Annotated in this window: 45 protein-coding genes and 1 riboswitch (2 of these 46 only partly in view); of the genes, 19 read left to right on the top strand and 26 right to left on the bottom strand. The window is 39.8% G+C overall.

What is annotated here, in order from left to right:
• Together D7322_RS11970 and D7322_RS11965 are read right to left on the bottom strand one after the other, a co-directional pair.
• Positions 1 to 1,125, bottom strand: the 5' portion of a protein-coding gene (locus D7322_RS11970; protein ID WP_121124551.1) for a RagB/SusD family nutrient uptake outer membrane protein. Its footprint begins 564 nt before the window's first position; only the first 1,125 of its 1,689 coding nucleotides appear in the window; the start codon lies at positions 1,123 to 1,125; its stop codon lies beyond the left edge, outside the window.
• A 13-nt stretch (positions 1,126 to 1,138) separates the two neighbouring features.
• Positions 1,139 to 4,258 carry a SusC/RagA family TonB-linked outer membrane protein gene (locus D7322_RS11965; RefSeq protein ID WP_121124460.1) on the bottom strand — a complete coding sequence of 1,040 codons (3,120 nt, stop codon included), beginning with the start codon at positions 4,256 to 4,258 and terminating at the stop codon, positions 1,139 to 1,141.
• 141 nt (positions 4,259 to 4,399) lie between these two features.
• Here D7322_RS11965 and D7322_RS11960 point away from each other — a divergent pair, with 141 nt between their 5' ends.
• Complete coding sequence (locus D7322_RS11960) at positions 4,400 to 8,281, top strand: hybrid sensor histidine kinase/response regulator transcription factor (RefSeq protein WP_121124459.1); 3,882 nt, start codon at positions 4,400 to 4,402, stop codon at positions 8,279 to 8,281.
• 86 nt (positions 8,282 to 8,367) lie between these two features.
• On the opposite strand, the gene D7322_RS11955 is transcribed toward D7322_RS11960, so the two are convergent.
• Both D7322_RS11955 and D7322_RS11950 read right to left on the bottom strand, forming a co-directional pair.
• Complete coding sequence (locus tag D7322_RS11955) at positions 8,368 to 9,618, bottom strand: glycoside hydrolase family 88 protein (RefSeq protein ID WP_121124458.1); 1,251 nt, start codon at positions 9,616 to 9,618, stop codon at positions 8,368 to 8,370.
• Between the two features lie 88 nt (positions 9,619 to 9,706).
• On the bottom strand, positions 9,707 to 10,018 hold the full coding sequence (locus D7322_RS11950; protein ID WP_147430387.1) for a hypothetical protein: 312 nt from the start codon (positions 10,016 to 10,018) through the stop codon (positions 9,707 to 9,709).
• Between the two features lie 537 nt (positions 10,019 to 10,555).
• Here D7322_RS11950 and D7322_RS11945 point away from each other — a divergent pair.
• The 3 genes from D7322_RS11945 to D7322_RS11935 all read left to right on the top strand — a co-directional run bounded on the left by D7322_RS11945 (position 10,556) and on the right by D7322_RS11935 (position 16,814).
• The gene (locus D7322_RS11945; RefSeq protein ID WP_121124456.1) at positions 10,556 to 11,824 is read left to right on the top strand and encodes a Gfo/Idh/MocA family oxidoreductase; all 1,269 of its coding nucleotides are present in this window, start codon (positions 10,556 to 10,558) and stop codon (positions 11,822 to 11,824) included.
• A 186-nt stretch (positions 11,825 to 12,010) separates the two neighbouring features.
• Positions 12,011 to 15,412 carry a DUF1080 domain-containing protein gene (locus tag D7322_RS11940; protein ID WP_121124455.1) on the top strand — a complete coding sequence of 1,134 codons (3,402 nt, stop codon included), beginning with the start codon at positions 12,011 to 12,013 and terminating at the stop codon, positions 15,410 to 15,412.
• Positions 15,413 to 15,563: 151 nt separating this feature from the next.
• On the top strand, positions 15,564 to 16,814 hold the full coding sequence (locus D7322_RS11935; RefSeq protein WP_121124454.1) for an ROK family protein: 1,251 nt from the start codon (positions 15,564 to 15,566) through the stop codon (positions 16,812 to 16,814).
• Here the strand turns inward: D7322_RS11935 and D7322_RS11930 are convergent.
• From D7322_RS11930 to D7322_RS11895, 8 genes are all read right to left on the bottom strand, one after another.
• Positions 16,811 to 17,170: a CoA-binding protein gene (locus D7322_RS11930; RefSeq protein ID WP_121124453.1), complete on the bottom strand. Its 360-nt coding sequence runs from the start codon at positions 17,168 to 17,170 to the stop codon at positions 16,811 to 16,813. The genes D7322_RS11935 and D7322_RS11930 overlap by 4 nt on opposite strands.
• Positions 17,171 to 17,307: 137 nt before the next feature.
• A complete protein-coding gene (locus D7322_RS11925) occupies positions 17,308 to 18,498 on the bottom strand; it encodes a serine hydrolase domain-containing protein (RefSeq protein ID WP_121124452.1) in 1,191 nt (396 codons plus the stop codon).
• A 263-nt stretch (positions 18,499 to 18,761) separates the two neighbouring features.
• The gene (locus tag D7322_RS11920) at positions 18,762 to 20,393 is read right to left on the bottom strand and encodes a dihydrolipoamide acetyltransferase family protein (RefSeq protein WP_121124451.1); all 1,632 of its coding nucleotides are present in this window, start codon (positions 20,391 to 20,393) and stop codon (positions 18,762 to 18,764) included.
• 29 nt (positions 20,394 to 20,422) lie between these two features.
• Positions 20,423 to 21,418, bottom strand: a complete 996-nt coding sequence (pdhA, locus tag D7322_RS11915; protein ID WP_120261760.1) for a pyruvate dehydrogenase (acetyl-transferring) E1 component subunit alpha — start codon at positions 21,416 to 21,418, stop codon at positions 20,423 to 20,425.
• 243 nt (positions 21,419 to 21,661) lie between these two features.
• On the bottom strand, positions 21,662 to 23,044 hold the full coding sequence (gene hisS / locus D7322_RS11910) for a histidine--tRNA ligase (protein ID WP_121124450.1): 1,383 nt from the start codon (positions 23,042 to 23,044) through the stop codon (positions 21,662 to 21,664).
• A 55-nt stretch (positions 23,045 to 23,099) separates the two neighbouring features.
• Positions 23,100 to 23,840 carry a ribonuclease III gene (gene rnc, locus D7322_RS11905; RefSeq protein WP_121124449.1) on the bottom strand — a complete coding sequence of 247 codons (741 nt, stop codon included), beginning with the start codon at positions 23,838 to 23,840 and terminating at the stop codon, positions 23,100 to 23,102.
• A gap of 84 nt (positions 23,841 to 23,924) precedes the next feature.
• Positions 23,925 to 25,178 carry a beta-ketoacyl-ACP synthase II gene (fabF, locus tag D7322_RS11900; protein ID WP_121124448.1) on the bottom strand — a complete coding sequence of 418 codons (1,254 nt, stop codon included), beginning with the start codon at positions 25,176 to 25,178 and terminating at the stop codon, positions 23,925 to 23,927.
• A gap of 27 nt (positions 25,179 to 25,205) precedes the next feature.
• Positions 25,206 to 25,442: an acyl carrier protein gene (locus D7322_RS11895; RefSeq protein WP_028070665.1), complete on the bottom strand. Its 237-nt coding sequence runs from the start codon at positions 25,440 to 25,442 to the stop codon at positions 25,206 to 25,208.
• A 287-nt stretch (positions 25,443 to 25,729) separates the two neighbouring features.
• Between D7322_RS11895 and D7322_RS11890 the strand changes: the two genes are divergently transcribed.
• Together D7322_RS11890 and pyk are read left to right on the top strand one after the other, a co-directional pair.
• Entirely contained in the window at positions 25,730 to 26,224 is a 495-nt protein-coding gene (locus D7322_RS11890; RefSeq protein ID WP_245971327.1) for an IPExxxVDY family protein, read from the top strand.
• 136 nt (positions 26,225 to 26,360) lie between these two features.
• The gene (pyk, locus tag D7322_RS11885) at positions 26,361 to 27,788 is read left to right on the top strand and encodes a pyruvate kinase (RefSeq protein WP_121124446.1); all 1,428 of its coding nucleotides are present in this window, start codon (positions 26,361 to 26,363) and stop codon (positions 27,786 to 27,788) included.
• A gap of 57 nt (positions 27,789 to 27,845) precedes the next feature.
• On the opposite strand, the gene D7322_RS11880 is transcribed toward pyk, so the two are convergent.
• Positions 27,846 to 28,169 (bottom strand): hypothetical protein, encoded by a 324-nt coding sequence (locus tag D7322_RS11880; RefSeq protein WP_121124445.1) that lies wholly within the window; start codon positions 28,167 to 28,169, stop codon positions 27,846 to 27,848.
• Between the two features lie 217 nt (positions 28,170 to 28,386).
• On the opposite strand from D7322_RS11880, the gene D7322_RS11875 reads away from it, so the two are divergent.
• The 3 genes from D7322_RS11875 (at position 28,387) to metE (ending at position 33,604) form a co-directional block, all read left to right on the top strand.
• Positions 28,387 to 30,216: a sensor histidine kinase gene (locus D7322_RS11875; RefSeq protein ID WP_121124444.1), complete on the top strand. Its 1,830-nt coding sequence runs from the start codon at positions 28,387 to 28,389 to the stop codon at positions 30,214 to 30,216.
• Between the two features lie 54 nt (positions 30,217 to 30,270).
• Positions 30,271 to 30,960 carry a response regulator transcription factor gene (locus D7322_RS11870; RefSeq protein ID WP_108636230.1) on the top strand — a complete coding sequence of 230 codons (690 nt, stop codon included), beginning with the start codon at positions 30,271 to 30,273 and terminating at the stop codon, positions 30,958 to 30,960.
• 152 nt (positions 30,961 to 31,112) lie between these two features.
• A riboswitch (SAM riboswitch) is annotated at positions 31,113 to 31,216 on the top strand.
• Between the two features lie 75 nt (positions 31,217 to 31,291).
• The gene (metE, locus tag D7322_RS11865; protein ID WP_121124443.1) at positions 31,292 to 33,604 is read left to right on the top strand and encodes a 5-methyltetrahydropteroyltriglutamate--homocysteine S-methyltransferase; all 2,313 of its coding nucleotides are present in this window, start codon (positions 31,292 to 31,294) and stop codon (positions 33,602 to 33,604) included.
• Positions 33,605 to 33,695: 91 nt separating this feature from the next.
• Here the strand turns inward: metE and D7322_RS11860 are convergent, their stop codons facing one another.
• Positions 33,696 to 34,202, bottom strand: a complete 507-nt coding sequence (locus D7322_RS11860; protein WP_121124442.1) for a tetratricopeptide repeat protein — start codon at positions 34,200 to 34,202, stop codon at positions 33,696 to 33,698.
• A gap of 420 nt (positions 34,203 to 34,622) precedes the next feature.
• Here D7322_RS11860 and D7322_RS11855 point away from each other — a divergent pair, with 420 nt between their 5' ends.
• The gene (locus D7322_RS11855; protein ID WP_121124441.1) at positions 34,623 to 35,210 is read left to right on the top strand and encodes a helix-turn-helix domain-containing protein; all 588 of its coding nucleotides are present in this window, start codon (positions 34,623 to 34,625) and stop codon (positions 35,208 to 35,210) included.
• 139 nt (positions 35,211 to 35,349) lie between these two features.
• Here the strand turns inward: D7322_RS11855 and D7322_RS11850 are convergent, their stop codons facing one another.
• Positions 35,350 to 35,709 (bottom strand): hypothetical protein, encoded by a 360-nt coding sequence (locus D7322_RS11850; protein WP_121124440.1) that lies wholly within the window; start codon positions 35,707 to 35,709, stop codon positions 35,350 to 35,352.
• Between the two features lie 182 nt (positions 35,710 to 35,891).
• Between D7322_RS11850 and D7322_RS11845 the strand changes: the two genes are divergently transcribed.
• Positions 35,892 to 36,287, top strand: a complete 396-nt coding sequence (locus D7322_RS11845) for a single-stranded DNA-binding protein (protein WP_121124439.1) — start codon at positions 35,892 to 35,894, stop codon at positions 36,285 to 36,287.
• Positions 36,288 to 36,350: 63 nt separating this feature from the next.
• Here the strand turns inward: D7322_RS11845 and D7322_RS11840 are convergent, their stop codons facing one another.
• The 3 genes from D7322_RS11840 to D7322_RS11830 form a co-directional block, all read right to left on the bottom strand.
• Positions 36,351 to 36,749: a hypothetical protein gene (locus tag D7322_RS11840; protein ID WP_146191128.1), complete on the bottom strand. Its 399-nt coding sequence runs from the start codon at positions 36,747 to 36,749 to the stop codon at positions 36,351 to 36,353.
• A 286-nt stretch (positions 36,750 to 37,035) separates the two neighbouring features.
• Entirely contained in the window at positions 37,036 to 37,377 is a 342-nt protein-coding gene (locus tag D7322_RS11835) for a hypothetical protein (RefSeq protein ID WP_147430385.1), read from the bottom strand.
• Positions 37,378 to 37,436: 59 nt separating this feature from the next.
• A complete protein-coding gene (locus D7322_RS11830; protein ID WP_121124437.1) occupies positions 37,437 to 38,096 on the bottom strand; it encodes a helix-turn-helix domain-containing protein in 660 nt (219 codons plus the stop codon).
• 91 nt (positions 38,097 to 38,187) lie between these two features.
• Between D7322_RS11830 and D7322_RS11825 the strand changes: the two genes are divergently transcribed.
• From D7322_RS11825 to D7322_RS11795, 7 genes are all read left to right on the top strand, one after another.
• The gene (locus D7322_RS11825; RefSeq protein WP_121124436.1) at positions 38,188 to 38,577 is read left to right on the top strand and encodes a YbjN domain-containing protein; all 390 of its coding nucleotides are present in this window, start codon (positions 38,188 to 38,190) and stop codon (positions 38,575 to 38,577) included.
• A 4-nt stretch (positions 38,578 to 38,581) separates the two neighbouring features.
• On the top strand, positions 38,582 to 39,289 hold the full coding sequence (locus D7322_RS11820) for a PspA/IM30 family protein (RefSeq protein ID WP_121124435.1): 708 nt from the start codon (positions 38,582 to 38,584) through the stop codon (positions 39,287 to 39,289).
• Positions 39,276 to 39,470: a DUF4177 domain-containing protein gene (locus D7322_RS11815; RefSeq protein WP_183078687.1), complete on the top strand. Its 195-nt coding sequence runs from the start codon at positions 39,276 to 39,278 to the stop codon at positions 39,468 to 39,470. The genes D7322_RS11820 and D7322_RS11815 overlap by 14 nt, the downstream gene beginning before the upstream one ends.
• Before the next feature lie 11 nt (positions 39,471 to 39,481).
• On the top strand, positions 39,482 to 40,204 hold the full coding sequence (locus D7322_RS11810) for an OB-fold-containig protein (protein WP_121124433.1): 723 nt from the start codon (positions 39,482 to 39,484) through the stop codon (positions 40,202 to 40,204).
• A gap of 88 nt (positions 40,205 to 40,292) precedes the next feature.
• The gene (locus D7322_RS11805; RefSeq protein WP_121124432.1) at positions 40,293 to 42,407 is read left to right on the top strand and encodes a flotillin family protein; all 2,115 of its coding nucleotides are present in this window, start codon (positions 40,293 to 40,295) and stop codon (positions 42,405 to 42,407) included.
• Between the two features lie 80 nt (positions 42,408 to 42,487).
• On the top strand, positions 42,488 to 43,924 hold the full coding sequence (locus tag D7322_RS11800; RefSeq protein ID WP_121124431.1) for a serine hydrolase domain-containing protein: 1,437 nt from the start codon (positions 42,488 to 42,490) through the stop codon (positions 43,922 to 43,924).
• Positions 43,925 to 43,944: 20 nt separating this feature from the next.
• A complete protein-coding gene (locus D7322_RS11795) occupies positions 43,945 to 48,789 on the top strand; it encodes a DNA repair ATPase (RefSeq protein WP_121124430.1) in 4,845 nt (1,614 codons plus the stop codon).
• A gap of 138 nt (positions 48,790 to 48,927) precedes the next feature.
• On the opposite strand, the gene D7322_RS11790 is transcribed toward D7322_RS11795, so the two are convergent.
• Complete coding sequence (locus tag D7322_RS11790; protein WP_121124429.1) at positions 48,928 to 50,169, bottom strand: hypothetical protein; 1,242 nt, start codon at positions 50,167 to 50,169, stop codon at positions 48,928 to 48,930.
• Between the two features lie 170 nt (positions 50,170 to 50,339).
• Positions 50,340 to 51,302: a hypothetical protein gene (locus D7322_RS11785; RefSeq protein ID WP_121124428.1), complete on the bottom strand. Its 963-nt coding sequence runs from the start codon at positions 51,300 to 51,302 to the stop codon at positions 50,340 to 50,342.
• 168 nt (positions 51,303 to 51,470) lie between these two features.
• On the opposite strand from D7322_RS11785, the gene D7322_RS29095 reads away from it, so the two are divergent.
• Entirely contained in the window at positions 51,471 to 51,596 is a 126-nt protein-coding gene (locus tag D7322_RS29095) for a hypothetical protein (protein ID WP_262707638.1), read from the top strand.
• A 206-nt stretch (positions 51,597 to 51,802) separates the two neighbouring features.
• Here the strand turns inward: D7322_RS29095 and D7322_RS11780 are convergent, their stop codons facing one another.
• From D7322_RS11780 to D7322_RS11755, 6 genes are all read right to left on the bottom strand, one after another.
• Complete coding sequence (locus tag D7322_RS11780) at positions 51,803 to 52,102, bottom strand: type II toxin-antitoxin system RelE/ParE family toxin (protein WP_121124427.1); 300 nt, start codon at positions 52,100 to 52,102, stop codon at positions 51,803 to 51,805.
• Complete coding sequence (locus D7322_RS11775; RefSeq protein WP_077438171.1) at positions 52,086 to 52,319, bottom strand: hypothetical protein; 234 nt, start codon at positions 52,317 to 52,319, stop codon at positions 52,086 to 52,088. The genes D7322_RS11780 and D7322_RS11775 overlap by 17 nt, the downstream gene beginning before the upstream one ends.
• A 338-nt stretch (positions 52,320 to 52,657) precedes the next feature.
• Positions 52,658 to 54,364: a bifunctional alpha/beta hydrolase/class I SAM-dependent methyltransferase gene (locus tag D7322_RS11770; protein WP_121124426.1), complete on the bottom strand. Its 1,707-nt coding sequence runs from the start codon at positions 54,362 to 54,364 to the stop codon at positions 52,658 to 52,660.
• Positions 54,365 to 54,459: 95 nt separating this feature from the next.
• Positions 54,460 to 55,845, bottom strand: a complete 1,386-nt coding sequence (locus D7322_RS11765; RefSeq protein WP_121124425.1) for a phosphatase PAP2 family protein — start codon at positions 55,843 to 55,845, stop codon at positions 54,460 to 54,462.
• Complete coding sequence (locus D7322_RS11760; RefSeq protein ID WP_121124424.1) at positions 55,827 to 56,582, bottom strand: SDR family NAD(P)-dependent oxidoreductase; 756 nt, start codon at positions 56,580 to 56,582, stop codon at positions 55,827 to 55,829. Before D7322_RS11760 ends, D7322_RS11765 begins: the two co-directional genes overlap by 19 nt.
• 211 nt (positions 56,583 to 56,793) lie before the next feature.
• On the bottom strand, positions 56,794 to 57,671 hold the 3' portion of the coding sequence (locus D7322_RS11755; RefSeq protein ID WP_121124550.1) for a patatin-like phospholipase family protein. The gene runs 154 nt beyond the window's last position; the window shows 878 of its 1,032 coding nt (coding positions 155–1,032); its start codon lies beyond the right edge, outside the window — the gene reads right to left on this strand; the stop codon is at positions 56,794 to 56,796.

The following is a 57,671-nucleotide window of genomic DNA, read 5'->3' as shown; positions in this document are numbered from 1 at the left end:
TTTAGAGCCATTGATATAAGTATCTCCTGTTTTAAAAACAGTCATTGCCAAACGAGGATCCCTATTTTCGAATTCCGTTAAGGTGCTTACATTAGGTTTATAATAAGGAGATCTATTTACCCCCTCTCTAGGTAGACCATCGATATATAAATAAGCGTCCACTAAATAACGCGTGGGAGTAATCGCACCTTGTTCTATATTCCGGCTATAATTATGTGTCGAGATTCTATCCGTCATATCTTTACCATATAAACGGGGTAATATGACTTCCTTATTTGCATAACCATTCCCTTCTTTTTGAAACAGATAATAATAACTCTTTGCCGGGTCAGCTCCATAAGTAAACAGCTTAAAATAGCCTGTTGAAATAATATCGTTGGCCGTATTTTTCGCTATTGTCAGGTGTTTTTTTGCATCTCCAAATTGATGATACTTTTCAAAAGTCCCTTCAAAAAGCGCAAGTCTAACCTTAAGCGCCTGAGCAACACTCTTATTGATTCGACCGTAATCGGTGGATTTTGTCGCACTTGCTTCAGGCAAATTTTGGATCGCGTAATCCAGGTCGCTATAAATCAGATTGACAACTTCGTCACGTGTTCCTCTTGGCGCTTGAAGCAATTCATCATTCAGATTTAATGTCCGGGTTACGATCGGCATTCCCCCAAATCTCTTGAGCAATTCTCCATAAGCATAAGCTCTAAAAAAACGTGCTTCAGCGCTATATTTCGTTATAACAGCCGCATCTAGCGACATCTTTTCTGCCTTTTCTAAGATAGTATTTACTGCGCGGATTAGCTGATAATTATTTGTATAATCCCCGCTACTATTAGGCACCAAGCGAGATCCATCGCTGATTGAATTGTTACCTGTAGAACGAGAGTCATCAGTCCAATTTGCGGCGCTATTTTCGCCAATTCCTGGCAAGAAGGTATAAAGATAATTTACACCCATCAACAAGTGCTGTTCGGTTTTCCAAAAAGACGCATCTGTCACCCTAGTCTCATCTATCTTATTATCTAAATCCTTCATACATGACGAAAATAGAATATTGGCCGATGCAATCAGTATTCCCAATTTTGCAGCTCTCTTTATGATGGTTTTTGATTTATTTATTTCGATTTTCATAATTTCCCTAGTTTTAAAACGTAACATTTACCCCTAATGTGAATGAACGGAAAAATGGATATCCGAATGCCTGTCCATTTGGTGTTTCAGGGTCATAATAAGGGTTCCATGATTTTTTAAATTCAAATAGATCTTCGCCGGAGAAAAAGACCCTTAGACGTTCTATTTTCGCTCTTGTCGTCAATTCCTTTGGTAAGGTATAGCCCAGTTGGATATTTTTCATACGTGCGTAAGCTCCATTGACTACCCATTTATCCGAAATTCTTGTATTACTTCCACCTCCCATGACTGGCCTTGGAAACATTGCATTTGGATTTTCTGGCGTCCAGTAATCTTTATGGATGGCCCAAGCCTGCCGCCAGCTTTCAACATAAGGAAGAGTCAAAACGGAAGGCAGTAAAAACTTTCTTTTCCCAACACCTTGAATAAATGCACTAAAATCAAACCCTTTATAATTAAAACCTAGGTTCAATCCAAAAGAATATCTTGGATTTTGAGTACCGAGATATACTAAATCACCTGGATCCTCTAAATTACCTTTACCAGAGGAAATAATTCCATCAACATTTACATCAACATAGCGAATATCTCCAGGCCCCAAATTCGGGTTTTGATGATTTACCTGGTTATTTTTTATCTCATCAGCATTTTGGAAGTAACCATCCGTACGGTATCCAAAAATTGAATTTTTAGAATATCCTTCTAAGAGAGAAACGAGACCGCCACTTAGGCTGGTTCTATTTAAAAATTTAACAACCTTGTTGTTATTATCTGATAAGTTAGCTCCAATAGTATAATTAAAATCCTCACCAATTTTATCACGCCAATTTAAGCTCAGCTCCCAGCCCCAAGATTTGAAATCGCCAATATTTGAACTAGGGCTGCCAATACCAAATACACCAGGCTGCGTTATGACCCCATATGTTCCTTTGGTTTCACGCCAAAAATAAGAGAATGATCCATCAAGTTTTCTATTGAACATCGCGAAATCCAATCCAACATCGGTATTTGTAACTTTCTCCCAGGTTCTTAGCGGTGAAGCGGCACTTCCAATCCAATAGTAAGTATTCCGTACATTATTAAATGGATATGCATCTCCCTTGGATAGCGCATTTATATAATCGTAATTATTAGCCCGGGGATTATCGCTATTAGGATCATTTGCCTGTTTACCCCAAGCTGCTCGCAATTTTAATTCATTAAAAATTTTGGAAGCATTGCCAAACCACGATTCATTGTTTATACGCCAGCCTGCTGAGACACCAGGTAAAGTAATCCAGCGGTTGGCTGGTGATAAACGTGAGCTTCCTTCCCGATTTAACGTTCCCTGAATAATATACTTCTGGTCAAAAACGTATTGTGCGGTACCAAAGAAAGAAATCAATGTATTGGTTTGTATATTGTCTCCAACACTAGTATTATTTTTATCCCCAAATTGACTTAAAGCCAATACATCATCCGTAGGGAGATTCGATGCTGACGCACCAATATAATCGTAACGATAATCATCATAACGATATCCTCCACGTACTAACACCTCGTGCTTTTCATTAAACGTTCGATTATACTCACCTACAGCTTGCCAATTGTTCGTTAATGTTTGAGAACGCCCCTTGATGATTGAATTAAGATTAATTCCCCCTGCCCATCCAGTTCGTCCATTTACATTATACATCGGAACTGGGATTCTGGTATTATTATCATTCTCCATCACAATTCTTGGACTATACAACAGGCGTAGCTTTAAACCCTCCGTAAAAATATCTTTTGCCCCAAGCTCAAAACTTCCGCCAATTTCTTGGATGACATTATTGTTACGTCCGCCATCCTTTAATAACCCAACAGTTTCTCCAGCAGCACTTCCGGCGGCATATTTTGTATCACCACTTTCTGGAAGATATATAGGACTAATACTCCTTGAAGAAACAATATTATAAATCAAACCATAATCATTACTGGCTCCTAAAACACTTGAGTTCCTCTCCGATCTACTGTATAATATTTTAGAGTCCAAGCTAAACATCTTGGAAAGTTCCCGATGATAATTAAAACGTCCATTCAAACGTTTATAGTCATCTGGTCCAAATCTAAAAATTCCTTTATCCGTGATATAACCCAATGAGAACAAGTAATTATCCTTTTCTGTACTTCCTGAAATAGATAGATTTTGATTTAAACGTGTTGATTTATCTTTCAATAAAATCTCCGGATAATTATAATTGCCAAAATATTGATAGGCAGTGGGGTTCGTTGGGTTAATTCTATAATATTGATTAGGATCCTTCATCAGAGCAATTAACTCTGCTGACCAATCTGGAGATTGACCAGCGTTTATACGAGCGAGGTTCTGCATCTCAGCCTCCTCCCAGCTATTAATCCGCTCAGGAAAAAGTCCCATCTTTTTCGCCGTCCACATCCCCTGATAGTTTACCTTCAATTTTCCCTGACCAGATTTTGTCGTCACAAGAACGACACCCGCTGCTCCCCTAGATCCATATATGGCCGTTGCCGAGGCATCTTTAAGAATAGAAATACTTGCAATATCGTCTGGATTGGTATAGGTCAAAGAACCGGGAACACCGTCAATAAGTACCAATGGGTTAGATGAACCCGTAGATAGATCTCCACGAATATTAACCGAAAAGCCCTCGGCACCGGGTTGTCCACCTGAGCGAGTCACTACTAATCCAGGCGCAGCTCCCTGCATTGCAGACATGACATTGGATATTGGACGAGAGTCCAAAACTTTCTGATCTATGGTAGAGACTGAACTCGTCAAATTTGCCTTTTTCTGCGTTCCATACCCTACAACAACAACTTCATCAAGTGCCGAACTTGTACCATCCATAGTTACATTAACGACATTTCGTCCGTTGAGGGCAATTTCTTGGTTTTGATATCCCACATAGGAGATTACTAGTGTTGCGTTGGGACTGACGGACAAGGAATAGGTTCCCGATCCATTTGTGGAGGTTGAGCGTGTTTCTCCCTTCTCTCGAATTGTAACACCTGATAATGGTGTTCCTTGACTGTCTTTGATTTGTCCTGTAACATTTACTTTCTGTTGGGCATTAGCGACACCAACAGCAAATAATGTCATAGCGGACAATCCAATTGCGTAAAACTTAGCCATACTTTAGGAAATTGGTTTTATAATTTAAAAATCGGTTGCTTAACAGCATCAAAATTGGGCAAGTGCAACTATTCAATAGGGTGATTTTTATAAATATTAAGGGGTAAAATCTTAAATTTGAACTATAACCGCTATTTATCTATGAATTTCCTCATAAAGCAGATCCAAAACTTGGTCATCATAGCATGGCTATTTTGTCCTTTTATGTCTTGTTTGGGCCAGAATTTCAGTTTTGAGACACTAACACAGGACAATGTATTAGATAAACAGGCTGTTTTGACTATTGCGCAGGATAAAAAGGGAAAACTTTGGTTTGGCGGAGGGAATAATCTGTTTGTTTACGACTCACAAACTATTTTAAACCTTCGTGTTCAGGATAGCATATTCAACAAATTGGATTATATCAATAAGATTTGTATAAATGACAAAGATGATCTTTTTATAGCTACCGCAACACAAGTATTTATCTTCAACATTGACAAACGAAAGGCTGTATTGAGAAAAGGAAAGCCTTTTATAGAAAAACTCGTTGTCTCGGATATACAAATTCTCTCAGGTCATATCTTTTTATGTACAAATAGAGGTCTATATATAGCTATTCCGGCTTCAGGCTCCTATGATTTTAAATTAATTTTAGATCGACCTCATACACAGACTATAGTTCAAACAGGACTAAACTCGTACACGATAGCTAGTTCCCAGGGTCTTGAATCATTTATATATAAAAACAAACGAATATCTAAAATCCATAGCTTGGGGTTTCCCGTATTACCTCTAAAGGAACGAATATTTAGTACAATGCATTTTAAAGACAACATGCTCTGGGTAGGGACAAAATTACATGGTCTATTTCTGTTCAATTTTTCCAGTCGAAATTGGCGGAATCTAAGAGAAGAAAATAGTAACCTCCTGAGTAACAACGTCCGTAAAATCATCAGAAACGCAAATGGGGAGCTATTAATCGGAACGCTGAAAGGGCTTTCCGTTTTCACGGGATCTCCTGCTTTCACAAATTACAAACATAATACGTCCATAAAAAACTCTCTCAGTCAAAACTCAATTTATGACATCTTTGTCGATAATCAAAAAGTGATCTGGCTAGGAACATATTTTGGAGGTATTAATGCAGTTTATCCTGATTTGATCCCTATCCGATCCTATTCTACACGTTCTTTATTAAAGCAACGTTTGAATAGCGATATCGTGGGTAGTTTTGCCGTTTCCAAAAATGCTGCTTGGATAGGCACTGAAGAAGAAGGAATCAATAAAATTGATAAAATTACGGGGAATACTAGTCCGCAACCGAAGCTGACCCGATCAAACCTGATAAAAGACCTTTATGTACGGGATGAAAAATTATATGCCGCACAATATGGTGGTGGCTACTCCATCATTGACCTAAAATCGGGTAACACCAAAAATTATCTCCTCGAAAAGGATCTCTTAAACCTGAAAAACAATATTTACAGCATTTACGTGGATCCTGCACAACGAATATATTTAGGTACAAATAAGGGACTTTACATTAAGGAACAGGAAAAACCACCACAGTTTGATTCCTCGCTCGCAGCAAATACAATAGATGAGATACAGGCAGATGATAAACAACAGATTTATTTCCTGCAATCAGGAAGGCTATTTCGGAGAAAGACTTTTAGTACTACTATCCACCCCATAAAGCAAGTTGACTCACTTTACATAAATGGATTTTATGTAGCACCCAATGGTAATATTTGGCTCACTTCGAAGGGGGATTTATATCATTTCGATCTTAAAGATCGTTTAACCCTCATAGCACGCTTCCCAAATAACACCCTTGGCTGGCCAGTGATGATCGACAAACATTTCTGGATCAGCAGCAAAAATGGACTGATTTTTTTTGATCCGAGTACCAAGTATCATACGGTTCTTAATCAGTACGATGGTCTCCCCGTTAAGAATATGCAAGGAGCAAAGGTCTATAGCAGCGACGCCGCCGTCTTGTTCGTGACTACACTGAACGGCCTGGTTTCCATCGACACCCGAAAAATCACTTTTAATCAGAAGAAACCGAATGTGCTTTTTAGAAATATATTCCTTGAAGATACCCCATTAAACTATGGCCGCATCCAGCGAGGTGATCGGTCCAACAGCTATCAGTTGCAATTACGTTATGACGAGAATTTTATCACGGTCAATTTTTCAAGTTCCAATTTTATCAAACCACAGAAAAATAGATATCGTTATAAACTTGAAGGTTTTGACAAAGACTGGATAGAAACTAATACCCCAAGTATCAGATACACCAATATCCCCGAAGGTCGGCACACACTGACCGTATATGCCAGCAATAATGACGGCATCTGGAGCAGTACTCCGCTACAAATACATATAACTATAAAACCTCCGATCTGGCGCACCTGGTGGGCCTACCTCTTATACGCCGGACTATTTACTCTCGGGGTGCATTTTGTCATTAAGTTTGTCGTTGAACGCCAGATGCTGATCAATTCCGAACGGGAACAGGAAAAGAAAATCAAATTCTTTACACAAATTTCGCATGAAATCCGTACGCCGCTGACCTTGATCACCGCACCTCTGGATGAAATCATTACCGAAACCGCCAATTTATCGACCACCCAGTCTAAGATCAAACGGATTAAAAAGAACGCTGTTAAATTATTGGGGGTTGTTAACGAGCTACTTGATTTCAAAAAATTTGATGACAAGCACTTTATCCTGAAACAAAGTGATATCCCTTTCAAAGAATATATTGAAGACACATTTTACCTCCTCAACGATCTTGCGCAGAATAAACATATCAATTATTATATCCGGAAATTAGATGCCGTAGGGTTACAATCCATAGACCCTGTTCAATTTGACAAGGTTATGTTCAATCTATTGTCAAATGCCATTAAGTATACGCCCGAGAATGGCACCGTTTATCTTGAGCTCCTTGAGAGTGAAGACAGCGTCATTATCAATATCGTTGATAACGGCATTGGCATTGCAACGGATAATCAATTCAAGATCTTTGAAGAATATTATCGGGAAGAACAGGCAAACGACAGCATAGGTACCGGAATCGGATTAGCGTTGACCAAACAGATTATCTTACAACATCAGGGAGAGATCCGTTGCTTTACAATGAAAGATGAACAAGGAGAATGGACGGTTTTTAGCCTACGTTTGCCAAAGCTATCGAAAGTCCGCGTGTCCTCTCCTACAGACCCTATGGTGACCGCAATAGATAATTCAAATTTAGCAACTCCGTCTGCCCCGGACAGATCTTTGCAACAGACCATTCTCATTGTCGAAGACAATAGAGAACTACTGGATACCATTGTCCATTTGTTTCAGGAAAGCTATACCGTCATCACGGCTGTCAATGGCGAAGATGCATTAACAAAAGCGCAAGAATATATCCCCGACCTGATCCTGTCTGACCTAATGATGCCTTATATGAACGGAGCTCAGTTATGCCAGGCAATAAAGACAAATATCACAACTAGCCATATTCCCGTTATCTTGCTGACCGCAGTGACAGACAGTGACTCACAGACACAGGCCCTACAATTTGGAGCAAACATCTATCTAACCAAACCTTTTGACAATAGGCTATTGTTTCTATCTGTACAGAATCTCATCGCAATCAGTCGTAAAAAGAGCAGGGAATTTCAGGTTAAAAAGACAGATTTCGACAATGAACTGGATGCGCAATTTATTGCCACATTGGATCAACTGATTGAAGCAAATATCCAGTCGGAAGATTTTGACGTTAACTTTATATCCCGAAACATGGGAATGAGTGCGCCTATTCTCTACCGCAAGCTCAGAGCAATATCCAATCTGTCTATCAACAATTATGTCAAGATGTACCGACTTAATAAAGCCAGAGTGTTATTGAAATCTTCGATGAATATCAGTGAGGTCGCTTATTCCGTAGGATTTTCAGACAGAAAATACTTTAGTAAAGAATTCAAGAAACATTTCGGACATAATCCGTCTGAAGAAACGTCGGCCTCAGATCAAGACGGCTAAAACCGTTACTTAAACAGGGATTGTTAAAATAAAGAAGCCACATTTTATGCTAAAAATATGGCTTCTTTATTTTGTGATATATATATTTATTTTGCAATTTCTTTAATTATTGGCTCACCCGCCAACAATCTTTTATAGCGCACCAATGCTTCTACATAATAGTAATCAGCGTAGGTCAAAGGCACATCCACTTCTGAATTCAAGGGTAAAGCACCAACACTGTGCTGAAGAATATAGCCTCCATTTTGTCCGTATGGAGCCAGATAAGGTGCTTGCGATAGATTTTTAATTATTGTCTCGCCCTTGTTGAGGTAAAGTGCCGACTCACTGCCTTTAGTATATTGCGAAAGTTCCAGTAAGGCCGAAGCATACAACGCAGCAGCAGAAACGTCTCTTAGATCTTTATTCGGATACATTTTATCAGATGAAGCGATCTTATCCTTGTCAAAGTCCCAGTAAGGAATCAGATCTGAGGGTAAGTTTGGATTGTCAAGGATATATTTCGCTATCTGTTGCGCCTGCTTTAAAAATTCCTTCTTTTTTGTTTCACGGTACATCATCGTGTAACCATATAAAGCCCAACCTTGGCCACGCGACCATGCAGACTCATCAAAAGCACCCTGATGTGTTTTTTTAGATCGGACCTTACCCGTATTTTTATCATAATCTATCACATGATACGAACTATAATCTTTTCGAAAATGATTTTTTAGCGTCGTTTCGGCATGCGTGACCGCAATATCATAATACTTCTTATCACCTGTTACTTTAGAGACCTGTGTCAAAAACTCCAGGTTCATCATATTGTCTATAATGACGGGATAGTCCCAGGCCCCGTGATCCCACGAACGGATAGTTTTTGTCTTCGGACTATAACGCGATGCCAATGAATTGGCCCCTGTCGTTAAAACCGGTTCGTATTTCTGTGTATTTCCGGTCAACCGAAGGGCATTTCCAAAACTACAGAACAGCATAAAGCCCAGATCATGCGTCCCCTTATTATTTTTTTCCTTCTCCAGATAGGTCAATTTATCTTCAGCTTTCCGCAGCAGTTCCTGATCTTTGGTTCCTTCATATAAATAAAATAAAGTACCGGGATAGAATCCGGAACACCACCAACTCGATGACGAAAAAACCTCCTTCCCATTTTCAAATGTTTTTGGAAATTTATCCTTTGGCGTTTCTTTATCCAAAACCTTTATCTGCTTGGCAGCGCCGTCAAGTTGCTGCTGAATAAACTCTTTCGACAGGTTCAATTTTTCCGTTTGCCCCTGGGCCAGACTGCTTGTTCCCAAAGCAGCCCATACAATCATTAAGATTTGCTTTTCTAGTCTCATTATTTATATTCCCTTTTTACGTTATTGATTTTTAAGTCTTCGCACTATTTATTTTCACGGATAGCAGCTATGGCACCTTTATCGAGTTCTAAATATCTCCTTTGGCCTGTTCGATCGTACAGCTCAAATCCAGATTGAAATAGCCTAGAGACAGGCGGGCTTTATCAAACAGTTTATCAGCTGAATTGGCGCGATGGTCATATACATCTGTTCGGCCAATGTCAACCCGCACTGACTTTTCCCCGGACAGGTAAGTCATGGTCCCCAATAGACCGTTACCCGTGAATACCCCCTCATATATGGTATTTCCGAGCGGAGCAACCTTAAATTGCCCAAACCCTAGCACCTGTAGGGTTATGATATAAATAAGGATTAATAATAGTGCTCTCGGTCTCATCATATCGGTTTTCCTCTTTACAAGGCTCCATAAAGATGCCGTATTATCTAAGTATAATCAAGCTTGATTTACGAAAACGATTAAGTGACTTCTCAGGTTCCCATTAGCAAATCCGTTAATTTTTTTCTGGTGTCACCGGTATAAATTCAAACTAAGCATACGATTGGGCATCAATATGGGGCCAAAAATCATTTCGTCCCTGCCAAAAACGGTCAAATACTCAGATATACAACTGGGCGCGCCAGACTGTGTCCACAAAATCTAGGCTTTTCGGCAGGGAATTCATTCCGGGAGTAGTTACGTAACAATTCTGTTGCTAAATTTCCTTTTTCCGCAATAGAATCAAACACTATATACGAAAGAAATGATTATAGAACCGCTCTTTTATTATTTTTTCATAAAACGAGAAGAAACAATACGTAAAATTTTAGTTATCAGTTTATATTTAACAGTTTTTTATCTATTTTTAGGTTCAATATCCAATTGCCGTTATTTTAACAGCCTAAAAGGATCAATTATAAAACAACTAATCCAACCAACATGAAAGAACAGAATTCATCAAGGCGTGATTTCATTAAAAAATCAGTGGTAGGTGCCGCAGCATTTTCTATTGTACCACGTTTTGTACTTGGAGGCCAGGGCTATCTTGCTCCAAGTGATCATCTAACTAAAGGAGTAATTGGCGTCGGAAATATGGGCCGTGGACATTTCGGCTATGCCGGGACAAAAACAGTTGCCATTTGTGACGTTGACAAAAGCCATCTTGCGGCAGCGCAAAACGACTTAGGGGGCGGTGTAAAAGAATACCACGATTTCAGAGAATTAATCAAATCTCCTGAAGTAGACATTGTCCACATTGCCACGCCACCACACTGGCATGGTCTTATGTCCATCGAAGCCGCTAAAGCAGGAAAAGATATCTGGTGTGAAAAACCAATGACACGGACCATCGGTGAAGGTAAGAAAGTAAAAGAAGCAATAGCACAGCATGGAAATATGTTCCGTTTAAATACATGGTTCCGTTTCAAAGACGATTTTTATGGAATGAATGTTCCTGTCAGTAAAATCAAAAAACTGGTCGATACAGGCATGTTGGGTTGGCCATTAAAAGTGACAATAAGTAAGCATACGGGGTTCGACTGGAAATTCTATTGGGTGGGAAAAGAAAACCTACCCGAAGAACAAGTTCCGGCTGAGCTGGATTACGAATTTTGGCTGGGTCCCGCTCCTTATAAGCCATATAACAAACACCGTGTACACACTACTTTTAGAGGATATTGGGATTATGACGGGGGCGGATTAGGTGATATGGGGCAACATTACATGGATCCCGTGCAATATTTCCTCGGTAAGGACAACGAAAGCCCGGTGACCGTTGATGTCGATGCACCACAGCAACACCCAGATGCGGTTGGTACGTGGAGACGCATTACGTTTACTTATGCCGATGGTTGTCAGATCATTTTAGATGGCGAAGCCAAAGATGAAAAAGCAGCTTATATCGAAGGTCCAAAAGGCAAACTGTACAAAGGCTTTGCGTCTGATATTCCAGATTTGGAAAGAAAACTAGCGCAGTATCCAGAGCCTGCTCCGCAGATTACAGACTTTTTGGAGTCTGTCCGGACACGCGAAAAATTTGCCCTCAATGAAATAAATGGACATCGCTCCTGTACATTAGTCAATATGGGACTGGCAGCCCTTCGTCTCAACCGCTCATTGAAATACGATTCTCAAAATGAGCAATTTATTGATGATGATGCGGCAAACCGTTTAATTCACCAACCAATGCGAGGTCCTTGGTCCATCTAACAATTATAATCCGATGAAATATCATGAACAAAAGAGACATCAGAAAACAGATGGATAGCAATCGCCATGATACCTCATGCCGATAAAAGATAAAAATCTCAATGAAACCATCATGATTTATTCAATTACATAAGGAAATGAATACATCTGATCGCTTCGTCACAAATGAAAAACAGATTTAAACGGATGAAAAAGATATTTAATTCGCTGGCTGTATTACTCCTCATCTCGAGTGCTTCATACGCCCAGCAACCGCAAAATAGAACCACAGCTACCAAAATAGCTGACGTACTGGCCCAACAACCGGCAGAGGAAAAAGAAAAGTTTCTACTCGCCATGCACGAACTGGAAGGATTTACTTCCGATGACATCGTTGCTTTCCTAAAAGGCCTAAAAGCTCCCGGAAGTAATAATGCGCCTATTGAATTTGCTGCCAATAGCTATTCTTTTTATATCAATCAACCAGGAAAAGAACAGCAAAAAAAGATATTTGTTGAAGGCTTAGCAAAATCTATCACACAACTGAACGAACCTACAAATCAAGTTTTCGCTTTGCGTTTACTCCGCCAATGTGCGGACAACTCCGCAATCCCTGCTGTCGCAAACTGTTTAACAAACGATTACCTTGCTGATGCAGCTGCAAGAACTTTGGTATCTATCCGTACCAGCGAGTCCGCTGCGGCGCTGGAAAAAGCCCTAGCTGCCTCAACGACTGAAAAAACTACTATCGCCATCGTTACCGCATTAGGTGACTTAAAAGTTACCAATGCGGAAAATGCCATTTTAAATTTAACGCAAAAATATAATTCAGATGCTTTCCAACGCACAGCGTTGATCGCTCTCAGTAAAATTGGCGGTACAGCTTCGGCGCCTTTATTTCAAAATAAATTAAACGATGCGGCATACAGCTACGATAAATTTGATGCTGTAGGACTAGGTATTGATTATGCGCAATCGCTGATCGACAATAAGCATGATCAAGACGCAGTCAAATTCCTGAATAAATTCTTTCAGGAATCACAAAAAGCAAAATCCATTAACGGACAATTTGCCTCGTTGAAACTATTGGCAGCCATCGATCCAAAAAAGCAACAAAAAAACCTGCTGTCAGCCGTAAAGAGTGATAATGGCGCATACCGTAATCTCGCATTACAATTGCTGGGCAAATATGGCAAAGGCAATGATGCCAAAAGCCTGCTCGCTTTAGCGAGTAAAGGTACTCCAGAAGTACAGGAAAGTGTACTAAATTACCTTGCACATAACGGATCTGCAAGCAGTCTAACTGCAATCCAGGCCTTAGTCGGCAAAGCGACATCTCCAGTCACAAAATTGGCCGGACTAAGCGCAATCAACACGCTTTCACAGGGTAAAGAAACCAATACCTTAATTCAGGCCTTCGATGCGGACCAAGAGTTCAATAATTCTGTTAAGGCACTTATCCTTTCTTCCAAGGACGCCAATGTGATCAATGATGTCAATAACGCGCTTGCGACTGTTGATGACAGCAAAAAAATTCAGTTACTGGATATATTGAGTAAACGTTCCAATAGCGCTTCGTCAAAAGCAGTATTGGCAATCAAAACAGCAAACCCTTCCGTTGAGGAAGCGATAAATAAAGCGTTACCTAATGTCGCTCAGGAATCCGATCTCGAAGAACTTTTCAATAGACTGAACAATACCTCAGATCAGAAATCCGCCGCTTTACTGCAAAAAGCGATTGTCAATGTCGTCCAATCAAGCCCAAATGCCAACGGACTAACAGGAAAACTAGCTGCCAATATTTCAAAATCGGCAGCTCCTAGTGCTTCAAAATACTTTCCTATTTTTGCTGGACTCGGTGATGACCAATCCTTAAAAGCAGTTAGCAATTACGTGAATAATAACAATCCGGAGTTGAGGACTGCAGCAATTACCTCATTGTCTAGTTGGTCATCTGCGAATGCCCTTCCCGAACTGGTATCATTATCCAGGACGGAAAAAGACGAAAACTTATTCAATACAGTTTATAAAGGATTAATCAAATCCATTTCATCTTCGACAAATACTGCAGATCAGAAAACACTGTTGTTGCGCGACGCTTTTAGTGTTGCAAAAACAGTAGAACAGAAGAAAGCCGCACTTGCAGCCCTGCAGCCAACAGGTACCTATCAAGCTTTTATTTTTGCTGCGGACAAAATGGCTGATCCACAATTAGGCGAATCTGCTGCGAATACCGCCATGAACATAGCCATGGATAATAAATATTATGGTAGCAAAGTAAGGGAAGTCTTAGAGCAGGTCATAGGTAAATTGTCAGGTAGTGAGAGTGGCTACCTGAAAGAAGCCGTAGTTCGTTACCTTTCTGAAATGCCAATAAAGGAGGGTTATGTATCGCTTTTTAATGGTAAAGACCTGAGTGGTTGGAAGGGATTGGTCGCTGATCCGATCAAACGGAGTAAAATGAATGCCAAAACATTGGCAGCTGAACAAGCCAAAGCAGACGACATCATGCGCAAAGGCTGGTCAGCATCAAATGGCGAAATTGTTTTTAGCGGAAAAGGAGATAACCTGGCGACAATAAAACAATACGGAGATTTCGAGATGTTAGTTGACTGGAAATTGGAGAACTATGGTGGCATAGAGGGTGATGCCGGTATCTATTTGAGAGGTACACCACAAGTTCAGATCTGGGATATTGCCAACACTAGAGTCGGTGCACAAGTCGGTTCGGGAGGATTGTACAATAATCAAAAAAATGAAAGCAAACCGTTAAAAGTGGCTGACAATGCCACGGGCGAATGGAATACGTTCAAAATTAAAATGCAGGGCGAAAATGTCTCTGTTTGGTTAAATGGTCAATTAGTTACCGATAATATCCCGCTTGAAAATTACTGGGATAGAAATCAATCCATTTTCCCTACAGAACAGATTGAACTGCAGGCTCATGGTTCAGTGGTTTACTATAGGGATCTCTTTATCAAAGAATTCCCCAGAAGACAAGTCTTTAAACTAAGTGAGCAAGAGAAAAAAGAAGGATTCGATGTCCTATTTGATGGAACAAATCTCGACAAATGGACTGAAAACAAAGCTTATGTAATAAATGACGAAGGTTATATCTGGGTATATCCCAATGCAAAATTCGGTGGCAACTTATATACAAAAGAAGAATATGCTGATTTTATTTATCGCTTTGACTTCAAATTGACTCCCGGAGCTAACAATGGCGTTGGGATTCGTGCTCCATTAGAAGGAGATGCGGCTTATGAAGCTATGGAAATCCAAGTACTGGATGACGGTGCAGATGTGTATAAAGACCTAAAACCTTACCAGTACCACGGTTCTATCTATGGCGTGGTAACGGCCAAAAAAGGACATTTAAAACCATTGGGCGAGTGGAATTCTGAAGAAATATATGTAAAAGGCAATCGTGTTAAAGTAACTTTAAATGGTACCGTTATTGTTGATGCAGATATCGCTGAAGCGAGTAAAAATGGAACACTGGATGGAAAACAACACCCTGGTTTAAAACGTACAAGTGGCCATATAGGTTTCTTGGGCCATGGAACTGAAGTATTCTTCAAAGATATCCGAGTTAAAAAACTCAAATAACTTCCTGAAGTGCAGAAAAAGGGGATAAGGAATCTTATCCCCTTTTTGCTAAAAGACCGGCTTGTTTGACAAGTGAGAAAAATAACAGAATGATTCCAAAAACTTTTATTAAATTAAAGATCTGGGATTCTAATTCAAAATATGATGTTTTATGACTAAAGCCGTAAACCTATTGATTAACAAAAAATTGGATAGCAAGCCTGAAAAGAAAAATCTATTCAATAAACTTTCTATTATAAAATTAATAGCCGAATTAGGATCTGTATCAGTAAACGACATCGTAAAAAACCTTTCGTTAAGCCTTCCAACGGTCAACAGCCTGATTGCGGAACTATTGGAAGACAATATCGTTCGTCAATTTGACAAGGGAGAATCCATCGGTGGTCGCAAACCCAACCTATATCGGCTATGTGACGGGTTATTTCAAGTACTATGTATAGAACTTCAACGTTTCTCCATTACACTGAGTATTATGGACAATAATCAAAATATTGTTGCTGAAACTGTTGAGCTGGACAATGAGTTATCCCGCAACGCGGATAATCTTCATGACATTACAAAAATTATTGACCAATATTTACTGGAAAAAGCGGTAGATACCGAAAATCTAACCGGACTGATCATTAGTATGCCTGGACTAATCAATGCTGAGGAAGGAACAAATGAAACGTTTTTACACGATGCTTCACAATCTATCACAGCATATTTCGAAGACAAATACCAAAAGCCCGTATACATACTCAATGATGTGAAGGGTGCTGCGTATGCGGAATTGAAATTCGGTTTAGCCAAAAACACCAAGAATAGTCTTATTATACTAATGGATTGGGGAATAGGTCTTGGAATAGTTTCTAATGGCGAAGTTTATCTCGGGCGTGACGGTTACTCGGGCGAGGTAGGGCATATGCCATTTATTGATAACGGCGAATTGTGTTATTGTGGCAAAAGAGGCTGTCTCGAAACGGTGGCCTCCGGAATTGCCTTGGTCAACAATGCAAAGCAGGAGATCGAGAAAGGTGAGCTTACCAAACTCAATGAGTTGCAGAAAGAAGAGTTAGATCACTTAACACCGACGCACGTGATCGAAGCAGCTAATAAGGGCGACCAATTCGCAATAAATCAAATTTCTAAACTGGGCACCAACCTCGGGAAGGCGTTTGCCTCCCTGATCCAGCTGCTCAATCCCGAATTAATTGTACTGGGAGGAAAAATTGCCAAAGCCAATGAGTTAATTACAATCCCGATACAACAGGCAATAAATTCATATACGATGGCTATTTTAAAAGAACATTGCGATATCAAAGTATCAAGCCTGAATCTAGACAGCAACACGATCGGTTTGACAAACTATTTTATCACAAAGTATCTGTCTGTCGAATTGCAACAGAAATCCAAAATCTAAAACTGACCTGTACTCAACAATACCAGAGTACAGGCTCTTTCAGTTTTTATACCATTTTCCATTGCCAGCTGTTCCAGTTCAGCATTTTCCGCACCCGGATTAAAAATAATACGCTTTGGTTTGGTCTCCAAAATATAGTTATAATATTCTTTCTGATTCTGCTCGCCAAGATACATGGTCACCGTGTCAATATCAGTATGTATGTCACCTTTCTTTTCAATAGGTACACCGGCCGCTTCTCCACCGCTCAAACCAATATTAACAATATCATGTCCGTGTTTACGGAGCATATTCGCGGCTTTATTTGAATAGCGCGAAGGATTTGTACTGGCACCTAAGATTAACGTCTTTTTCATCCTTATACTTTTTTGTTCATCAATGATTTATCTCTAAAAACCTGCCTATCGTCCTCTTTATACCCGGCATCCGGTTATCAACTTATCAACGCCCAAAGTAAAGTTATGCATTCATTTTATTATGGATGAACATAGAATTATTCATCAATAATAAAGTCACCATGAGTGCTATAAGCATTCTTACGTAAAACTGGCATTCCTAAAATTTTATAAAGCTCATCCAATTTCACCAAACTGCCATTTGTCATATTCGAAAGTAAAACAATAACAATATTTCTTTTCAGATCCCGTACATAGATGTGACGAAAACCGTGCCACCATCCGGTATGATAAACAATATGGTCGTTTCCATGTTCAAAAGTTCGCCATCCATATCCATAGCTAAAAATACCTTTTTTTGCATCAGGGTAACCACGGTAAGCCGAATCCAACGTCGATTGTTTTAATAAACGGCCATCACGAAGCGCTAAATCAAAACGGTAAAGGTCTCGTACTGTACTATAAATTCCCTTATCTCCCAACGGGCCGTCCTGAAAATTCTGTACCACTGATCTACGCCATATCTTATCATGTCCAATGACATTGGTCGGTATCTTTTCGTATACGGCTTTTGACAGCGCAGCGGTATTGGTCATTCCGGCAACATTGAAAACACTGTCTTTCATATATGTTGCATAATCCTGTTTCGATACCTTCTCGATAATAGCGCCTAAGACCATAAAATTGGAATTATTATAGAAAAACCGTCCGCCGGGAGCGCCGTATCTGTTCGGCTTAAACTCCGTTAGCATTTTCATAACATCCTGATTAGTCATTCCTTTTTTGCGGTCGGGCCAATGTTTCTCTGAAAAATAGACATAATTTGGTAGGCCTGACCGATGGGTCAGTAACATTTTGACCGTAATACCGGGATAAGGAAAATCTGGATAAAAATCATTAATTGTCTGGTCCAGGCGTAATTTTCCTGCTTCGACCAACTTCAATGTACCAACAGCAGTTAAAGGTTTAGAGACTGACGCCAATTCGAACTTATCATCAATATCCAAACTATCACGTTTCAGGTAGTTGGCCCAGCCAAATGTATTTTGATATAGAATTTTACCATCCTTCGCCACCAGTACATTTCCGTTAAATGCAGATCTCGAATGCAGGTTTTTCATAAATGCATCAATATTGGGGTCTGCATTCTGAGGGTTGTAAATAAGTCTTGTACTATCTATTTTTGCCTGTGCTATCGCCGCTTCTTTTTGTTTTTTCTCTTTTGAACTACAGGCAACTGTAGATGCCAACAAAAGAGCTACCATTCCCTTTAAAAAAAATAATTTCACGTATTGTATCTCCCGGATTTTCTATTTTATGTTATGTTTACCCCTATCTCGAAGGTAAATCTGCGCCTCGTCTTCATACGATTTATACATCGCAATTATCTCATGCCCGTTCCATTCTGTGTATTCTTTTTGAATTTCAATAAAGAACCGAGTTTAAATATAATAATGCTAAAATGAAGATTTTAGTATAAAAAAACGAATTTTTAGCACAAAAAAAGCCACTTTATTCCTAAAGTGGCTAATATTTTATTGGTATCAAAAATCTATGCTAACAACCGAACTGGATTTTCTACCAATGCTTTTAATGTCTGTAAGAATGCAGCCCCTGTAGCGCCATCTACCACACGGTGGTCACAGCCCAAAGTTACTTTCATTATATTACCGGGAACTACAGCACCATTTTTCACAACCGGAACTGCCTGGATAGCTCCTACTGAAAGAATAGCTCCGTCAGGAGAGTTAATAATAGATGTAAACTCATCTATACCAAACATACCCAGGTTGGAAACTGTGAATGTAGAACCTTCCCAATCTGCTGGTTGTAATTTTTTAGCTTTCGCTTTTTGAGCAAAATCTTTCACCTCAGCAGAGATGTGAGATAATGATTTACCATCAGCAAAACGCACTACGGGAACTAACAAGCCATCTTCAACAGCCATAGCAACACCAATGTTTGTATGCTCATTGAAACGGATCTTATCTCCCTGCCAAGAAGAATTCACAGCTGGATGTTTTTTCAATGCTACTGCGACAGCTTTCACGACGATGTCATTGAAAGAAACCTTTACTGGTGCGATCTCATTAATTTGAGCACGAGCAGCCATGGCATTGTCCATATCGATAGACACTGTCAAATAGAAATGTGGCGCAGTGAACAATGATTCAGCCAAACGGCGCGCAATTGTTTTACGCATTTGATTGACCGGTTTTTCTGTATAGCGTTCTTCACCAACATAGGTAGGTAAAGTAATTGCTTTTGTTTCTGTAGCCGGAGCTGCTGCCGCTGCAGTTTCAGCTGTTTTCGCTGCAGTCGGAACAAAGGACTCAACATCTTTTTTCACGATACGGCCACCATCTGCTGACCCTTTGATATCACTTAAATTGATTCCTTTTTCCTTTGCGATCTTACGTGCCAAAGGAGAAGCTTTTACACGTGAATCGTCACTAGTAGTGGACGGAACTGGCGCAGCAGTTGCAGCCGGAGCCGAGTCAGCTTTAGGAGCCTCCGCAGTTTCTGCTTTCGCAGGAGCAGATTTTTGATTTAATAAAGGTGTGATATCAGTTCCGGCAGGGCCAACGATAGCAATAATATCATTTACTTTTGCAGCTTCGCCGGCCTCAAGGCCAACATATAACAACGTACCATCGGCATAAGCTGTAACTTCCATTGTCGCTTTGTCCGTTTCTACATCGGCAATAGCATCATCCGATTTAATCGTGTCACCAACTTTGAAATTCCATTGCGCAATAACACCTTCTTTCATGGTATCACTCAACAAAGGCATTGTGATCACAGTACATCCCAATTCCTCAGGAGTCACTGTGTCAGCCGAAGATTCTGGACCAGAAACTTCTTCTGTTTTTTTTTCTTCAGTTTTTTCTGGCGCTTTTTCAGCTGCAGGAGCATCTCCGCTCAACAAAGCCTGAAAATCTTCACCGGGCTCACCCAAAACAGCGATAACAGCATCGATCGCTACTGCTTCACCCTCTTTTGGGCCAATATATAAAAGAGTACCTTCTTGGTAAGACTCGAAGTCCATTGTAGCTTTATCTGTTTCAATTTCAGCTACTAAATCACCAGAATTTACTTTATCGCCAACTTTTTTGTGCCATTTTGCGATGACCCCTTCGGTCATTGTATCGCTCATTTTCGGCATTCTTACTACTTCAGCCATTCTGTATTATATTATCAAGTTAAAGAGTATTAATCTAAAATAAATGGATAGTCTTGTTGTACATAGACATCTTTGTACAATTCGTCCGCTGTTGGATAAGGAGATTCCTCCGCAAATTTCACAGACTCATCAACTACTTTTTTCACATCAGCTTCAACCTCCGCAAACCAAGCATCATCCGCATATTTGTTTTCCAAAATAGCATGTTTAGTCGCTAATAATGGATCGCGATCTTTATAGGCTTCCAATTCCTCTTTCGTACGATATTTCGCAGGGTCAGACATGGAGTGTCCTTTGTAACGGTAAGTACGGATTTCTAAGAATGTAGGTCCTTCGCCAGCACGGGCACGTTGAACAGCTTCGTCCATTGCGTTGTGTACAGCAACAACATCCATACCGTCAACAGGAGCTGAAGGCATATCAAAACCTAATCCCATTTTGTAAATGTCTTGCATGTTAGTGGTACGCTGTACAGAAGTACCCATTGCATAACCGTTGTTTTCACAAACGAAGATAACAGGTAGTTTCCAAAGCATCGCCATGTTTAGTGTTTCGTTGAATGCACCTTGACGTACAGCCCCATCGCCCATATAACAGATGTTTACATTATCTGTACCAAGGTATTTCTCAGCAAATGCGATACCAGCACCTAAGGGAATCTGACCACCGACAATACCATGGCCACCCATGAATTTATGTTCTTTAGAAAAAAAGTGCATAGAGCCTCCTTTACCTTTCGAACAACCAGTGATCTTTCCATATAATTCAGCCATACAAGCATTTGCAGAAACGCCTTTAGCCAAAGCGTGGGCGTGATCACGATAAGCAGTGATTAAAGAATCCTCAGGCTTAATTACCGACATCGTTCCAGCGACTACTGCCTCTTGTCCTATGTACAAGTGACAGAAACCACGAATCTTTTGCTGTCCGTAAAGTTGACCTGCTTTTTCTTCAAACTTACGCATAAGTAACATAGACTTATACCACTCCAAATATGTCTCTTTTGTTATAGGTGTTGAACTCATTTCAAAGTTTTGATTTTCTTACAATTCTAGACTACAAATCTAATAATTTTGGATGAATTTCCTTGGTCAAAAATCAATTTTATTTACACTTTAAGACACTTCTAAGACATTTGATTTAAAGTATATAGCATTTTTTAACAAATAAATGAATGGCACAACCAAATAAATCAAAAACTTATGAAAATAAAAAAGCCAAAGGACTTGATAATCATTTGGCTTTATCTTTTTTATACAAATTATTTGCTAGCGAAGTTTTTGGATAAGCTCATTTTCGGTAACCTTCACCTGTTCTCCGCTTTCCATGTCCTTGAGCGATAACTGACCAGAAGAAACTTCTTCTTCCCCGACCAATAAGACATAAGGAATCCCTTTTCCATCGGCATAGCCCATTTGTTTTTTTAGTTTCACTGGTGCAGCATACAATTCAACCGCAATATTTTCTTTGCGGAGTTTATTGAGCAAACTCAGTGTATAGGTTTCAAGTTGCTTCTCAAAATTGATAATCAACAGCTTGGTAGAATCTGCTTTGTTTGCCGGAAATAAATTCAATTCCTCCAGGACGTCATATATACGGTCAGCTCCAAAAGAAACGCCAACACCGGTTAGGTCCTTCAGACCGAACATCCCGGTAAGGTCATCGTAGCGTCCGCCACCGCCTATACTGCCCATGGCAACTTCATTTGTCTTCACCTCAAAGATACAGCCTGTATAATAATTGAGACCTCGCGCCAAGGTAATATCCAGATCAACAATATGGGTCAACAGTGTGGTATCCCCGCTCAACTTAGTAATATAATCGAAGACTTCCTCAATTTCAGCTATGCCTTTTAAACCAATCAAAGAATCCGCCAAGATAGATTTTAGTGATGCAAGTTTCTCCTTATTTGAACCTTCCAATAAGATGATCGGTTTCAAAAGATTCAGATCAGCTTCGGTAAAACCTCTTTCCAGCAGCTCTTTATTGACCCCATCCAATCCAATTTTATCCAACTTATCAATAGCGACAGTCATATCGACAATAAGTTCTGGCTTTCCGATAATTTCGGCGATACCAGAAAGGATCTTCCGGTTGTTGATTTTAATATTAAAATCCTTCAGTCCAAAACGCTCGAAAGCCTCATGATAAATCAGAATAAATTCAGCTTCATTCAGCAAGCTTTCTGATCCCACCACATCAACATCACATTGGTAAAATTCACGGTAACGGCCTCTTTGTGGACGATCTGCACGCCAGACAGGTTGTACCTGAAAACGCTTAAATGGTAAGGAGATCTCATTTTGATGCATCACAACGTAACGTGCAAAAGGCACCGTCAGATCATATCTTAGTGCTTTTTCACTAATATGTGGAATGAGTTTATTTGAATTTTTATCATGAAGTAGACCATCTGGGGCTTTTGCCAAATAATCTCCGGAATTAAGGATCTTAAAGATCAATTTATCACCTTCATCACCATATTTACCTGTTAAGGTCGTTAAATTCTCAAATGAAGGCGTCTGTATTTCATTGTAACCATATTTTTTAAACACAGCTTTCAATGTGTCAAAAATATAATTACGTTTGATCATTTCGGAAGGCGAAAAATCACGGGTTCCTTTCGCCAAGGAAGGTTTTACTGTTGCCATATCCGGCAAAGTTAATATTTAGCGGGGACTAAATAAATTAAAGAATGAAAATCCTTTATTCTACTTCCAGAATCTTAAGGAATTCGCAGGCTTTTTCCGCAGCTAATTTTTCAGCGGATTTTTTATTAAAATCGCGTCCTAGACCACATACAACCCCATCTACAACAGCTTCGATACTGAACATTTTCGAAGATTCTCCCTCCGGGTTATCCGTTTGTTGGAATAGGATTTCTTTACCCGTATGCTGACACCATTCGATCAACCGGCTTTTGAAATTAGTCTCAGTCTGTTCCAGTAATTGGATATCGACATGTGGTTTAATAATACGGTTCAGGAGAAAGCTTTTTGTAAATACGTAACCTTTGTCGAGATACACGGCACCGATCAACGCTTCAAATGCATCGCCCAACAGCGACCCTTGTTTGTTTGGAAAACTGATCATTCGGGCATCGAACTGTATCATTTCATTGAATCCTAATTTTCTGGAAAGTTGGTTCAGGTTTGCACGACTCACAATTTTGGAACGCATTTCCGTGAGGAAGCCTTCGTCTTTATACGGATATTTCTTGAACAACAGTTCGGCAACGACAGATCCCAAAACAGCATCACCCAAGAATTCCAGGCGCTCGTTGCTGTTTTTAGCCCCTTCTTTGATTGTTATTGCAACAGACTTATGTCTAAATGCCATCTTGTACAGATGCACATTCCCGGGAATAAAACCAAGTAGGTTTTTTAGTTTTCTAACATATTCCCGATCCGGCGAAATATATAACTTGTATATCCTTGAAAAAGGCATCTCATCTAAAAATAAGGCGACAAGTTCTAATTAAAGAACCTGTCGCTAGCTCATATTACCAAACCATGTTTGAAGGATCAAACATTAAGCTTTATATTTTTTTACAATCACGGTAGCATTGTGTCCACCGAATCCAAAGGTGTTACTCAACGCTGCATTAACAATACGTTTTTGCGCTTTGTTGAATGTAAAATTCAGTTTATTATCAATTTCCGGATCATCTGTGAAGTGATTGATTGTCGGTGGGACAATATCATTTTGCACAGCTAAGATTGAAGCAATTGTTTCTATCGCCCCAGCAGCACCCAATAGGTGTCCAGTCATAGATTTTGTTGAACTGATATTCAATTTATATGCGTGTTCACCAAACAGGTCAACAATAGCCTTCGTTTCACTGATATCACCGACAGGTGTAGATGTTCCATGGACATTGATATAATCAATATCTGAAAAATCCATCTCTGCATCGTTGACAGCCATCGTCATTGCCAATTTAGCGCCCAATCCTTCAGGATGCGAGGCTGTGATATGATGTGCATCCGCACTCATGCCACCTCCGGCAATCTCTGCATAGATTTTTGCACCACGTGCTAAGGCATGCTCTAAACTTTCTAAGATTAAGGCACCCGAACCTTCACCCGAAACAAAACCATCTCGGTCTTTATCAAAAGGACGGGAAGCAGTTTTGGGATCATCATTTCTTGTTGACAATGCATGCATTGCGTTGAATCCACCGATTCCAGCCTCATTGACCGTCGCTTCTGATCCACCGGTAACAATCACATCCGCTTTTCCCATACGAATATAGTTAAAAGCATCAATCATTGCGTTGGTGGCAGAGGCACAGGCCGATACTGCCGAAAAGTTAGGACCGCGAAGGCCATGGCGCATTGAAATATGTCCTGGAGCAATATCAACGAGCATCTTAGGAATAAAGAAAGGATTGAAACGTGGTGTTCCATCCCCTTTTGCAAAGTTGGCAACTTCTTCTGTAAAAGTTGTCAGACCGCCTATTCCTGAGCCCCAGATTACTCCGATACGATTTGTATCTAATTTTTCAAAATCTAAGCCAGCATCTTTAATTGCCTCATCAGTAGACGCAATTGCATACTGTACAAAAGGATCGACTTTACGAGCTTCCTTACGATCCATAAAATCATGTGGATCAAACCCCTTTACCTCACACGCAAACTGAGTTTTGAATTTTGACGCATCAAAATGCGTAATAGGAGCAGCTCCGCTTACACCATTTATTAATGCCTCCCAGTATGCTGAGACGGTATTACCAATTGGTGTAAGGGCGCCTAATCCTGTTACTACTACTCTTTTAAGCTCCATTTATTACGATTAGCCTAATTAAATTAGTTAGTTAACGTTTTTTTCTAAATAAGCGATTGCTTGACCAACAGTACCGATAGTCTCTGCTTGATCATCAGGAATAGCAACGTTGAATTCTTTTTCAAACTCCATGATCAACTCAACAGTGTCAAGTGAATCAGCACCTAAATCATTAGTGAATGAAGCTTCTGGTGTTACTTCGTTTTCGTCTACACCTAATTTTTCAACGATAATTGCTTTTACTCTTGAAGCGATATCTGACATGATTTTATAGTTTAATTGTTTAATAAATCTGTGCAAAGAAAAATAAATTTCATCAAAATTCAAACCTAAATTGATATTTAGATGAAAGTCACCGTGTTAGGCGACCGAACTTATTCGCGTCTTATACTAGCTAACCCACTCTATATTAACTTAGTTCAAGTATAACAAAAAATATTTTGTATTCCAAACGCTCAGCTAATTAACTCAAATTTTACACAAAAAGTATATTCCCACCTTAAAATTATTAGTACCTTCGTTAGCATAAGAACATATATTTTAGAAAAAAAGTGGTCAATAAGTTAGTAGCAAGGTTAGACATGGACATGGATGAAGAGTTAGATTTCACCCTACTCGCCATCACCTGCCCGCTCAAAGATTACCGCCTCTGTCACTTTATCAACAAAGTGACAAATCTGGATTTTTCCAGAGGCAAAGAGAGCAAATATGATCATGATGGCCGTCCAAAAAACAAATCCGAAGAAGAGCTTGAATATCATATCATCTTTGATGCAAAGAAAAAAATAAGCTACCACTTCACCGCTTTTCATTACCTCAGTTCCGATTCGGACACAGAATATTTTCTTATCAACAATAAAAGTATCGAGGGAACCTTTTTAATCCCTGAAAACCCCCATTTTGATTTCTTTGTCATCATCAAAAATTACATCTGCGAAGAAGACGTTGAACATATAATCAAAAGGATCAGCAAATTACCGGAGGTAGTCATAGCGAAAGAAATATCACCAAAAATATTGAAATCTAAAGAAAATCTCATATTTTAGCAGACTGTAGGTTAGTGTAGCAAATACACCTAACTTTAAATCTAAATTAATTCGATTTAGTTTTGACAAAACGACAACAATACAGCAGGCTGTTTGTTGTCATAAATGAAGAACATTAAAAAATACAAAATAACAGATGGAAAAAGTTCAAAAAAGGACTAAAATTGTCGCAACATTAGGCCCTGCTTCGGCAGACAAACAAGTTTTGACCAACATGATTGCCAAAGGGGTTGATGTGTGTCGGTTGAATTTCTCTCATGGCAGCCAGGCAGATCACCTTAAGGTAATCGAAACTATAAATGCAATAAATAATGAAACCGGATTCAATGTTGCCATCTTAGCTGACTTACAAGGTCCAAAGATTCGGATCGGAAAGATGAAAGAAGGTGGTGCTGTTCTCGTCAATGGTTCAAAAGTTGAAATCACCACACACGAACTCATTGGAGATGAAAACAGAATCTATATTACATACGAAAACTTTCCAAATGATGTTGAAGCAAACGAAATCATATTACTTGATGACGGAAAACTTCAACTTCGTGTTTTAGAGACCAACCATAAAGACACCGTTACTTGTGAAGTGGTGCATGGAGGCGTTCTTACTTCACGTAAAGGCGTCAACCTGCCAAACACCAAAGTATCTATCCCTTCATTGACTGAAGAAGATTTAGATAACTTAAACTTCGCATTGGATCACGGTGCTGACTGGATTGCCATGTCATTCGTTCGTTCGGCGGAAGATATCGCGCAGTGCAAAAAGATCATTGCTGAAAAAGGAAGTCATGCGCGCGTAATCGCCAAAATAGAGAAACCAGAAGCGATCGAAAACATTGATGCGATCATCGAAGCTACTGACGCTATCATGGTCGCTCGTGGAGATCTTGGTGTTGAACTTCCTATGGAAGAGGTACCAGGACTTCAAAAGATCATTGTCCAAAAATGTAGGGACCTTTCAAAACCTGTAATTATCGCTACTCAAATGTTGGAAAGCATGATTACCACACCTCGTCCTACTCGTGCTGAAGTAAATGATGTTGCCAATTCAGTATTGGACGGTGCAGATGCAGTGATGTTAAGTGGTGAGACTTCAGTTGGTGAATTCCCGGAAATCGTGATCGAAACAATGAGTAAGATTATTATCCACGTGGAACAAACTTCTTATCCTTATTATAATGAGAAAGTTAGTGAGATACACGACGGAACGCTTATTCCAGACGCAATTTGCGCCTCTTCAGTATATCTGGCTCAAAAAACAAATGCCTCTGCAATTGCCGTGCTGACATCTTCCGGTGCAACAGCATTTGAAATCACAAGTTACAGACCAAATGTGGACATCCTGGTATTTACAGGTACAAAGACATTATTGAGACAATTGAGCTTGCTTTGGGGCGTAAAAACATTTATTTACGACAAATTCGAAAGTACAGATGGTTCTATCCATGATGTCAATAGATTTATCGTCAAAAACAACTACGTTCAACCGGGATCGATCATCATCAATACGGCGTCCACTCCGTTAATCGAAAAAGGTAAAACAAATACGATCCGTGTTTCTCAGCTGTAAGAAATAGGAGCAAAAAAAAAGAAGAGCATCCGTGTTGAAACGGATGCTCTTCTTTTTTTATTTCTTAGGGTATAGGGAGTCTATCTTTAATTTGAAATCTTTCACTTTCAAACTATCTTCCAATAATTTAAACCGTAATGTATCCTCGGATGATTTCCTTCTTTTTGGTAATTTTTCCGTTCCCGGCATGGGGGCCAAACTATCCAGGTTTTTGGATCTCTTGACGGGCATATTATACTTAGCTGATGTGGTATCTAATCCAAGGACTGGCATCCGGGATTGTTTATCCTGCAATAAGGGCCGATGCTCTTTGGGTCTGATCTGGCCAAAGGCAATTCCAACCGTAAAAGATAATGCCAATGATAATACGTAAGCTTTCATAACATAATCTATTTTAACTTCTAATTTACAACAACATAACCAAGATTTAAAGCAATTGCTGTTAAACATTGTTAAAACAGCGTCAAAACAAGTTAGCATCTTTATATTTGTAACAATTCAAGTAAAGTGGAAGATGGAAGGCAAGAATGGCACAGAAAGCCAGTGTATAATGAGTGCATGATTCGCTTGAGATTATACCTTTTCAAAATATGATTTAATGAAGAAAAATAGCATTGTATTAATCATTGGACTAATGTCTTTGGCGCTAATCGGGGTATTGGCCATGCAATTCTATTTCCTGCGGGATTCCTATCGTCAAAAATCACAGCTTTTTGATGAATCTGTCAATGCTGCGCTTACGGCTGTTGCAGGAAAACTCGAACGCCGTGAGGTCGTGGATTTCGCGAAAGTACAACAGGAGCGTAATATCGAAAAATCCAAACAGGAACAAGCGAAACAACGTCAGTTAACTGAACAGCTTAGGCTCCAAACTCAAATTGAAGAGCTCCGTGGCAAATTAGATCAGGTCTATCAAAAATATAAAATACGAGAAGACAAATTAAAGGCACTTTACCCCAATGTAGTCAATATTGAAAACTGGTTTTATGAAACCTATATCAGAAGACCACAATATCAGGATCTCGTTGAGATCAATATTATCAAAACCCCGACAAATAGCATGTATTATCAGGAAGACGTCATTGTGTCAGCAACAAAGACTATTCCGCGTATAGAAGCAAAGGATGATAGCACTCGATTTTTGATTATCCATTTTGACGACTACAAAAGACTGATAGGAAGAGATTTATTTGTCCTCCCCCCAAGATCAGATCCAAAATTAGCCCGGAAGATTTTCGAACTCGAAACGAAACTAAATAAATTATCCCGGCAAAATGCCCGGTATGAATTCAACGTCTACGACTCCGTTGCAATGCTCGGTGGTAAAAAGGCTGATTACATCGAAGATGTCGCTATTGGGATGGAGCTTGCCAAAAGACCGCTAAAAGACCGGCTAAACGTCATTATTGTTCAGGAACTCTTAAAAGAAGAACTGGCACAACGTGAGATCAAAGCGCCGTTTAATATCGAAATATGGAGCACAAGCAACATCTTGCTGAACAATATTCTGAATGAAGCCGAATTAAACAGCCCTATAAATACCACAAAGTACTCAACTGCTCTTTTTAAAGGTGACATCGGTGCTGCACCAGGAAAACTGACCATATACTTTCCGAATAAAAAGGCGATTATTGCGGACAACATGGGGTATTTGTTACTGCCCATGCTCGCGCTCCTATTTCTATTGGTCGGATGTTTTGCGTATACGCTTATTATTATCTTCAGGCAAAAGAAAGTATCTGAAATGAAAACCGACTTCATAAACAACATGACACATGAGTTCAAAACTCCCGTGGCTACGATTATGATCGCCAGCGAATCACTCAAGGATCCGGACATCAATGCAGACCATAAACGTGTACAGAAATTGGCCAATATCATTTATGATGAGAATGTTCGTCTCGGAAATCATATTGAAAGGGTACTGGATTTGGCAAAACTTGAAAAAGAAACATTGAAACTTGACCGCGAAGATGTTCATATCAACGACCTTGTCGCCGCTGTTACCGACAGTATGCAGCTTCGGATGCAGAACATTGGCGGAAAATTCAGTGTCGATCTCGCTGCAACAAAGGATATTGTTGTCGGGGATGAACTGCATTTCTCCAATGTATTTTACAACTTAATGGACAATGCAATTAAGTACAGCAAAGGAGATCTACATGTAAATATCAGTTCTAAAAATATTGGCGACAATATTGTTATCACCATTGCCGACAATGGAATCGGGATGAGCCGGGATCATTTACAAAAGATATTTGATCAGTTTTATCGTATTCCCACCGGAAATGTCCACAATGTCAAAGGCTTTGGCTTAGGCTTAAGTTATGTACAGGATATATTGAGAAGACTTAATGGAAGAATCACTGTAAAAAGTGAAAAAGATAAGGGCACAACCTTTGAGGTAATTTTGCCCATAAAAAAATAACACGTTCCTTTTTTGTATATTCAGGGAACATTAGTGAAAATTAATAGATTCATTATGCAAAAGATATTATTAGCAGAAGATGATCCCAATTTGGGGGATCTTTTAAAGGATTATCTCGAATTAAAGGGAAAATTTGACGTCACGCTCTGTATAGACGGGGATGAAGCCATTTCCCAATTCAAAAAAAATGATTACGACTTATGCATTTTCGATGTCATGATGCCTAAAAAAGACGGTTTTACCGTAGGCCGCGAAATCAGAAAAACAAATAGCACTGTACCGATCATCTTCGCCACCGCAAAGGGGATGATGGAAGACAAGACTGAGGCGTTTGAATTAGGTGGAGATGATTATATTACCAAGCCGTTCCGTGTTGAGGAGTTACTGCTTCGGATTAATGCCCTTCTGAAACGTAGCGTAAGAGACAAAGAAGATGAAGTGGTTGCAGACAAATTTGAAATTGGAGATTACTTCTTTGATTATACAAGTCAGCAGATTTCCTACAAGGGCCAAACGCAAAAATTATCAACAAAAGAGGCCGAGTTGCTTCGTTTACTTTGTTTAAAAAAGAATGATGTATTGACCCGTGAAGAAGCCTTATTAAAAATATGGCATGACGACAATTATTTCACCGGCAGAAGTATGGATGTATTTCTCAGCAAACTTCGCAAATATCTAAAAGAAGATAACAAGGTAGAAATTGTCAATGTGCACGGGAAAGGATACAAACTTCTGGTAAGCTAAAAGCATAGCGGGTGAGATTCAATTGAACAATTTCACCCTGCTTTCCAATGAAAAGAAAGAAATAAAACATTTCTATTCTTAGTAGATTATAAAAAATACATGCTCTTTTATAAAAAATTTGCATGTCAAAAAAAAATGTGCTAACTTAGCGTCGCTTATAGAGAAAGGCAGAGGGAATAGACCCGATGAAGCCTTAGCAACCTGTCCCTTGACAAGGTGCTAAATTCTACCCTACTTGACATGGGAATGATAAGCCGAAGTCACCGAATTCTAGTGTGTCCTTCTCTCTAGCAAGAAATATAGTTGAAAAAGAAATATTAAAAACATTATTATGTTATTGACTAACAATTTAGGTTACCCTCGTGTGGGCGCGTTCCGCGAATTGAAAAAAGCCAATGAGGCCTATTGGGCTAAAAAATCTTCTGTTGAGGAATTATTGGACACAGCAAAAAAAATTCGTGAAGGCAATTGGAAAACACAAAAAGATGCTGGAATAGATTTGATCCCTTCCAACGACTTCTCTTTTTACGATCAAGTATTGGATTTAACCCTTACTGTTGGTGCTATTCCTGCTCGTTATCATTCTTTGTTGAATAAAGTAGACAACAACTACAGCTTAGACTTATATTTTGCAATGGCGCGCGGTTTCCAGCAAGAAGGAATTGACGTGACTGCAATGGAGATGACCAAGTGGTTGGATACCAACTACCACTATATGGTTCCTGAATTCACAAAAGATCAAGAGTTTAAATTGACTTCTGAGAAATTCCTGAATGAATACAACGAAGCAAAATCATTGGGTATTGAGACAAAACCTGCTTTATTAGGCCCAATCACTTACCTTTTGATCGGTAAAGAAAAAGAAGCTGGTTTCGACCGTATCGACCTATTGGACAAATTAGTTCCTGTATATGAGCAAATCTTGTCTAAATTGGCAGAAGCTGGAGCACAATATGTTCAGATCGACGAGCCTTTCTTGGCTTTAGATTTAGATGCAAAAGTAAAAGCATTATACCAACCTACGTTCGAGAAATTGGCTGCTGCTGCCAAAAACATCAAATTGATTGCGACAACTTACTTCGAAGCTTTAAAAGACAACGAAGATATCGCGGTTAACTTACCGATCCATACATTACACTTGGATTTAGTACGTGGAGAAAACCAATTGGATACCGTTTTAGCTAAAGTTCCAGCTTCATTGACATTATCTTTAGGTATTGTTGAAGGCCGTAACATCTGGAAAAACGATTACGAAAAATCATTGGTTAAAATCAAACAAGCAGTTGATGCACTAGGCAAAGACCGCGTTTGGATTGCTCCTTCTTCCTCTTTATTGCACGTCCCTTTTGATTTGGACAATGAGCACAATGAGCAATCATTACCTGCTGAAGTGAAAAACTGGTTAGCGTTCGCTAAACAAAAATTAGCGGAGGTAAAAGACCTTGCAGTTTTAGCAGAAGGTGAAGTTGATGCCGAAACAGCAAAACGTTTTGAAGCAAACAAAGCTGCAGCTGAAAGCCGCCGTACTTCTCCATTGATCCACAAACCAGATGTAAAAGAACGCACAAGCAACATTACTGATGATGATGCAAAACGTACATCAGTTTTTGCTGACCGTAAAGCAGCACAACAAGCGAAATTCAACTTGCCAGCATTCCCTACCACAACGATCGGTTCATTTCCGCAAACGAAAGATGTGCGTAAATGGAGAGCCGATCTGAAAAAAGGAGCGATCACACAAGAAGAATACGATAAAGCAATTGCTGAAGAAACCGAAAACACAATCCGTCTTCAAGAGCAATTGGATATCGACGTATTGGTTCACGGCGAGTTCGAACGTAATGACATGGTTGAATACTTCGGTGAGCAATTGGCGGGATATGCATTCACTCAAAACGGTTGGGTACAATCTTACGGTTCACGCTGTGTGAAACCTCCAATTATCTACGGAGATGTATATCGTCCACAAGATATGACTGTACGTTGGTCTTCTTACGCGCAATCATTGACTAACCGTCCGGTTAAAGGTATGTTGACTGGCCCTGTTACCATCTTACAATGGTCTTTCGTACGTAACGACCAACCACGTTCAACAACGACTTACCAAATTGCATTAGCGATCCTGGATGAGGTACAAGCGTTGGAAAAAGCAGGTATCAAAATCATTCAGATCGATGAGCCAGCTATCCGCGAGGGTTTGCCATTGCGCAAAGCAGATCAAAAAGATTACCTGAACTGGGCGGTACGTGCATTCCGTGTTTCTTCATCCAATGTAGAAGATGATACGCAGATCCACACACACATGTGTTATTCTGAGTTCAACAATGTGATCGAAGATATCGCAGCAATGGATGCTGACGTTATCACGATCGAGACTTCACGTTCACAAATGAAATTATTGAATGCATTTGCCGGTGATTTCAAATACCCGAACGATATCGGTCCGGGTGTATACGATATCCATTCACCGCGTGTACCAAGCAAAGACGAGATGGTAGACTTATTGCGCAAAGCAAAAGCAGTAGTTCCTGCGGAACAACTTTGGGTTAACCCTGACTGTGGTTTGAAGACACGTGCTTGGCCTGAAACCAAAGCCGCTTTAGAATCAATGGTTGATGCTGCAAAAATCTTAAGAGCAGAATAATTCTTAAACTATATTGATAAAAGCCCAAGATGAGAATTCATCTTGGGCTTATTTTTTGAGCATTTTATTCGAAATCAAGCATCTCCGTCAGTTATTTACCTCGCTTTTTGCTTGTCTTGATCATTTCCTGTTTTCCTTTAATCCGATCTTCGACAGACTTTATGACCGTGGACAGATCGCTGTCCAGGTTATCCAACTTAGCCATTTTGAGGATTTTTAAAGCCTTTTTGTATTTCTTTAATTTCTCAAGCAGCAACACCTTCTTAATCCAGATCGCTGTCAGGGACATACCGGGCAATGTCAATGCATATTTGATGGTTTTCTTTGCTGCTTCGTAATCGCCCATGTCTATTAAGGTCTGTATAAAATAAGGATACACCTCCAAAGCATGCACATTATGGCTGAGAGCTTCCTGAAAATATTTCTTTGCCTGTTCATAATCAAACAGCTGCTCCGCATAGACCCGCCCCATTAGGCACAATGCCATCGTATTGGATTCATCGTATGACAAGGCATAGGATAAGGATTCTAGCGTATCCTCCAGATAATATGGATAATTATCCAAGGCCTGGAGAACATATTTATTCACTGAATTCATCGTTTTTTTAAAACATTACATGAGTATTGAGCTTCTTGCGGCTACCTCTAGCCACACAGATGCCATTTCCTTTTATCGGTTAGATCATCTCAAATGATCGCGTGGCAATACAGACATCACAATCCGATGTCATATACAAATGCCAAAAGTGGCCCAGAAAAGAAGATTAAGAGAGTGCGGTATTCCGGAGAATATGCCCAAGACTCTTCTTTAAGGACGAAGCTGGGGTTTTTAGTATAGCAAACATATTCTTCCGTTTTTTATTTTATATTAATACCTTATTGTGCTGCAAAGATTCAAAATATTTATCAAATTACAAAATATTTGACTATTAACAACTTACAAATACGCAATATCATTGGCATATTATTGTCATATCGTTTTTTTTAAAATCATAAACCTTTTAGTCATTTTCGTTTCATGGAAAATAAAACAGTAAATCAACTCATCAAACAAGCTAGAAAGCTCAGAGGACTGACACAACAGGATCTCGCCAATCAAGCCGGTCTATCTTTAAGAACAGTACAACGAATCGAAAAGGGGACAGAAGAGATCAGTGGTTTCAGTTTAAGACAAATCAGTCAGATTTTAGAAATTCCTTTAGAACAATTAATTATGCCAAATGTAAATCAAATCAGTATCGACAACAATCAAAGCGGAAGCATAAAGGCTCTTTATCTAGCTTCTCTAACTTTCTTAGTCAACCCGCTATTGGGCTTATTGGTTCCAGCCATTATGGGCTACACCAAGCAAAATAAAGACGCCCAATACAGCAAGCATCTAAAAAAGATCATCATCATACATGCAACAGGTCTTTTACTTCTCGGCGCCTTTATAAGCTATCTCTTGGCAGCAAAATTTTTCCATATTCGACAGCCCTTGTATTTGAATTACATCTTTAAAAGCTGGTTTTTTCTGCTAATCCCCGTATGCTATTATGGCGTGATTATCATTTTCACAGTGATAAACTATTTTCGAATTAAAGGATCCGATGCAAGTCAAGATTAACTGATAGTCAGCTTGCGCAAATCGAAATTCATGATCCGTGCAAGCTGAAAATACAGCTGTATGAATAGATTTTATAAGTCAGAAGGACTCTTTCTTCCAAAAGAGACAATAGAAGAAAGAAACCGTAAATTGAGTCTTATCATGGCTTCTTTTGGACAATCAATACCCAGTCATTTTCTAGCATGAGGTAGCCCATCTCATAGATAAATTTATAGGTTTGCCCTTTATTATTAGCAAATGTATGCGTGTGGAATTTGAAATCAAAACCCAGTCTTTTTAATTTTTCCCCTTGTACCTTTGTCATCCCCTTCTCCTCCCCTTCCAGCACATCCGCCAAAATACGCCGGTTTTTACGCAATATATTATTCACATTCCGGATCAGATTGGTCTGATCGCTATTCAATTTATTGTTGTAAGCATTTCGACAGGAGTCATCGCAAAAGCGCTTATCCGATCTTCCCCGTATATTTTTCCCACATTCCAAACAAACTTTTTCCATAGTATACAATATGAAAGTTAAACGACAACAAACGGTTACAACCGACTATAGTCGAATACAAATGGTAAACAGACGATTATTATTCTTTGTCCTTTTCATCTTTGCTCAAGGTCATTCCACATCAATTGTTATGGCCAGTAACTAAAATAAGAATTATTAGAAACATTTAAAAATTAGACAAAATGAGCACATTACGTAACAAAGTACAATTAATTGGTCATTTAGGAAATGATCCTGTCATCAAAACCACTTCAACTGGGATAAATTACACTATTTTACGACTTGCCACAAATGATCTTTTCAAAAACAAAGCCGGAGAATGGGTCGAGGAAGTACAATGGCATACACTCGTCGTATGGGGCAAGCAAAACAATGCCATTGAACGGAAATGTAGCCGCGGGACCAAACTCATGGTTGAAGGGAAACTAACCTATCGTAACTACGAAAATGCTGATGGAGCGAAAAGATATATTACTGAAATCAAGGTTGACAGCTTTTTGATTCTATCAGATCAAAACCGCTCAAACGAGGATATTCCGGTACCACAAGAGGAGGATGAGGAAGATCTTCCATTCTAATTTAAGACAGAAAAAAAGCAGGACTTTTATACAAAGCCCTGCTTTTTATTTTTATCAAAAAAACTATTTCGCTGCACTAGCAGTTAGCTCCGCTGCTAGCTTCTGAGCATACTCCGACCATAACTTCGCATCTTCCGGAGTTAATTTAGTAAGAGCGGTAGCAGTTTTTGTAGCCCACTCCTGTTGTTTTCCGGCTAACTCCTGAATTTTAGTTGCATCTCCGCTTTTTGCAGCAGCCACATATTCATTCACATATTTTGTGTAATCGTCTGCCAGCTGCTGTGCTTCCGGAGAACTAAACTTCGGCACCTCAGTAGTCGTTGTTGTCTCAGTCGTTGTTGTTTGGGCAACACCACCTTGTGTATCAGTCGTTGTGACCGTATCCTTTGTTTCTACTTTTTTGCTATCTGCATTATTACAAGAAACAAGGAAAAGTGCAGCAATTGCTGCAGATAATACCATTTTTTTCATTTGTATAAATTTGTTTTTAAATTGCGATGAAGCTATCAAATTTATTCATCGCTCAGAGAAGTTGAATAAAGCATGATAGTTTCACGAAACGAATAAGTTTATAATAAATTAAAATTATTTACCAACTTAAATTTGGATTATTTTAATTTATAATCCAAATATATTTTTTCACAAAAACAAATAAGTATTAAAAAACTTCCGTTTTTCTCTTTTCCATACGTCTAAATTAAAATATCCAATGACTGAAACAATCTCTGATTGTAACAAAACCATGGCATTAATCAGGATTCTGGCTTCTCCAATTTGCCAGAGAAAGATATTCCCCAGAAACGATATCCATAATCTGAATATTCTTACAATCACTTTTATTCAAGTAGAAATGATAATAAGGTTCGAATCTCTCCTCATTATTATACCCAACGGTAAGAGAATACAGTTCCGTTCCATCCTGTTTCAAACTATCGATGATAAACGATATATTAGCTTTGTGATCAGTCAAGCTATCCAGATTTCTTTTGCTTTCTTCAACCTCTTTGAGAGCAAGGATTACTTTCATGGCCTTTTCCGTTGAACAACCAACTTTCTCGTCGATCTTATCTGAGGTTTCAATTTTTTCCACGGTTGGTTTTCCAGGAGCCCGGTCGCTTTTCGGATTATCGGAGGTATTGCTTTGACAGCCTATATCCGTTCAAATTTACCGTACAATTTCCAAAAGTTTCCTTTCTCGGCCAATATAAAGTCAACTTTTTTCCAGGCGTTTAACACCAGGCTTATTTCTGTTTCTGCCATGGAATATTTTCCGATAAAGAATTCCTCGGCTGAAAAACACAGACCAAAGGCATTGTTTAACGTATGCAAGCTTTCTATGTCAATTTCTTCAAAAAACAGAATCGACTGTGCTGTTGCAGTGAAATCGCCCGGTACCGGTATAGCATCCATATACTCCATCGCAATAAAACGACTGCGGCTTTGCAGCGGAAACTCAATTACCGGAAGTTCATTTAATTTTGACACATAAGTACAGGCATCTAACAACGCTTCACGTTCCAACAACGGGACCTGTGCCAATCGCTTCTCCCCTACTGCAGGCGTATCAGGCTGAAAATAATCGTTAAAATTGAGAATCTCATTAACAGAAAGATTTTTTTCAATCAGATGCTGCACAGGAATGCCAAAATAATTTGCAATCTTCAAGACAATCTCTATTTTTGGTTCGGCACGCAACTCTTCGTAAGATGAAATATTCCCTCTAGTGAGATTAAAAACATCTCCAAAAGCCTGCTGACTCAATCCTTTCACCTTTCTCAGCTTTTTAATATTATTCCCGACGTTACTCATTTTAAAAAAAAATTAATTTTTTCTTGCAAAATATTTTTGCAATTCACTATCTTTATGCAAAGAATATGTGCAATATATAAAAAACTTGATTATGTACTTCTCAAAAATTGAAAATTATATCGCCAATATCGGTTATAACATTACCCATAAGGATGAAAAAGAAGGTGTTTTTGTGATCGAAAATGAAGATGATGGTATCCGCAATCTCATTGTGGGGATTGCACAGCCTGTCGTAATTTTCGAGCAGTATTTATTTACCATCAACAACGAAAACATGGATATGTTCAAATCGTTACTTATCAAAAATAGAGATATTATCCATGGCGGGTTTGCTTTGACAGAGGATGGCAGAAAAGTCATATTCCGATATACGCTGCAGCTACATAATCTCGATCAGAATGAATTTGATGCCGCCATCAATTCGCTCAGTCTTTTGATCAGCGAGTATTATAATCAGTTAATTAGTTTTTCAAAATTATAGAATAATGAATATTTTTAAGAGAATTTTCAGAATCGGTCAAGCAGAAATCCACGCTGTAGTGGATAAAATGGAAGACCCCATCAAAATGACGGAACAAGGTATCCGTGAGATGAAAGAAGACCTGGAGCAGTCGTTAGAAGCGTATGCAAAAGTAAAGGCCTTGGCCATACGTACACAGAATAACTGTGAAAAGAAAAAAGAAGAAGCCAATGAATTTGAAAACAAAGCTATTTTATTATTGCAGAAGGCTCAAAAAGGGGAACTTTCTGCTGAAAAAGCAGAAAGTCTAGCTAAAGAGGCCTTACTACTGAAAAAGCAATTGTTGATCGAAGCCACTGAGCTGGAAAAACAGGCGACAATTCATCAGAGTTCTGCAGAGGAGTTGCACAAGAATGTAGATATACTTAAATTCAATATATCTAAATGGGAAAGTGAATTATCAACCTTGAAAGCAAGAGTTAAAGTATCCAATGCGGCAAAAATGGTCAACCGACAACTAGCCAACATTGACTCCAACAGTACCATTTCCATGCTGGAGCGCATGAAAGAAAAGGTCGAAGAGGACGAGGCTCTCGCCAAAGCTTATGGTGAGATCGCAATGGGCAACAAAAGCAAAGTAGATGAAATTAATGAATCCATTGGTGGTTCGGATTCCGTCAACAGAGAACTGGAAGAATTAAAAAGAAAATTAAATGGCGATGCGGAGATTTGAGTATAAAACCGTTAAAATCGAGCCCAAAGGTTTCTGGGGAACCAAATTGGATCCGGAGAAAATCGACGAGATTCTTAACGACTTAGGAAATCAGGGCTGGGAATTGGTCGCAATGCAGGATCTTGAACTCAATGGTAGCTCATGGTCTTTTCATTACACCTTCAAAAGAGAAAAAATTTAAAAGAAAACACGATGACAGAATTAATCAATATCTTATTCAACCCATTATCAAATGGTATCATGACTGTCCTGACAGGCCTGTCTGTAGTGTATTGGTTATTTATGTTCCTTATGGGCGATGGCTTACATCTATTTGATGCGGATGCCGATGTGGATTTACACCCTACCCCCGACGTCAGCGACGTAGATGGCTCACATGATATTGATGCCGACGGGCCCGATCATCCACACCAGCATACAGACTCCGATACACATTCCGAACCGGGCTTTTTTGCGAAAGCTATGGATTATATCAACGTTGGTAAAGTTCCGATTATGCTTATTGTAACCATGTTTAAGTTTATTGGCTGGGTGATCACCATTGTATCCTCATTATTTATTGATGTCGCTTCCTGGGGGATAAAATCTGTATTGATCCTAATTCCTGTTTTCATCGTTACGTTTTTCTTTATGCATTTTCTGACCAAACCCTTAGCAAGAATGTTCAAGAATATTGGCTACAATGGCGAAGAAAGCCATGATTTCCTTGGTCGCATGGGCAAAATGCGCGCAAGCATTGAAGGTAAAAAAATTGGTTCTGCTGAATTTATCATCCAGCAGGATCCAATTCGTCTCAATGTCGTGAGCCATAATGGCGAAAAGATTGGTTATGGGGATGATGTCATTATCGTGGACGAATCCAAGGACAAGAAATATTATTATGTCACAAAGGAAATCACCATAGACAATATTTAAAATTGATGCGCAAAACAGAATCGCCTTGTCAACCATAAGCTTGCGCAAGCAAAATCTAAATACAAAAATCTAAATAAATACTAATCATATGCTATATCAACCTCTTTTATTTTTAAGCGGCTTAAACGGAATTATATTGCTGATTGTCGGTTTAGCTGTCTTTTTAATCTTTGCATTCTTTGTTGTACTGAGTGCCTTCTATAAAAAAATTCCGCAAGGAAAGGCGATTGTCCGAACAGGTGTTGGTGGGACAAAAGTCGCCTTCAACAAGGGTATGTATGTGGTCCCGGTTTTCCACAAGATGGAGATCATGGACATCTCCATCAAAAAAATTGAGATTGCCCGTATGCAAGGCGAAGGACTGATCTGTAAAGACAATATCCGTGCTGATATTAAGGTGGCCTTCTTTGTCCGTGTCAACAAAAATGTGGACGATGTGATCAATGTTGCCCAGAATCTGGGTTGTGACCGTGCCAGCGAACCCGAAACTTTAAAGAGCATTTTTGAATCCAAATTTTCTGAAGCGCTCAAGACTGTAGGTAAGAAATTTGATTTCATCGAATTGTATGAAGCCCGGCGAGAGTTTCGCGATGAAATCCTCGACATCATTGGCACAGACCTGAACGGTTATATCCTTGATGACTGTGCAATTGACTATCTGGAGCAGACAGATATCGAACATTTGAATCCCAGCAATATCCTGGATAGTGAAGGTATCAAGAAAATCACTGAACTGACAGCAAAACAAAATATTAATGCCAACTTTATCCGTCGAGACGAAGAGAAATTGATCAAAAAGCAAAACGTCGAAGCTCGCGAAGCGATTTTAGAATTGGATCGTCAGCTTGCTGAAAAAGAAGAAAAGCAAAAGCGTGAAATTGATAATATCAAAGCCCGTGAAGAAGCAGAGATCGCAAAGGTACGTGAAGAAGAGCGTTTGAAATATGAAAGCGTCCGCATTTCGACCGAAGAGCAACTGGCCGTACAGGAAGAAAATAAACTACGTCAGATAATCATTGCCGAGAAGAACAAGCAGCGTACAGATGCTGTGGAAGCAGAACGTGTGGAAAAAGACCGCGCGCTGGAACAAACCGAACGTGAGCGTATAGTCACTTTGGCTCAGATTGACAAAGAACGTTCGATTGAGACAGAAAAGAAAAGTATCCAGGGGGTGATCAAAGAACGCGTCCAATTGGAAAAAGGTGTTATTGAGGAACAACAAGGAGTCAAAGATATTGAAGTATTCCGCGAAGTAGAACGGAAGAAACAAGCGGGCGTTATCGCAGCATCACAAGAAGCCGAAGAGAAATTAATTTCTACAGTTAAAGCCGCTGAAGCAGCAAAAATTGCGGCAGAACAAGAGGCTGAGAAAAAAGTAATCGACGCTGAAGCAGCACGTAAGATCGCTGAAAAACGTGCACAGGAATTATTAATAGACGCCGAAGCGAAAAAAGAAGCGTCCCTCAAAGAGGCTGAAAGCCGTAAGATCATAGCCGAAGCGCAGGCGAAAGAAGAAGCCGCAATAGGTTTATCGGAAGCCGAAGTAATGGTTGCAAAAGCCGAAGCCGAAGAAAAGCAAGGTACTGTACAGGCCACTGTGATCGAGAAAAAAGCCGAGGCCATGCGCAAAGAAGGTTTAGCACAGGCAGAAGTTGTTCGTGAAAAAGCACTTGCGGAGGCAAAAGGTATCGAAGAGAAAGCCGAGGCCATGAAAAAACTGGATGGTGTGGGTAAAGACCACGAGGAGTTCAAATTACAGTTACAGAAAGAACGTGACATCGAACTTGCACAGATCAACATCCAAAAAGATATTGCCCAAGCACAGGCTGGGGTATTGTCCGAAGCACTTAAAACAGCGAAGATTGACATTGTCGGCGGTGAAACAATGTTCTTCGAAAACATTGTACGTCAGGTGTCCAACGCCAAAGGTTTTGACCAGCTGATTGACAATTCCAAACATGCGACTGATATTAAGAATTCACTATTGGGCCCGGACGGAAAAGGTGATCTCGCTGAAAAAGTGCGTGGACTCGCAGATAAATATGGCATCTCATCCAATGATATCAAGAACTTAACAGTTTCTGCAGCCTTGATCAAATTACAGCAGGCAGCCACAGATGCCGAGAACGGTGAAGATGCAGGTTTTATCAATTCCCTGTTTGGATTGGCAAAAAACTTAGGCATTTCCAATAAAAAGCTGTAACCACATCCATTATCTTGAGCCTTGGAAAGATTCAAATCTTAACAGGCTCAAGATAATATCTTAAAAACCAAAGCAATCACATGATACGTTTTACCCTTTTTTCTGTTTTCCTGTGCTTAAACACCCTGTCTCTAACGGCCCAGACGGTTCAGCAACGATTGGATTCACTATTCCAGTCCTTGAATCAAGACGGTGAATTGAGTGGAGCATTCTTGGTAGTCGACAGTGGTAAAGTTGTTTTTGAAAAATATATGGGTTTCGAAACCGCAGAGAAGGGAAAAAAGATAACTAACAACAGTCGTTTTGAACTCGCTTCAGTCAGCAAGCAGTTTACGGCGATGGCCATTATGCAATTGGAAGAACAGGGCAAGCTCTCCTATGAGGATGATATTACCACATATTTCCCGCATATAAAATTCAAAAATGTCCGTATCAAAAATCTATTGCGTCATACCTCGGGAATTCCAGATTTTTTTGGTTTTCCAGAAAAATGGTTTGATACTAAGAAAATAAATAATGATAGAGATATACTCAAAACTCTTGAAGAACGAATAGATTCCGCTGAATTCATGCCCGGCGAACGATGTTCTTATTCAAACACAAATTACCTGCTGTTAGCTTTGATTGTAGAAAAAGTAGCGGGCCAATCTTTCGCAACATATATGCGACAACATATATTCAAGCCAGCTGGAATGAAAAATACAGCTGTATTTTCGGCTCGCTCTCCCAATGCTGATTTAAAAAACTATGCAAAGGGAATGATCTATAATATTCAGACTAAAAGCTTTATAGACGTAGATGATTTTGAAACATACAAATATGCTACGTATTTTGATGGAGTCAGTGGTCCATATGGAATAAGTAGTACAACGGAGGATCTACTAAAGTGGAACCGGGCCCTTCAGAATTTCACCCTATTAAAACGAAATAATTTTATAAAAGCCATTTCTACCGACACACTTACGAATGGAAAACTAATTAGTAAACATCAGATGTATCAGGGATTTGGCTGGGAGTTTACAGATAGTACCAATAATGAAAATAAAATGCATTTTCATACAGGAAGCTATCCTGGATATCAAAGTATATTTGTAAGAAATCCAGAAAATCAACGGTGTTTTATGGCTTTAATTAATAAGCCAAATACTATAGGTGTCTTTCCCCTAACTATGGCTATAGTGGCAATTCTCGAGAAGAACGATGTTATTCCCTCGATAGAAAGGGAAAGATTTACCGGAAATATTACGCTCGTTGAATTCCAATTAAATCAGCTCCTAGGCACCTATAGCTGTAACCAACAGCCGGAACTAGAATATAAGATTATAATGGATAAAGATGAAGGCTTACAAGCTAAGTTATCCGGACAGCAAGCCGTCAAAGTATACGCTAAAAGCGATTTAGAGTTATTTTATACGGCTGTGCAAGCCGAGCTGAAATTCAGCAAAGAAAATGATCAGATCACAGCGCTGACGCTGTATCAAAATGGTCAGGAATTAAAATTCAATAAAGTTAAATAAGTCAAGAACTAGCGGAACTTATGCCAGAAGAAAACGTAATAAATCAGAACGACAGCCTTGACCAAGGTGCATATGAAATTATCCGAAAGCGACTTCTTACACAAAAAGAAGAACTAGCGAACAAGCTCCAGCAGTTGAATGAAGCCCGGAAAGAAGTCTTCAATTCAACGAGCTTTGTCCTCAAAGCCAATCAACGGATCACCACAGAAAACAACTGTGTTGCCCGCGGCATTCTGGCCTTGGATAATCAATGTATTTTTGGATATAACGTGCATTTTGGACTGCGTACCGAGATCAAGCTGGAAGATGTTTTCAGTGTTTATGCATTTGAGAATAATCAATTTATTCCGCAGTCCCTCGACCTGATCAACGATCAAAATTTCATCTCAGATTATCAAAACCTATACAAATACTATAGGGACTCCATATTCTCCAAATTTCGTAGGACAGAGAACTATTTGTACATGATCTTTCAGACCAGCAAAAATCCCGCTGACCTCAAAGCATTCAAATGGCTAATCAAAGATGGTAAGCTCCAGTATCAGGATGACCGCAGCATCCACGAAGTCAAATTGCCCAACCAATTTGAATTTGACTGGACGAAAACCACGCTCGAAGACCGTCGGCTCGGAAAGTATCCCCATATATCCATCATGGATAAGATCTTTATTGAGGCGATCAATGGCGATATCACCTTCAAGATCGAAAACAATACAGACAGCGGCAAAGGGATCTATTCCGAAAAAGTCATCAATGCCGACCAACAATTGGACGATGCCGATTATTACTACGCGGATCTCGGAAACCTTATTGCGGTACGTATCAAGCCGTACCAGGAAGATTTCAGGGCCTTCGTCTACAACCAGCGGACAAAGGAAGTCGTCAATCTAAAATCACTGAATGAATCAGCAATATTGTTACCGGACAATCAAGGGATTATTTTTTCCAATGGATACTACTTACAAAATGGCACACATAAGGTTTTTGACGCCCAGTTTGAACAGGTATCATTCCTACGCAGGATAGCCTCCCCAAATGGCGAAGATTTTCTGTATATATTCTGTCAGGAGGAAACCAATACCTATATCCTACTGTCCTATAACATTATTCAGCAGCATGTTGAGACCCCGATTATCTGCAACGGATTTACCCTGTTCAAAGATGGAAGCCTAATTTATTTCCGTACCGAGGCGGAAGCCACCAGACACCATCAGGTGCAGATCTGGGAAACACCTTATATGGCCATGCTCAAAGAAAATGAGCAGAAAAAAGATGATCCCCTTTATAAAGTGGGCAATAAACAGATCGTGCAGGCGATGGCCGAGGCGCAGGAGGTTATACAACTGATCAACAAAGAGGACAGCTACGAAGGTTTATACGAAGATATCCTCAAAAAGTCCACGGTTTTATTGGATTCTTATTTCTGGATCAAAGATGACGCCTTATCAAATCTTGGCCAGCCATTAACACAGATCAAGGAAGTCGCCAATACCGCTATCGATGAGTTTGTCAAAGTACAGGCACAACGCAAACATGCCGCAGAATTAAATCTAGCAGCAGAAAAGAAGATGGAAGGACTCACCTTCACCATCAATAGTACCGTTGTGGACAAACTCGATCAGCTCGTCCATCAATTGGCCGATGCTCGCCGTATTCAGGGTGAAATCATCGACCTTAAAAATGTAAAATATATTGATACGGTCAGGATAGATAGTCTATTGGAAAAACTGCAGCGTATCACCTCCGAACTGGCTGAAAAAACCATTGCTTTCCTCCTACGCGATGAAGCCCTGCTTCCTTACGAACAAAAGGTGGAACAGCAGAAGAAAAATGTGGAGGCCATCGTGAAGGTCTATGATGCCAAAGCAATCGAGGAAGCCAATTCAGCCATTTCAAGCGAACTGGAACTATTGATTGATATCCTCAATAGTCTAAAAATTGACGACTCCACACAGACAACCAAAATCATTGAGAAGATTTCGGTTATTTTCTCCTCATTAAATGAGGTTCGCGCACAGCTTACGCGAAAACTCAATTCATTAAAAAGTACAGAAGCGATAGCGGAATTCTCAGCACAGCTGACTCTGTTGGAGCAATCCGTGACCAACTACCTCGAACTGTCAACGACAACCGAAAAGGTAGACGAATATTACACAAAAGTCATTGTTCAACTGGAGGAACTTGAAAGTAAATTTTCTGAATTTGAAGATTTTGCTTTAAAGATCGCGGACAAACGTGATGAGGTTATCAAGGCTTTTAATTCTCGCAGGGAACAAATTGTTGAACAGATCAACAAGCGTACGTCCTCGCTCGAACAGATCGGTCTTCGTGTATTAAAGAACATTGAGAACAAATCCAAGACATTTGCAACACGGGAAGAGATCCTCAGCTTCTTTGCCTCGGATCTGATGATCGACAAGATCAGACAGTTGGTACAGGAGCTAAAAACACTGCAGGATGTCTCAAAAGCAGAAAACCTTGAAAATCTGTTAAAGAAATCACAGGAAGATGCCTTACGGGTTTTACGCGATAAAAATGATCTCTTTGTAGATGGCGAAAATATCATTGCACTGGGCAAGCATAAGTTTGCGGTCAATAGTCAATCCCTCAGCCTTACCTTGCTGCGCAGAAATGATGAACTGTATTTCCACCTGACTGGGACAAGTTTCTATCAAAAGGTGCAGACCGAGGAAATCAACAGTTTTAAGGACATCTGGGATCAGGAACTTGTCTCTGAAAATAAGGAAGTCTATCGTGCAGAATACCTCGCCTACAAAGCATTCCTTGCTTCGAAAGGACAACAAGATTTTGATGCCTCCTCATTTATCACACAGACTGTGGAGCAAAGTTATTCGGAAGGCTATGTCAAGGGAGTTCACAATGTGGATGCACTGTTGATCTATGATACGGTCAAACAGTTGGATACTAAATTGGATCTGCTTCGCTATGATCCCTTATTGCGTACGATGGCTCAGTTATTTTGGCAATCTCTTTCGGATGATCAACGGGCAAAGCAGCTGGCACTGATACACTCGACTTACACGATATTAAAAACGTTTCCAAATTCAAATCGTTATCAGTCTGTCATTGATGAACTGACCAAGTTATTCAATGCATGGGAGACACATTTGGATCGCTCCACCATTCATGGCCGTGACCTCGCGACTTACCTTTTTCAGACGTTTACAAGCTACAATACCTTTGTCGTCAGTGAACAATCCGATGAACTGAAAAAGGCTTTTATTCGATTGCTGGAATCCAAGAAAAGTTTCAAGCTATTTGAAGCGGATATTCAGAATGAGCAATTTAGCCTGGCAGATCGTTTTTACCTGACTTTGAACTGGCTCAATTCCTTTGTAGACGAGCATCCGGAATATCTTACGCTACGCAAATATATTGAGGAAGCAGCCATCATGTTGCTTTATCCGACCCATACGTATCACCTGATCATCGCAAAAGACCAGGCACATATCAGCGGATTAAAAGGCAACCATCCAATCCTGAACAATGGAGAGGAGTATATCCAATATCACGAATTTTTAGCACGTCTGGCGCAATTCGCTGATTATAATGTACCCCGTTTTGTGGCATTCTCCACATTGAAGGAACAGCTTGCGAAGTCCTATGCCAAAGAACTAAAGATCGGTGAGTTTGAGCCCAAAGTACTGACTTCCTTTGTCCGTAATAAGCTGATCAATGAAGTTTACTTCCCATTGATCGGAAACAACCTCGCCAAACAGCTGGGAGCCGCAGGCGACAACAAGCGTACGGCCCGTATGGGAATGCTTCTATTAATCTCGCCTCCGGGTTACGGTAAGACCACCTTAATGGAATATCTTGCCAAAACGATGGGCTTACATTTCGTCAAAATCAATGGCCCGACCATTGGTCATTCGATTACATCCATTGACCCGATTGAAGCGAAAACATCCGGAGAACGGGAAGAACTCAAAAAGATCAATCTTGCATTTGAGATGGCTGACAATGTCATGCTGTATCTGGACGATATCCAGCACTTAAACCCGGAGTTTTTACAGAAGTTTATTTCCCTAGCCGATGGTCAACGTAAGATTGATGGTATTTTTGAGGGCGAGAGCAAGACCTATGACCTCCGTGGCAAGCGCTTCTGCATCGTGATGGCTGGAAACCCATACACAGAGAGCGGCTCTAAGTTTCAGATCCCCGACATGCTTGCCAACCGGGCCGATGTGTACAATCTCGGCGATGTGATCGGTGATACCGAAGCATTATTCAACCTCAGTCTGATCGAAAATGCGGCAATTGAAAACAGCTACCTCGAAAAGATTGCAAGCAAATCGTTTAATGACTTTTATGCCCTGGTCAATTATGCGCAGTCTGTTATGGATCAACTGCCCGATTTAGAGGGCAACTATCTGAAACAGGATATTGATGACTTTATAGCGGTGCTGCGACATGTACTGAAAATCAGAAATGTCGTGATCAAGGTCAATCAGAATTATATTCAGAGTGCAGCGATGCAGGATAATTACCGTACCGAACCACCATTCAAAATGCAGGGATCCTATCGGAATATGAGCAAGCTGGTGGCGCAGGTGGTACCGATGATGAATGAGCAGGAAATTGATCAGGTTCTTCTCGCGCACTATGAGAGCGAATCGCAGACACTGACAGCGGATACTGAAAGTAACCTCTTAAAACTAAAAGAGCTTGCCGAGCTGTTAAATCCTGTTGAACAGGAACGTTGGGAAACGATCAAGGAAATCTTCCGCAAGAACAATAAACATGGTGGACTGGCCAAAGACGATAAAGTATTCGGTCAGCTACTGGACTTCAATGAAAATCTGGAAGGTATTATTCAGGCAATTCGGGAGTATAGGAATTAAAACTTTTTACTGCTATTCCAGCTGACTTTCTTGTTTGTTCAGCTGGGATAGCAGTATTTTTGATACGATTACTATCAAAATTTTTTAAGCATTAACTACTTTTAGGCTGATTAATGATAGTATCATTTGATACTATCATCATTCTTTTTCTTCAACTTTCTCAGTTTTCTCAGGTGGATAGCAAATACCTTCGGGCTTTGTTCTACGCTTGCATAAATCCAATAAAACCAACGTTAATATATCCAATGTCTTCAGAAGTCGATTACGAGTTTCTAGCTCTTCTTCCACCATTCCTGCCGACCATCCACGCTCATATTGGAAAATGATTCGCCCATCTACGACGGAAATATTTTTCCGCACATCAATTCCATAATATAATTTGGACAATGTTTTTCTCAGATTTTTCTGTTCTTTACTACTCAGCGATTTAGGCCTCCAGAAATATAATTCCTCTTTGTTGATTGGACATCGTAAAAAGTTAGCTGCATCCGGATCCAACCAGTCCTCCGGAAAATAGTCTGTTTGCAACAGTAACCAACCAGTCTCCAATAACCATCTCAATGTGTATCGTAGATCATCAATCTCTATATTGGGCGGTTTATTTTCAGAAGATTGTAATGGATATAAACTCACGATACCTTCACGGAGATCTGTATAATTCTTCTCATAAAAAATTTGCTCAATCCGTTTATAGGGACTTGCACTGCGATAGCTATCGACATAATTGGATAGCAAATAATCTATAATTAAATGCTTATTGGGTGGAGGATAATCAGCTTCAGCCCAATTGTATGCCACAATGCTTGCCTCATGTAGTTTTAACAATTGTTCATAGGTTTCTAGTGGGGCATCATCTACCATCCACTCAACTAAGCTTTCGTCGTACAGTAAACAGTTTTTCCAATCACCAAGGAGATTAAGCCAAGAGGATAGATCCATTTTCGAAAAAAAATTCTTAAAGGCCTTTGGGAAGTTTTGGATCTCTTTTCTGGAGAGTTTTGTAAACGGGTATTCAAAATGGGCCAAATGATGATTGAGTTTTTTATCCCTTTTTGGCCGATAATTCTTACTGCACCTATATGGGTTTTTATACCATTTTATATCGATCCATTCTTCCTCATAATTTAACCGCTTTTTATGGTGTAAAAAATAATGACAGCCCTTGACCATCAATATAACCTTATCTAGATGCGCAACTAATTGCTTTCGTTCCTCTTCATCTTTTTTATTTTTTGATGTTAAAGCGATCAATATATTCCATAATTTCTCGTTAAAGGATTCAAAAGTATCATCTTGAATAGACTCGAAAATCCCCCCTCCTACTAAAAACCATGGGATTTCATATTCATCCTCAGGATTTCTTAAATATTGATTTTCCATAATGCTGATTTTATTTAACTGTCGACGTATTTATCTGCTTTAGCGCAGATCCTTTATTAATCTGTAGAATTCTTATTTTAGGATCGCCACGATAAGTGGTGAAAAGCTTAATATGTCACCCATGAATTTATACAGCTTTGATACTACAGCCTTATTATCTACTACAAAGTTTATTCACGACCAAATAATACGACCATCTTCTGCTCAAAAGCAATTTTAGCAATGTCTAATAAACGTTCAAGTTCCACCATATCGGGAATGCGACTCTTCATGCGCAATTTATCATCTTCAAAATTCTCGAAATCAAGCACATCTAACGTTGGATAATTATCAATATTTTTCTTGATCTGCCCCCGCAATTGTGGCAGCACTCTGGCAGCCATTTCCTCGAGTTCTTTACAGGTTCCGCTTAAAACTGGAATATCTAACGAAAAAGTACTAATGACTAGGCTGTAGATCTGTTTTAGACATGATGATATAAGGGCATAGGCTAGATCTGGAATAACTTCATCGTCCGATAACAGTGTTTTACATTTTTCCAGAAACCGCTCTGTTTTCGTAATTTGGTTATTAAATTTACCGGAAAAGATTTCTTTTGAATTTTCTATCGAGCTATCCTCTGAATCGATCAAACGATATGGATTGCCCGAAAACACCAGAAATTTAGATCGACAATGCGCCATATAGTAATAATATTCTTTCTCCAGTTTTTTCTCCCATTCTTTCTTTGCAAATAGATTAAACACAATAATACTTTGCCTCAAGCAAACGAGCTCAAGGATACTTCTTACAATTGGCTCGTTCCGATTTAAATCATATTCCCAGCCATCAAGTATCAAGATAATCTCCATACAGGCTTTGACATCACACTTTTCAATAGCAGGATGCGGTATCAGAAAAATCCGGTCAGGTTCCAAAACTGCAACAATAAGATCTAAAAGTGGTTTTAACGCCGAATACTCTCGATCTATTTGGAGCAATCCGCCAATTTCACGCATCCATCGTTCAAATTCACCACTTCGTTCTCCAGGATGGAGATAGATATGGTTCGTTGTTTTCTGATTTTCATTTTTGGTAACTGGCCCATTATTTTCAATTCTTAACCCGCCGCTACCATTCACAACATTATTCATAATCTTAAAAATTTATATTGGTTTATAATTTTATCACTCGTTCGAAACATCACTAGGTTGACTTGTACCATGAAGCACTACTCTAACCATTATTTGATATTTCAAAACAAAAATAAAGATAATCTATACAATTATAAAATTTTTAAATAAATTATTCTATGATTGCTGATGAATAGAAAAGAAGAGACCAATAATTTCAGCAGCTTTGTTAAAGTCAATATCATCATTATGGAAGCTTCTACAACACATACTGAATATCAGGTACAGCCCGAAACGGTCAAAGCAATTTTTTAAGCTTTAAAGGAGCCTTCGAATCTAAGGGAATTCGTATTCCAAAGCATATCGAAAGATGTATTGAAGAAAGTATGGATCAATTCAGTGCAGGAAATTCCATTTCTTTGGAATTTTTTAAGGAAAAACATTTCCGCCGGAAATAAAAGTTGAATTAGGATTTATAAAAAAAGTAATATAGGTTAGGTGAAGCCTATTGTATATAACTGCTATATCTTTCTTCTTGTCAAGCTTTGTCTATTTGAAAAGAATGAAATAATCTCTACGTTATCATTTCGCACACGATAATACATCGTATTAAATTTCAGAATAACTGCTTTATAGATATTTTGACGCTCAGATTTAGGGAAAATATAAGGATTTTGAGAAATCAATACTGCGATCTTTTCAATCTTTTGAGCTAATTTTCTGATCTCTTTTTCGCTAAAGTTCTCTTCAAGATATTCTATTGTCTTCTCTAGCTCGTTTAATGCATTTGGAGTCCATAGAATATTATAACCACTTTTCATAGATCTTTCGAGCTGAAGAATGATTTTTTAGATCTTTATTATCTGCCTCGCGAACGCCCTTTTCAATTGAAATCTTCTCTGCCTCAGAAGCCGAATCCCACCAGTCTTTTACCTCCTCTTCCCTAAACTTTAGTAGTTTTTCGATAATAGAACTATCTTCCAACGTCGCTAACCATTGAATTAATTCTAATTTTTTATTTAAGGTCTGTGCATTCATAACTTTTAACACTTACTATTCAAATTTAGCAATTTTCTTCCAGTTTATGCTCAATGTTTTACAAACTTCATCTTCAAAAGTTTCAACAGTAATTTTAAGAAACTCATTATATACAATCCTATATCTCAGCCTCAAGCGGTGATCAGGACCCTCAGTACTACCATTATATCATCATATCTGCAATAAGAACAATAAACAGGGGATCAAATTGCGCCAAATCCATAACCTGAAAGCTATAAATTTGGCGCAATTTGACCCCCATCCTATTTAACACAACTAAAAGAAATTCAACAACTTACTTGGCTACGGTTCTGTCTACAGATCATTCGAAAATACGATTATCCGACCTTCACAGCTCCCGAAGAAACGGTAAATATTCCGTAATCGTCAATAAGCATCCGCTCCTTGGCTACCCCGTTATAAGCCATAATCCGGTCCAGTTCTTTCTGCGAACGTCGGCGCATGACCCAGTCTTTCTTCTGATGACTGTTCAACACATAAGCGATCATTTTCAATTGTGGATGCCATGGCTGTCCGGTATAGACCAGATGGCTGTTTTCCTCACAAATGGAAGTCGCACCATGTACCGCCCTGCTGGCCATGTCATTGTTGCCAAATAATTCGAAAATACCGGAGATTACCACAATATTAGGTTCAAATTCCAGTTTGCCGTAAGTCTCCGTATCAAAACAATCGTAATTAGTGAAACGTATTCCCTGGAGCCCTTTCTTCTTGATGATTTTCTCCCCCACTGCAATATTGGGCAATAGAAACTCGTTGATCACAATCTCCACTTCGGGATATTTTTCTTTGATATCAAATAGATAATTTCCCGTGCCACCAGCGATATCCAAGATTTTCACAGGTCGCCCCGTAGACTTGACCTGCGCGATATTCTCTTCCAATAGGCGTAATAGATGCTGTTTACGTATACGGATCCCTTTCCAGCCGATCGCTTCCAAGTACCCTTTATCAATGATTTTCCCTAACCCCAACCTACCCTTCGGCTCATTGCGATAGACGTAATCCAATGAAATTCCTGAATCAAAACCAAACTGAAGCCCTAAGTTCATCCCATGACTCAATGATCCGATCTTGCCTAAAGTCCATTTCTGAAAAGCATAGTTTAGCTTCTCAGCCGCAGGCATCACCTTATGATACAATTTTTCATATTCTTTTACCGAAAACTCGTCAGGCTCCAGCCCCTGTTCAGGCTTTTGCCTTGCATAGGCTTTCGTAATAAAATCTTTTAAATAGGTATAGACTTTCTGCCTGTTGGATTCAAACAGGATACCATGATAAAAATTACGTAGGGTAATAAATGTCTTCAGCTTAGAAGCAATGGACACGAAGAATTGCTTTTGCACCGAGTTTTTAACCACATAGTCCTTTTCGGCGGATAGCACAATCACGGGAATATCGATTGCGGCAGCATCCTCAACGATACGCTCACCGGCTTTCAATAGGTCGACCAATAAAGCGCCGTTAATGGATTTTGAGATTAGGGGATCAGAGTCATAAGCCTGTTGTTGCTCGACATCATGGGTCAGGACCTTCGCCTTGACATAGCTTTGGATAACAAGGTCCTTTTTCAGCTTGGTTCCAAGCGCAATCATCTGGTTGGCCAATGGTACATACAGTTTAATCTCAAAGGCAGGGGCCAATAAAGCCATACCTGCAATCGGAGGAGCAAAATCATGTACCCAAGCACTCACAATGACCCCAGCAATACTATTGGCGATGACGAAAACATCCTTTGTCTCAACCGCATATTCCAGGCGGATATAGGACACAAAACAATCCAGATCGCGCACATTATCCATGAAAACGGGCGATACCGGTACTTTGGTATAACCATGTCCGCGCAGGTCAAATGCAAAGATGGAATAATCGGCAAACTGTGGATCGGTAGCCATCTCCTGCAGGCGTCCCGAATGTTCATGCCCACGGTGCAATACAACCAAAGTCTTTTGTCCCTTTTGATAATTCCAAACACGATATAGCAGTTCCCCTTGATCGAAACTCTTAAAATAACCTGATTTCATCTTTTTATAATTTATTCCATCTATACAATGGGCATGTAATTTCTGTATCTATTCAGCTGTCGCTATTAAAAACAAAGACCAAGCCACCTTTTTGATCAGGATCGGCCAGCGACGATAATTTTCATCAACTGGATCGCATGAGCCCGCAGTACCATATGCCTATTGATCGACTTCACTCGATCAATAGCTTTATTTAAATCTAAAGATAATAATTCCTGCATTATCAGAATAGCAAAAATCATACTTCTACTATAGCCCATCGTACAATGAATGACCATATTTTCATGCTCATCCAAGTTCCGGTAAGCAGATAGCATGGCGTCTATGATCACATGGGCATCTTCCACATCGACCTTCGCGATATCCAGCAAAGGAAAAGAATAATACTTTTCCATGGTCCCTAAGAGTTTTACGTCCTCCAGCTCAGCTGCGAGGTCAAAAACCACCAGATTGTGATCCAGTCCCAAAGCTATTAGTTCCGAAGCGTCCAACCTTGGCCCCACATAACAGCGTGGCAGTAACTCCATCAGCGGTGGATTATTTCTCTTTCTAAAAAAACGCCACATCAACCAGTATGCAATTTGGTAAGGAGCGTAAAATACTTTCTTTATCAACGGGATTCGACCCCGATTATCCTTCAAAAAACCTGTATTACCGCATAGGTAATTGTAACCAACTGCAAAACAGTCGAAGGCTACCCAAGCAAAAGCAATCAGCAGCAATAAATATCCCTCGCAGAGCAGTGCCAGTAGCATGAATAGCCACCCAATGAGGTAATAACTATTCGTTACTTGTTGGTTCCGGATCGCCGGAAGACGACTATCAAGTTTTTGGGTATAAAAACCTGATTTCTGCGGTGAATTATGTTGCTGTTCAATGACGTTCGGAAAGAGGATAAAACTGACCTGAACCAGTAGGCAAGCTGTCAATAGGTCGATCACATGGTGCTGATATACCGTCAATGTCCCTAGTCCCATCATCAAGAGCCAGATGCCCAAGATTATTTTCTTCCATCCGTTGAACTTCCAGCGCAGCACCGACCAAAAAAGACAGGCATAAGCGACATGCAGGGAGGGCGCCTGATTAAAAGGTGAATCATATTTCTCTAAGAAGGAAAAGAAATTGGTAAATAAAAGATTTTCGACCTGCGGTCGGTCAAAAGAAAACCGCAGCGGAAAAAGAAGAAAACATAGTACAGCAATCAGGGTGACAAACGTAAATCGCTTTGCATAGCACAGGAGCTCCCCTTTTTGTCGACAGTAAAACGGCACGAGGCAAAAAAACAGTCCACTGCTCATATAAGGCAAGATCATCCAGGGAATGAACGGAATATGCTGTTCAAAATCGAATACAAAGGAAGGTACCGCAGCTAAACTAGAGGCGTAGGCTGCTGTATAAGAATAGGTAAGTTGAAAAAGTAACAGGCAATAGATGGCAACAAGGAGCTGCCTACCCACTTTCTTTAATCGTTTTTCATCCATTTGGCTTTCCTAAACATGATTTTACTTAATAATACATGGGGGAGCAGGCCTAAAAATCCCATCAGCCATTTCATACGCTTCGGAAAAATCACGATTTCTTTCTTTTGCTGTATGGCTTTTAAAATGCGTTGTGCGGCATCGTCTACGCTGATCAAAAAGGGCTTTTTGGAGAGATCCTGCTGATTAAGTTGACGGAGCTTGGTTGTATCCACATACCCCGGTGCGATGACTGTCACGGCAATCCCATACGGAAGCAATGCCCGCCGATAAGCATCAGCCACTTGGATTGCTGCCCGCTTTGTTTTGCTGTACAAACTTGAATTCGGAAAATCCAGCGTCCCCGAGATGGATGCTATGGTTGCGATCTGCCCTGTTGATTGTCCGCGCATGGCTTCGCGGGCGACTTCAAAACAATTGATCGTCCCGAGCATATTAACCTGGAGCATTGCACTTGCCTCTTCGTAACTGATGCGTTGTGCCACGTCATCGGCATAGCTTCCTGTACAATTGATAAAAAGATCCAATGTCCCCTGATGACAGAAGGAATGAACGGCATCAGCCAAAGCATCCCGATCACATACATCCACTTCAAACTTGATGAGCGCATCGTATGCTGGATGATGAGATAACTTTGACAGGTTCCGACCACATACCGCAACTTCAGTCCCCTGTTGGAGGTAGCTTTGTGCTAGTGTCAAACCTATTCCGCTTGTTCCGCCTGCGATAAATACCTTCATATTAAAAAAATAGTGCTAATATTACCCGCTGTCCGGGCTATCTTGCAAACAAATAATCCTTCTATTTCTGTCAACTAAATTCTAAAACAGTCCAGTATTAAATGATAAACATTTCCAAACTCCACTGAACTTTATAATTTATGTACAGCGTGTATGATCGCTCCACTTGTACAATGTCTTCTTAACTCCTCGTATTTCGAAACATTGTGTACTAGGTCATGCGCAGCTCCATCGTCTTACGATATCCATAGTTCCATTGTGCTTCCATGGCAGCCGCAAATTCATCCAGATCTGTCGGAAGTGACAATGTTATTTCAAATCTACGCCAATCTATACCTTTTTTGCAATAGTTTCCTGCCAGCTGCTCTGCAGCATCCCTTGTATCGATCCATCGGATTTCCTGGAATTGCTGATCAATATCCCGCAGGCGTTGGTTCCCGCTAAAGCCCAATACCGCTCTGACCAATCCTTCTTCCTGCAGTTTATATGGCTGCTTCCGCTCACAGATCACTTCCGCCGCCAATGACTGCGCTAGCTCCACAGGCACCAGATCAATGGCTCCGCCGGCATAATATTCCCCCTTCCGCTGTACAGGCTCAATATAAAACATATCGGACATCGAAATACGAACAGCCTCCAACAAAGTTACCGCCGAATTTATCCCTATTGTTGACGCAACGGCACTTTTATCATAATTTACACCTTGGATTTGGATGCTATCTATATTTACGTTTGATAGTGCAATTGTATTCCCCATCAGGATTTTCTGATAAAGCTTACGTTCGCCGCGTCTCTCCCCAACTGCTGAGCGGTCAAAAAGCATTTTCGAACCAATAATAATCGACGGTATTTCCTCCGAAAATGGTCGGTTCAAAGTCGGTAATAAGGGCGAAAGATCATGATTCATCTTGACCAGATAACGATCAAAGACATCTTCCAGATAAGGAGCGGAGCCTTTTTCCCACTGCTTTTTTAGCACATACCAACCCAATTTGCCAAGATGACGCTGCTCCGTAAGCTGATGTCCACAGAAGAAGCGATAAAACTCTTCGGACTGGAGATAGGATTTCCGCTCTGCATCCCTTGCAA

This window comes from Sphingobacterium puteale (assembly GCF_003627955.1).
Lineage (GTDB): Bacteria > Bacteroidota > Bacteroidia > Sphingobacteriales > Sphingobacteriaceae > Sphingobacterium > Sphingobacterium puteale.
The sequence above is the reverse complement of the archived record's forward strand: the minus strand, read 5'-3'. Positions and strand labels throughout refer to the sequence as shown.

Bases quoted from the DNA above. Each gene is read 5' to 3' on its own strand.
- D7322_RS11965 (WP_121124460.1), bottom strand. From the start codon at position 4,258: ATGGCTAAGTTTTACGCAATTGGATTGTCCGCTATGACATTATTTGCT.
- D7322_RS11960 (WP_121124459.1), top strand. From the start codon at position 4,400: ATGAATTTCCTCATAAAGCAGATCCAAAACTTGGTCATCATAGCATGG.
- D7322_RS11955 (WP_121124458.1), bottom strand. From the start codon at position 9,618: ATGAGACTAGAAAAGCAAATCTTAATGATTGTATGGGCTGCTTTGGGA.
- D7322_RS11950 (WP_147430387.1), bottom strand. From the start codon at position 10,018: ATGATGAGACCGAGAGCACTATTATTAATCCTTATTTATATCATAACC.
- D7322_RS11945 (WP_121124456.1), top strand. From the start codon at position 10,556: ATGAAAGAACAGAATTCATCAAGGCGTGATTTCATTAAAAAATCAGTG.
- D7322_RS11940 (WP_121124455.1), top strand. From the start codon at position 12,011: ATGAAAAAGATATTTAATTCGCTGGCTGTATTACTCCTCATCTCGAGT.
- D7322_RS11935 (WP_121124454.1), top strand. From the start codon at position 15,564: ATGACTAAAGCCGTAAACCTATTGATTAACAAAAAATTGGATAGCAAG.
- D7322_RS11930 (WP_121124453.1), bottom strand. From the start codon at position 17,170: ATGAAAAAGACGTTAATCTTAGGTGCCAGTACAAATCCTTCGCGCTAT.
- D7322_RS11920 (WP_121124451.1), bottom strand. From the start codon at position 20,393: ATGGCTGAAGTAGTAAGAATGCCGAAAATGAGCGATACAATGACCGAA.
- pdhA (WP_120261760.1), bottom strand. From the start codon at position 21,418: ATGAGTTCAACACCTATAACAAAAGAGACATATTTGGAGTGGTATAAG.
- hisS (WP_121124450.1), bottom strand. From the start codon at position 23,044: ATGGCAACAGTAAAACCTTCCTTGGCGAAAGGAACCCGTGATTTTTCG.
- rnc (WP_121124449.1), bottom strand. From the start codon at position 23,840: ATGCCTTTTTCAAGGATATACAAGTTATATATTTCGCCGGATCGGGAA.
- fabF (WP_121124448.1), bottom strand. From the start codon at position 25,178: ATGGAGCTTAAAAGAGTAGTAGTAACAGGATTAGGCGCCCTTACACCA.
- D7322_RS11895 (WP_028070665.1), bottom strand. From the start codon at position 25,442: ATGTCAGATATCGCTTCAAGAGTAAAAGCAATTATCGTTGAAAAATTA.
- pyk (WP_121124446.1), top strand. From the start codon at position 26,361: ATGGAAAAAGTTCAAAAAAGGACTAAAATTGTCGCAACATTAGGCCCT.
- D7322_RS11880 (WP_121124445.1), bottom strand. From the start codon at position 28,169: ATGAAAGCTTACGTATTATCATTGGCATTATCTTTTACGGTTGGAATT.
- D7322_RS11875 (WP_121124444.1), top strand. From the start codon at position 28,387: ATGAAGAAAAATAGCATTGTATTAATCATTGGACTAATGTCTTTGGCG.
- D7322_RS11870 (WP_108636230.1), top strand. From the start codon at position 30,271: ATGCAAAAGATATTATTAGCAGAAGATGATCCCAATTTGGGGGATCTT.
- metE (WP_121124443.1), top strand. From the start codon at position 31,292: ATGTTATTGACTAACAATTTAGGTTACCCTCGTGTGGGCGCGTTCCGC.
- D7322_RS11860 (WP_121124442.1), bottom strand. From the start codon at position 34,202: ATGAATTCAGTGAATAAATATGTTCTCCAGGCCTTGGATAATTATCCA.
- D7322_RS11855 (WP_121124441.1), top strand. From the start codon at position 34,623: ATGGAAAATAAAACAGTAAATCAACTCATCAAACAAGCTAGAAAGCTC.
- D7322_RS11850 (WP_121124440.1), bottom strand. From the start codon at position 35,709: ATGGAAAAAGTTTGTTTGGAATGTGGGAAAAATATACGGGGAAGATCG.
- D7322_RS11845 (WP_121124439.1), top strand. From the start codon at position 35,892: ATGAGCACATTACGTAACAAAGTACAATTAATTGGTCATTTAGGAAAT.
- D7322_RS11840 (WP_146191128.1), bottom strand. From the start codon at position 36,749: ATGGTATTATCTGCAGCAATTGCTGCACTTTTCCTTGTTTCTTGTAAT.
- D7322_RS11830 (WP_121124437.1), bottom strand. From the start codon at position 38,096: ATGAGTAACGTCGGGAATAATATTAAAAAGCTGAGAAAGGTGAAAGGA.
- D7322_RS11825 (WP_121124436.1), top strand. From the start codon at position 38,188: ATGTACTTCTCAAAAATTGAAAATTATATCGCCAATATCGGTTATAAC.
- D7322_RS11820 (WP_121124435.1), top strand. From the start codon at position 38,582: ATGAATATTTTTAAGAGAATTTTCAGAATCGGTCAAGCAGAAATCCAC.
- D7322_RS11815 (WP_183078687.1), top strand. From the start codon at position 39,276: ATGCGGAGATTTGAGTATAAAACCGTTAAAATCGAGCCCAAAGGTTTC.
- D7322_RS11810 (WP_121124433.1), top strand. From the start codon at position 39,482: ATGACAGAATTAATCAATATCTTATTCAACCCATTATCAAATGGTATC.
- D7322_RS11805 (WP_121124432.1), top strand. From the start codon at position 40,293: ATGCTATATCAACCTCTTTTATTTTTAAGCGGCTTAAACGGAATTATA.
- D7322_RS11800 (WP_121124431.1), top strand. From the start codon at position 42,488: ATGATACGTTTTACCCTTTTTTCTGTTTTCCTGTGCTTAAACACCCTG.
- D7322_RS11795 (WP_121124430.1), top strand. From the start codon at position 43,945: ATGCCAGAAGAAAACGTAATAAATCAGAACGACAGCCTTGACCAAGGT.
- D7322_RS11790 (WP_121124429.1), bottom strand. From the start codon at position 50,169: ATGGAAAATCAATATTTAAGAAATCCTGAGGATGAATATGAAATCCCA.
- D7322_RS11785 (WP_121124428.1), bottom strand. From the start codon at position 51,302: ATGAATAATGTTGTGAATGGTAGCGGCGGGTTAAGAATTGAAAATAAT.
- D7322_RS29095 (WP_262707638.1), top strand. From the start codon at position 51,471: ATGAATAGAAAAGAAGAGACCAATAATTTCAGCAGCTTTGTTAAAGTC.
- D7322_RS11780 (WP_121124427.1), bottom strand. From the start codon at position 52,102: ATGAAAAGTGGTTATAATATTCTATGGACTCCAAATGCATTAAACGAG.
- D7322_RS11775 (WP_077438171.1), bottom strand. From the start codon at position 52,319: ATGAATGCACAGACCTTAAATAAAAAATTAGAATTAATTCAATGGTTA.
- D7322_RS11770 (WP_121124426.1), bottom strand. From the start codon at position 54,364: ATGAAATCAGGTTATTTTAAGAGTTTCGATCAAGGGGAACTGCTATAT.
- D7322_RS11765 (WP_121124425.1), bottom strand. From the start codon at position 55,845: ATGGATGAAAAACGATTAAAGAAAGTGGGTAGGCAGCTCCTTGTTGCC.
- D7322_RS11760 (WP_121124424.1), bottom strand. From the start codon at position 56,582: ATGAAGGTATTTATCGCAGGCGGAACAAGCGGAATAGGTTTGACACTA.